Consider the following 56,982-nt stretch of genomic DNA (forward strand, 5'->3'; position numbering starts at 1 on the left):
GACAATCCGTTCATTTCATTGTAACGTTGAATAATGCAATGGTTCATTGCCGGAGCTAAAGGCAGCAACTAAAGAAACAACCTGCGTTTCGCCATACTTCATGGACAGCCTTGCGATGAACGAATGACCTTTGTGGCATCGTTCTTGAGCGAAGAAATAACCAATAAAAACAGAGTCGCTCTTCAGCATGCCTAACGCCTGCAATAAGGTGCCCTACTCGATACCAACAAAGCACACTGAACTTTCTACCAAAACCGCCGAGTGTAACGGGTCACCTTGATTGCTTTGTTATATTTTATTGTTCACAATAATGTTTTAAAGCCGCTCTAAAAAAAGTACCATTGTTATTATCGAGTTTTTCACCACCTGTTTTCAGGTTAATTCCTACAGGCTTTGTTATTGGAACATCCTTGTAGTCTTTATATTTGGAAACAGAATAAACTACATCCTTAGAAAAAGTACCTTTTCTTTTAGTTTCAATATCATTATTTAATAATTGAATGTATTTTTCATTCTTATCATCAATCCAAATACAATACTCTATAAAACCATCACCTTTTATCTTGTTAGCTTCATATATCTTTTCATCTAATCTTTTCAAAACATCTCTCATAATTTAATCGCCATTGAAAATATAACGCCTGGCATAAGGTGCGCCACGATGAATTTACCAAGCGCACCGAACCCCATACCAAAAATGCCGAGTATAACAAGTCACCTTGATGCCTTTGTTAGGCACAACTCACAGGTCTATACCACACTCTTTCTGAATGATCGTCCTCGCTAAACCTGTTACATCTTTAAACTGATTCATTGAACCATATTGACTGTAATACGGCTTTACTTGGTCACATGAACCACGGATTGATAATGCTAGCCGTAAAAAAGCAACTGAATCACTTGGATCCATATCCAACTGCTTAAGAGCCACTTCCATAGCATCATCTAAACGACTATTTAAATAATATTGCTCATACTGTTTTGAAAGTAACTGATATTCCGTCGCAACATCTGCTCCGTCAGATGCAACAACCGAAAAAGACGCAAAACAAATTATGGCACCACTAAGATTCCTGAACCACTTGGTACTTTTGCCAAGAAGTCTTTCCATTGACCAGGATGAATTGTCGGACAACCAGCTGAACCTTTCCATGTAGTCTTATACCCCCAATGAACATGAATATAGTTTGCTCTTTTTCCATAATCTGGAAAATTAGGATTCTTGTTGCGAGTAGGAACAAATTGATTGTTATTGACAACAAGAGCAGGCTTACCTTTATGAGTACCATGGGTTACCCCATATGAACCTTCACTAATGAAAGGATATGCCTCTTCTCCTTTTATTGACGGATCACTTGGCTTGAAAGGATTGGGGGTTGAACTGCCTTTAAAAGTACCGAGCACTTCACCATTTGCACTGAAAATTGTGACTTTCTGTGTATAAACAGAGTCATTCGTAGTTCCTGTCTCACCAAAAACCACTTTCCACGTTGAATCTCCCATCGATGTCACCTACTTGAAGTAATCATGTGGCAATGATGATACGCAAGCGACAGTATATAAATATCAAGCTAACTATCTTTTGCGAGAAACTACGAAAGATTTAAGAAGGATTTACATATTTTATTAAGTGCCTAACGCCTGCGATAAGGTGTGCCCCACCAAACCAGCAAAGCACACCGAACTCCATACCAAAACTGCCGAGTGTACGCATCACCTTGATTGCCTTGTTATGGCTGCCCCTGCAATTCACTTGCTCGCTTAATAAATGCATCATTAAAGTCTTTAGCGGCATTACCCATATCAGCTTGAGCAGTAGCGTTGAACTTTAGCGCTTTCTCCAAGTACCACTGACCAAAATCAGTTTCATAAAACTTGATAAGCTCGCGCAGTTCATTGTCGCTATATACAGAATATCCCTTCATATATGATTCTATGTAGCGCTGTTTACCAAACTCAAAAACTTGTTCAAACTCAGAGTCAAGATACGCTGGTGATAATGATGGATAAAGACGCAACAACTCAACTCTGTAAATAGAGACAGATTTATCCGCCAACCCTTCGATATCCATTACTTCTGCTATTTTTTGCTCCAAGTCCGTGCGTTCATCCGCGAATAAAGAAGAAGAAAAAAATAAAAGGCTAAACGCAATTATTGATAGGTTTCTCATATACTTCCTTAAGCCATAACGCCTGCAATAAGGTGCCCTGCACTAAACTAACAAAGCACACCAAACCTCATACCAAAACCGCCGAGTGTAACGGGTCACCTTGATTGCTTTGTTAGGCCTGTGCTTTCAATATGTTGCAGTCTTTACCAGACAAAAAGCCTTTAACCAAAGACCCAACTTTTTTCTTGACCAGAGTTACGCCATAATCTGACAAATCCATATGTTTTGAATTCTCTATTTCGATTACGCAACTATGGTACTTGTTCTGCTCTTCTTTCGTTAATAAAACACTTTCAACCGTTGGGTACTCAGTAGCTCTTATTGAAAGTACTTGGACCTGTGTAGTCTTGGGTAAGGTAACTCTACGATTATCTAGAGTTATAACTTTATTTACATATGACTTACCTTCATTAGCTAACCATGCTGATATATCACCGCCATTTGAATGACCTACTAGCGTTAGATTATGAAAATCATACTCAGGAAAACGTGATGGTAACTCATGTTGTAAAAAGTTTAGCGTCGTAGCACCACGTTGCCAGTTCTCAATTCTCGTTTTGTACAAATCACCTTTTCTCGATAGTGGCGGATCACTTGGTAATTCATGGTCAACTGCAACAGTTAGATAATTCATCGAATTCAATAATTGAGTGATAAATTGATACTTTAAGTATGGAACCCTGTTTCCTGCGCTAATAAAAGCAACATTACATTTTTTTGATGTTGAGCAATTAATCCTTTCACTAGGAAAATCCACTGAAATAGGGATATGCCTATCTCTGCTGGCATCATAAATATCTAATGTTTTGGAGAAGCTTGAACAAGCCACACATGAAAGTAACAAACCTATAATGTACCGCATTCCATTCCTTAATTTTCCGATTCACCTAAGAAGGCCTAACGCCGGGGATAAGGTGCACCAACACCGAACCAACCAAGCGTACCGAACTCCATACCAAAACTGCCGAGTGTAACGTGTCACCTTGATGCCTTTGTTAGGCATTTCCATGTGCGCTGTCCGAACTTGAGAGGTGAACTCTCAACGCATCCCGTCTTCAAACATGGAAAAATACAACCTCGAAATTGTATTTTTCCATGAACTATCAACGCTTTGAACAAAATACATTTGCATGACAACCTGATGAAGTGTTTCTTAGGGCTGCATCGCCGGACTAATAGGCTGAGAAACCGACAATCCGTTCATTTCATTGTAACGTTGATTGATGCGATGATTCATTGCCGGAGCTAAAGGCAACAACAAAAAAACAACCTGCGTTTCGCCATTCTTTATGGACAGCCTTGCGATGAACGAATGACTTTTGTGGCATCGTTCCTGAGCGAAGAAATAACCAATAAAAACAGAGTCGCTCTTCAGCATGCCTAACGCCTGCGATAAGGTGCCCCACACCGAACTAGCAAAGCAAACTGAACTCCATACCAAAACCACCGAGTGTAACGGGTCACCTTGATTGCTTTGTTAGCACTCTCATGGTGTCAAATTACTAGGCTGTATGTTTCATTGCGCAGCGATATTGTTGCGGTAGCCCTATTTTAACTTCATGCTCAAGCACCAATTTTAGCCTATCGTTCAGTTCATGATCTTTTAAGGTTATAAACCCTAACTTTCTATAATATTTAGCGTTCCACGGGACATTGGAGAAAGTTGTTAATGTAAGGTGTTTATTTGCATTTTTAGCATAATTAATAACAAAGCTTATTAGCTGATTTCCTATACCTTTCCTTTGGTGATTATAATCCACAGCAAACTCTGATATGTGAATTGAAGACTCATCCTCAATGTTTTCAGCACATATAAAACCTATAACTTCTGAATCTAGTTCTGCCAACCACGCACCATTGTTTCTTACTGCCCTTTCATAAAATTCTTTGCTATGTAAAGGAAGATTTTCTGGTAGACAACTCAAAAAATCGAATGGCATTTCAGAAAAGACAGCACCCGACTCTTGCTCGACATGAACCATCTGGGTTATATCGCCCAGAAGCGCCCTACGTATCTTTAAGTTATTTGGGCTATAACACTGATTCATCACTCAATCCTTATGATTAACAGTTTAATTTATCAACTCACAACTAATGTGCTCTTAGGTGCTAACGCCGGGCATAAGGTGCACCAACACCGAACCTACCAAGCGCACTAAACTCCATACCAAAACTGCCGAGTGTAACGTGTCACCTTGATGCCTTTGTTATGGCTAGATTTCAAGCAGTTAACTTGAATTTGGCACGCTACCGCCGAACAGAATTATTTACCAGCCATATGATTAAGGCATCATACAACAAACAAAAGGTATATGTTTGAAATCGCTCAATTTTGGCCTTAAATATTAGGCACCAAGTCTCTTTTGAATGGATTTTGTGCGGATGGTTTTCAAAGGAATTAGATCAGTAGCCATTGGACAAAGAATGGCTCTTTACCAGCAGGTATAAATCAGTAGCTTCGGATAAATTTTATAAGAGTTGAAACTGGACAATCCGAAGCCTATTTTAGAGGGTTTTCTTTCGATGATGTTTCTGGCATTTCTGACAGCGAGAGCAACTGGAAATCAAGCGTGCTGCGGACAAAACCAGCTAAATTCACAGTTCGTTATAAACTGAAAGCGTTCAGTTATATCGCCCGAGAAGTTTGCCTAAATAGCCGCTAAGCTTGACCCGCAAACATTGAAGCGCACACCACGTTGCCTGTACTTTTAAGCCATAACGCTTGCGATAAGTTGCGCCACGTTGAACCAGCCAAGCGCGCCGGACTCCATACCAAAACCGCCGTGCGTCCGCGTCAACTTGATTGCCTTGTTATAAAAAACGCTTAAATTACAGCCTATTACAAGAAACGCTACCGCTAACAGTTTTAACTGCCCAGAAGCCAAATATCCTACCCTACCTTTGAAATCAGGTTTGGCATTGGATCGTAACTTTCGGAACCAAATAACAAAATCCGGAGCCTCTGGACAAAGAACTGCTCTTTGCCAACTGTTTTAATCGGAAGTCTCGGGAATAATTACCCAGGATTGAAACTTGATAATCCATAGCCCAAAGGTGTGACCTTTCATTCGATGAAGTTTCAGGCATTACTTACAGCGAGAACTACTGGCAAATCAAACGTGCTGCGGACTAAACCAGCGGGCTTCCTTTCCACGGTAAACTGGCAACGATCAGAAATACAGCCCAAACAGATCGGCTTGGTAGCAGCTAAGCTTGACCCACAGAACTACCAGCGATCCTTGTTGCCAGTGTTCTGATTTATAACGCCTGGCATAAGGTGCGCCCCACAGAACCAGCCAAGCGCACCGAACTCGACGCCAAAAATGCCGAGTGTAACAAGTCACCTTGATGCCTTTGTTAGGCATTTCCATGTGCGCTGTCCTAACTTTGGAGATGAACTCTCAACGCATCCCGCCTTCAAACATGGGACACAACAACCTCGAAATTATATTTTCCCATTAACTATCAACGATTTGAACCAAATACAATTGCATGACAACCTAGTGAGGAGTTCATTTAGGCTGCATCTCTGGATTGATAACCAAAGAAACCGACAGCCCTTTCACTGCATTGTAACGATGAATAATGCGGTGGTTCATTGCCAGAGTTAAAGGCCGCAATGAATCAGATAACCTGCGTTTCGCCATACTTTATGGACAGCCTTACGATGAACGAATGCCCTTTGTGGCATCGTTCTTGAGCGAAGAAACAACCAATAAAAACATAGTGGCTTTTCAGCATGCCTAACGCCCGCAATAAGGTGCCCCGCCCTGAACTAACAAAGCACACTGAACTCCATACCAAAACCGCCGAGTGTAACGGGTCACCTTGATTGCCTTGTTATGCGCGCTGATACCAGTCAAGTAAATTAATCAATCCCGTTTCACTTTGTACATGCAGCAGGTGAGCTTCATTGTTAAACCCTAGCTTACTTGTGATCAGTTCTAAGTTTGAGTGCCGACCACGTTTATTCTTAGTAGGCTCATAGGTTTTAGTTAAAATAACATCGTCTAATTCAGATGGGGCAATCTCAACATATATGGACACTTTGAATTTGTTTTCTTCAATAAGGGCAAGCTCTCTCCCTGATAACATTTTATATGAAACCAGCTTATCCATTTCATTTAAATATGTCGTTAAACTGGACTTATCTAATAGATTTCTAGCTTTTTTTGGGTCCCAACTCATGTATTCCTCCTAAATAAGAGTGCAGTGAGTGCATAACGCCGGGCATAAGGTGCACCAACACCGAACCTACCAAGCGCACTAAACTCCATACCAAAACTGCCGAGTGTAACGTGTCACCTTGATGCCTTTGTTATGGCTATATTTCATCAGTTAACTTGAATTTGGCACGCTACCGCCGAACAGAATTATTAACCTGCCATATGATTAAGGCATCATACAACAAACAAAAGGTATAAGTTTGAAATCGCTCAATTTTGGCCTTAAATATTAGGCACCTAGTCTCTTTTGAATGGATTTTGTGCGGGTGGTTTTCAAAGGAATTGGATCAGTAGCCATTGGACAAGGAATGGCTCTTTACCAACAGATATAAATCAGTAGCTTCGGATAAATTTTATAAGAATTAAAACTGGATAATCCGAAGCCTAATTTAGAGGGTTTTCTTTCGATGATGTTTCTGGCATTTCTGACAGCGAGAGCAACTGGAAAATCAAGCGTGCTGCGGACAAAACCAGCTAAATTCACAGTTCGTTATAAACTGAAAGCGTTCAGTTATATCGCCCAAGAAGTTCGGCTAAATAGCCGCTAAGCTTGACCCGCAGACATTGAAGCGAACACCACGTTGCCTGTGCTTTTAAGCCATAACGCCCGCAATAAGGTGTGCCCCACTGAACCAACAAAGCCCATCGAACTCCGTACCAAAACCGCCGAGCGTAACGCATCACCTTGATTGCCTTGTTATGTTTAAAGTCAATCACTTGCCTCAAGAATCATCTGTGATCGCCAAGCTTCGATACTTGACCACTTCTCATCAGTTGCCCCATTATGCGACCAAAAGACCACTTCACCTTTTTCATTTAAGCAAAAGTAATCTGAGTTATCTTCACATATTGGTAGAAGGTTTTCTGGTAGATCGTAGTATTTACGTGCGCTTTCTAAAGCCTCAAATATATCTACATGACTTCCAGGGTTATCAATTTCCAGAGCTTCAAGTACAGAATCTCCAAGATCATACCCTGATTTAATAAACTCAACATATTCGGTAGAAAAAAGCATACCTAGCTTCTGTTGTGCTGCTGCAATTTCATCATCCGATGGAGGAATATACTCAAATATTTCCATATCACTTTCTTATTATCTAATTAAACATAACATTATATTCAACGAACAAAGTTCGCATATCTCGTTCGTATATTTTATTCGTAATCCCTCCCTGCCATTCCTTCACATTTTAATCAATAAAAACAGAAGGCTAAAGACAAAAACGTGCTACTCAAAGAGCAGATACACCGAACGAGGTTCGTGTATCACCTTTTTCTGCTACCACTTTCATTCAACTGATAAACAACAACTTTTCATTCTGGTGCGATAGACACTCTAAATCAGCGAACTCAAAGGATGTTGATATTGCTTTGAAATGATACGTCATCTAGCCTGAATTAAAATTACTGTATGGATGAACAGATAAATGAAAGATATTCCCCACCCTATTTCATCAATCAATAGTAACTTTATTACCGAGGTTACATCATTTATTCGTGTTCGCGGTCTTTCTTATTCAACGGAGAAAACCTATCTGCACTGGATTCGGAGTTTCATTAAGTTTTGTGGTTACCAGTCAAGACAGGATATCTCAGCCAAAGATATCTGCCGTTATCTGAACCATTTAGTCACCAAGCAAAATGTCTCACCGAATACTCAGAAAACAGCTCTTAACGCACTCGTATTTCTCTGTCGGGAGTTATTAAAACAAAATACTGAATCACTGAGTTTCAAACGTGCGAAGAAAGGTCCAAAAGTGCCAGAGGTCTTTTCCCACTCTGAAGCATTAGCTGTTATAGATCATTTACCATTACCGTCAAAAATTATTGCACAGCTTATGTATGGGAGTGGCTTGCGAATCAATGAAGCATGTCGGCTCAGGATTGCAGATGTCGACTTTGAAGCAAGCTCTGTCACAGTAAGAAATGGCAAAGGAAACCGGGACAGAAAAACACTGTTGCCGAATTCTCTCCATGCCCAACTTCAGCAACAAATAGCCATGGTTAATATACTGCATGAGCGCGATCTCGATAATGGGTTCGGCGAAGTTTACATGCCTTATGCCCTCGCTAGGAAATTTCCAACGCAGGCTAGAGGCTTGGGTTGGCAATACTTGTTCCCGGCCCCAAAATTAAGCACTGACCCGAGATCAGGAAGGGTTATGCGTCATCACATAACTGATCGCGCTGTTCAAAAGCATGTCATGAAAGGTATACGAGCAGCACAAATTATTAAAAAAGCGGGCTGTCACACTTTTCGACACTCATTCGCGACCAGGCTGCTCGAAAGCGGAACTGACCTCAGAAATATTCAGGAGTTGCTGGGACATTCAGATATAAAGACAACACAAATCTATACCCATGTTGCGGGGCTTCATAAAACCGGAGTAAAAAGCCCGCTGGATAAGACTTAAATTCAAAATAGTGACATGCTACCGCCTAAGATACTGAAATCCCTTGGTGCATATTGATGATGTGCAATTGTAATACAAAGCATCATTATTTTGCTTTCAGGGATAGTCATTTTGTGAGAAATAGTGGGAATCAAAAGCTCGGTTGTTTAATTTGCAAACAATATTGATACTTGCAAAAGCATTCTACTAACAAATGAAACAACACCTATTTTAATACCAAAAAGGCTTCAGCTAATGCTGAAGCCCTTCGTTATTAGGTGCTTTCGTCTGTTACAAAATAAATCTATTTTAGAGCTGTAGTTGCCAACGTTGTAATGGTGAGTCAGAGTCAATGCCAGACCTTCCCCAACGGTCAACACTGTCGACGACTAAGATACGCTCAGGGTTAGGAACCAAAGCTTTTAACACTTTGCTTGGTTTTCTTGCAGTCAGCAGCCAAAGCGATTCATCGTCATTCAGCAATTGAACTAATGCTGTCTTATCTTTTTCAGTCCACTCAAGTTCAGGTGCAGTAAATCGGTCAACAACAAATAACTGATTGCCTGATGCAAAATCTTCAAGTTCTGTCGAAAGTAGAACAACCGAATGAACGTCTGCATCAAACAACGCATTTTGCTGCTGATTGATCAACTGACGAATATCCAGCATCAATTTTTGCTTATTAACTTCGATGCTCGCGGATGCCTTAGGCCATACCCGTTGCAAGTCATCACTAACAATCGCAGTCATACGCGCCAAATTAGTCGGGTTTAACCAGGCGAATAAAGAGGTCGAACCGTCCTCTAATCGTAAAGATGCCACTCCCTGCGCTCGTGGAGATATAGCTTGTGAAGCATCAATTTCAATTATTCCGATATTTCCCATGCGGGCATGAACATATAACGGGTCTTGTGGCCAAATCGCACCTAATGTAATCACCACTTTTGCTTGTTTCGCTGCTTTAGCTGTCAACTCCGCGCCTTTACTATTAAACCAGTTAGGCATTCGTTGTACACCATATCGCTTAGGAGGAAGATAGCTGGTTGTTATCGCTGTTCCTTTCGTCAGTTCAGTGGCAAGCATGTAAGTTACAGGAGTATCAGTCAGAATATCTTTTGCCTGTGTCAGTGACGAAGCGAATAGCCCACAACCAACGGCAAGCAGCCAACTCAGATTCAACAGCGCCTTTTTCGATAATAACGTCATTTTCATTTATCCCTTGCGAACAATGCGGAAACAAGTGGCACTTAAGAAAAACAAAGCCGAGACGATAATGATTGCGGCTCCTGAAGGAACCGGAAGCTTTAACTCCATCGGCAGAATTGTTCCAACCAGACAGCTGATAGTTGCCAGCAGAGCTGACATCAATACAAAACTCCCCATATTTTTGGTCAGTAAGCGGGCCGTCGCGCCGGGAATCAGCAGCAAAGCCCCCACCAGAACAGCACCGACAATTTTGACCGATGCAATCGTGACCAGAGTGATCATCATGACAAACAGATAGTCATAAAAGTTGGTCGCATAACCCCGGACTTTGGCGATATCCGGGTTGATACACGTCAGCAGTATCCGGTTAAAGGTCGGGATCAACAGCAACACAATTAGCAGGCAACTCAACGCCAGAATCAGCAGATCTTGATCAGATACCGTCAGAATCGAACCAAATAACACGTTTTCCAGCATGTGGATGTTTATCTTCCGGGCGACATACATCAGCAACGCTGCCCCTACAGCCAATGCTAGAGCAAGGAATACCCCAACCAGCGTGTCATAAGGCACATTGGTTCGATTACGTACGAAATGCAGTAATAACGCGAAAATCATGCAGAAGCTGAACAACCCTATCATCGGGTTTTCCGGTGGTTCACCAAGAAGTACACCCAGTGCGATACCGGTCAGAGCCGCATGCCCAACCGCTTCGGAGAAAAATGCCAGTCGCTTGGCGATAACTAAGGTTCCCAAACCGCCAAGTAAAGGTCCTAACAGCAAAGCAGCCACTACCGCATTGACCATAAAGGCATAGGAGAAGCTTTCGCTAAGCAAGCCTGAGTTAACACCAGACTGTGCCCAGGTGCGAATGATATCCATCATGCCGCATCCTCCAAATTGGTCTTCGAAGGTAATGACGGAGCACTATAGTGATTGAACAAACGCTCAATTTTTTCCGGAATCAATACATCGGAAACAGAACCGCTATCAACCAACTGGCGGTTTACAACGTGTACCTGAGCATTTAGGCGCCTTACTGCTGTTACATCATGATGAACAGCCAGAACGGTTTTCCCTTCAGCAACTAACTCATGCATCAAAGATTCAAGATACCGAACCCCCTGTTCGTCCATGCCGGTTGTCGGCTCATCCAGCACCAACAAATCCGGATTATCCAAAAGCGCCTGAGCAAAAAGCACCCGCTGTTGTTCACCACCTGATAGCTGTCCCATCCTGCGATCCGCTCTTTCTGCCATACCAACACGTTCCAGCTGCTGTAAAGCATATGATTTCGCTTTTGATCGACGACGCCATTTTGGCCAGAACAAAGGCATTCTTGTCTGATTCAACAAGATAAAATCCATCACGGTCAAAGGCAGGCTGGACTCAAAAGTCGCTTTCTGAGGAACATAACCGACTTTGCCTTTCTGCTCTCCCGGCCACTGAACCCGGATCTCTCCACTGAACGGCGTTAAGCCTAAAACCGAGCGAAGCAACGATGTCTTACCGCCGCCATTTGGCCCCATCACTACATGGCATTGCCCCGGCGCGAACACATGATTGATATCGTGCAGGATGATGTTGTCGCCATATTTCAGGCCAACATTATTAAGGTGAATACCCGGACCCATTATTTGCCATCCTTATTTACAGCCACGCTTTTCACTGTGTTTTCAGCAGCAAACTTCATCGACCGAACCAGAGTATCCAAGTTCTCTTTCATCTCGACTTCGACTTTATCCGCTTCATACGGACCATGAGTCATGTGTGAAAAACGATAAAGCTGAACGCCGGTCGCTTTTTCGATGGTATCGACATAACGGTTTGGCATGTTGAGTTCGTAAAAAAGTACATCAATGCCGGAATTACGGATCTTCTCTATCGTTTCCTGCAACTGGCTGGCGCTAGGCTCAACCCCGTGAGCAGGTTCGATAACCGCAGCCACATCAACACCAAATTCCTGCAGCAGATATCCATAAGCATTATGCGTGGTCGCCACAACCATACCGCTGGTATCCAAGTCTCCCAGCGTCATCATCGCGCTGTGTTTGAGTTTACGGAATTTTGCCGCATAGCTGCGGGCATTTTTACGGTAGAAACGGGCATTATCCGGATCAATTTTCGCCAGTTCATTTGCAATGGTGTAAACCTTCTGGATAGTGGTCGATAAACCGACGAAAGTGTGAGGATTTACCGCACCGTCACCGACAGACTGACCCATGGCAGGTAGCAACGGTACATCTTTATTGGCTTCAATCACTATCAAATCATCACGATTAGCCGCTTTAATTACTTTCAAAGCAAAATCATCATGACCGATGCCATTTACCACAATAATATCCATCTGCTTCAGGCGGCGGAGGTCGTTAGGTTGCGGCTGATAGTTATGTGGATTAAAACCGGCGTCTACCAGCGGTAATACCTCTGCCTTGTCGCCGACAACCGCCTTTACATAGCTGTAATAAGGCTGAAGAGTAATGCCGATCGTGAGTTTATCTGCAGCCTGCGCGGTCAGACTGGTCAGCAGCAGGCCGAGTACAGATACCACTTTCAGCAAACTGAGTTTTGTTGAAAACTTTTTAACCAACTGTCTTTGTAATAACTGTTTCATAACGTGGTTTACATCGTCGTTGTTGACACAATGAAAGGGAAAATTAATGGTTGTGAGTGTCCTGGTGGTCAATAAATGCAACTTGCTGCCACCCTGCTTTAATCAAGGCTGAATCAGATAGCGACATCCCCTGCTGATAGACATCACCTTCAAAAGGCGTGGCTTGCAGATTGAAATCAATCCAAACATCCGGTTCCTGAGCATGACAGCTCAGAATTACAGACACGGCTCCCTGCTCTGACTGGCGAAGTCCCTGATAGATGCCGGGGGCGACCTGGTGCCAAAGGTGTTCACCTTTGTGTTGCCAGCTTTTATCTTTAACAAAAGGAGCTAACCACAAAGCTTCCAGTTCAGTAATCGACGGCCAGATATCTTTATCATCAAACTCAATGCTGTCCTGATGAAGATTACGAATCTCTTCATGAGCGAGCCGAAGATCGCCAATCATCGCCAGTTCCTGCGCTTCAAGATTTGCCAGCGAAATTTGATGGGCGGCCAACTCCTGCTTATCAGAAACACTCTGGTGATAAGGCAGCAAAATCGCGGCGACCAACAAAATAACGGCTATAGAAAGAGCCACCCATTTGCCTTCCCGGCCTCCGTCATCGGGTATGACTGATTCAGTGATCATTTCTCTGAAATCTCGACAACATCAACTTCAACCGGGCTTTCATGTCCGGCATCAAAAACCAGATAAAAATCTGTATCCGGACGTTTAAACTCGGCAATGGAACGTCTGTCTGTGATCGATTTGGCAATCAGGTTATCGTCGTAATCGAACATATCGACGTCATAATCAACAGCGGTGCTGCCATCACTGTAACCGGCTTCGCAAATCACTTTGTCGGCTTCAAACCAACAACTCATCAACGGAAAGTGCGCATGTGCCGACATAGAAAACAGGGCCAAGAACGAAAGAAGCAACTGGCTGGTACGCTTTTTCATGAAATCCTCAAACAATTCTTTGAATACACTCTTGAACAAATTCTTGAACATAAGACAAAGGCAAAAACAGCCTGCTTCAGCAGGCCATCATCAGTTATTGAAGTACAGCTTCAAAAGTCAGGTGGACATTAACACTGGCGCGATCAGCCAGCGGATTGTTCGGTAAGTCGCCTCTATAGTTTGCTTTCATCAGCCAGCGACCAGCCTGTGCCGGCACGAATGTCACCATGCCGTTTTCATCACTGACTACATCAATTTGCTCCTGGTGGTTACGATAAAGCGTGCCTTCACGATTGATTTCAGCGGTGACACCTTGCTGAGGCTGGCCGTTATAGAAGAACTGAAACTTTACTTCCTCTCCCTCAATAATGTCTGACGGGTGAGTGAGCGGTAGCATTTCGAGGTATTTACCTTCAAGCTCGAATGCTTTTTCTGTCGGCTTTCCTACCGTGACATAGCTTTCGGCACGGGTGAAACCAAGCTGAGTGACAACGTCACGGGATTTTGCCGGCAACAACTCATCACGTTCGGCTTTAGTGGCTTTCATCCACTTCACCGTGTCACGTCTACCGGCCTTATACTGGGTGTAATAAGACGGTGTGCCGTTAATCGCCACTTTATGTGTCCCTTCTTCTTCGAAGTAGAAGTCGAACATCGAACGGCGCTTACCGCGAATCACGAAATTCGGTCGTTCCTTTCGACCATCAGGCATCACAACCTGAGCGGTTTCACTTCCGGCCGGCTTATCAAATACAAAGGTACCGTGTGAAGCGGTTACATCGAAAGTCAGCCAGTCACCACCTTCTTTAGACACAGTGAAGTGCGAAGGTAATACCCAGCGTGGGTGAGCATTGGCTGTTGCAGATACCGCCAGACCGGCAACCATGGCACACGCCAGAGAGACCGCTTTCATCTTGTTATTTTTAATCATCATCAGACTCTTAAATATGTTTAATCCATTACATTTACGCTCAAGTTATTGAACCCGATAGCGTAGTTTGATCTCGCCAGTTTCTTCGGTCGGGGTTAGAACATGAGTAAACCCGGCTTCACCCAACTCCAGCTTCTGCCGAAGGTAGTTGCGACCACCATGTTCTCGCACTACTTCGGCATAGAAGGTGTACGCACCCTGCTCTACCCGGTTCCCATTATCGTCCAGACCATTCCAGACAAAACGGTATTCACCGGCTGGTCGTGTCGCCGAGGTCACCGCATCCACCAGCTCACGGTCATAACGCCCAACTTTGCGCCACCAGCTGCGCAAATCTTTCAGCCATTCGTCCTTTCCAACCCAGAGCTGAACAGTCCGAACCGGCTTACGATTGGCATCTTCAATCCATACCGCCACATAAGGGCGGGCATACATAGAGGTTTCAATTTTCGGCAGCTCAAATTCCACGTCCATCACAGCAGATTGAGGAAGCGGCTTTGCATTAACAGAAGCCGAAATAGCCAGCGGCAGTGCCACCGACATAGCCAGAAGTGACTTAGCAAAAGAAGTCATCACAAATCCTTTCAAAACAGTGGCACAGGCCCAGAGTTTGACCTTAGGGAACTGCGCAAAGAAAAATCAGAAGTGTGGAAAGCGAACCGACAGCAGTCCATACCAAAGAATTACTGAGTGTCTTTTTCTTCGGCAATAGCAAACAAACGCCTGTCAGTACGAAGAAAATCATCAGCAACGCGGTGATATCGATAAACCACTTCCACACTTCACCACTGTTACGCCCTTTGTGCAGATCATTGAACACAGCAACAGCGCCGTAATGGGTTTTCTCGATAATGGCTTCACGGTTAATTAAGTCGACATAAACCGATGCGTTGAACCCCGGACCTTTATAATCAAGGGTAATTTCCCCTTCGATTAACTCGCCGTCTTCCACATCAGTAAACACTTCCATGGCCGAAGGCTTACCGGAAACATCACCTTCACTGGTCAGAAACGCAATCAACGCTGACTCGTCAGGCACAAACGGTCGACTGCCAGAGGTGATTAATGCATCAGGCAATGTCAGGGTCACTTCACTGACGGATGGCTTACTTTTGACGTAAAGTTCAGGCCTGTTGAGGGTGATGCCGGTTACAGCAAAAAAAAGCACCACAAACAACAGCGCCATTGATATGTAGATATGAAGGCGACGAGCCCATAGCTGAACAGCCTTTGTTTTTAGAAACATGAACAATCACATCAAAAACCACAGAAATCTAATGAGCACAATTTAATTGATAATTGTTTTCATTGGCATTTGATTTACATTGTTTACGTTTGGCAGGATTCAGATTTCGATTGTTCTGGCAGGATCAAAATCGTCATTAAGCAGCATCGGCCAGTAACCGCGAGGGTTAGCCAACACACGGGTATTGTGAATGGTCAAATCGGTACTGCTGTGTATATGGCCGTGGAACCAGGCGGCTATATCGTATCTTTCCATCAGTTCTTCAAGATTACTGGCATAGGCGGCAGCAAGTGGCGGGATATTTTCATCAGGAAAGCATTTTGCGCTCGGGGCATGGTGGGAAACAATAACGGTTTTCCCCTGATAACCGCTTTGTAATTCAGATTCTAAAAACTGCAGGGTCTGATAATGAATATCCAGTGCATCAATCGGTCTGAACATGGAACCTCGCGGATCCATATGAACCTTTCGGTGATCGTTCATACATTCCGCGGCCCGGTTCATCGCTTCCATAGGATTACCATCAATCCGGTAGTCGGTATAGAGCGTTGCACCCAGAAAGCGGACATGGTCGATTTCTATCGCTTCTTGCTCTAAAAAGTGAACATGGGTTCCACGGGTCGCCGTTCGCCAGTTTTTATGGCATTTCTGCAAAATGGAACCATAAGGCTCATGGTTTCCGGCCACGACTATCGTCTGCTTGCCCTTTGTTTCAGCCAGAACCCAGTCAATATAGCGGCTCTCACAGCCGGTTCCGATATCCCCGGCAAGAATAATCAGATCAGCATCTGTCTCCGGCAACGAGAAATCCCACGGGCTTGCCATAAACTCCAGGTGTAGATCTGATAAATACTGCACGAGCATGCTTGTTCTCCGAAGCCGAGACAACAGAAAGCAGCCAACTGACTGCTTTCTGCTAATTACATTGTTATTTAATGGTTTATATCATTATCTGCTCAGGTCAAAAGCCACTAACTCGCAGCCTGTGACTCACTGCACACACGTTTCTGAACATTAGGCGGTGCTGGTTCATAGTGACTGAACGCCAGACTGAAACTTCCTTCACCGCCGGTTATAGAACGCAAGCGCTGTGAAAAGTCCTGAAGCTCATTAAGCGGAGCCTTTGCCTGAAGTGCCGTCTGGTTATTTGGTGTTACGTCGGTACCGACTATCACGCCGCGACTGGAAGAAAGATCACCGGTAACATCGCCGACAGCCGGAGTCGGTATCATCAGGGACAGATCAACAATCGGCTCCAGAACTATCGGATTTGCGTTATTCACCGCATCCAGAAAAGCTTTCTTACCGGCAATAACAAAAGCTATCTCTTTCGAGTCGACCGAGTGGTATTTACCATCATAGACCGTCACTTCAATATCGCGGAGCGGGTTACCGGAAATAGCCCCTTCATCGACCGCTTGCCTGATCCCCTTCTCTACCGCCGGGATCAGCGCTGTCGGAATGGCCCCGCCTACCACTTTATTGACGAACTTAAACCCGGCTCCGGGCTCAAGCGGACGAACCTTCAACTGCACCTCACCAAACTGTCCGGCACCTCCGGTTTGTTTTTTATGCCGATAATGGCCTTCTGCCGGCATAGTAATTGTTTCGTAGTATTCAATGCTTGGCTGAAAAGTCTCCACGGTTAATTTGTACACCGCCTCCATTTTTTCCAGCGCGATCTTCAGATGGAATTCGCCCTGACCGCTCAACAAGGTTTCATTGGTTCGGGTACGATGCTCAAGCCGGAGTGTCGGATCTTCTGCCGCTATTTTCTGTAAAACTTCGGAAAGCTTTTGCTCATCCCCCCGCTTAATCGGCCGAATAGCTAAGCTGTACATCGGCTGCGGGAAAAACAAGGTGCTCATGACAATGCCGTCTTCGTCATGGGAGTCGTGGATCACCGAATCAAAGCCAAGCTCATCCACTTTCGCCAGCACACAAAGATCACCGGCTTTAGCGCTACTGATTTCAATGCGCTTTTTACCTTGCAACTGATACAGGTGCCCGACCTTAAATGCCTTGTTACTCTCTCCGATATAGAGCTGACTACCGGCATTAATCTCTCCCTGGAACACCCGGATATAAGCCAGTTTTCCCAGATAAGGATCTACACTGACCTTGTAAACATGAGCAACGCTGTGGTCCAGTTGATCACAGTCAACACTGATCTGCTTACCGTCTTTCTCCAGTAAAGGCGGGTTACCTTCTTCCGGCTGCGGCATAATTTCCGCCATGATCCGCAGTAGCATATCGATACCGACATCGGAATCTGCCGACACGAAGCAGACAGGAATCACGTGACCTGTTCGCAACGCTTCTTCAAACGGGTCATGCAGTTGTTCAGGGGACAGCGCAGAGCCTTGTTCGAGATACAGCTCCATCAGTTCTTCATCAACTTCAATGATCTGATCAATAAGCCGTTCATGTGCCTCTGAAACACTGTCGAAAAGCGTCGGCTGATCATTATCAGGAGCAAAATAGCAATCGACGACACTGCTGCAATCTTGTGATGGTAAATTGATTGGCAAACAACAGCTTCCAAAATGTGTTGATAACTGCGCGACAAAATCTGCCAATAAATTCGGATTCAAATCCATCTTGTTGATGATAATCATCTGGCATTTTTGCTGTTGCCGGGAAAATTCAAATAAACGCTCTGATACCTGATTGAGAGGAGTATTGGCATCCAGTACCAGTGCCGAAGTTTCAACTGCGGGGAAAATACTTAATGAGCGGCCGAGCAGCTCGGGAATTCCGGGAGTGTCGATGATGTTCATGCGGTGTTTATGCCAGGCTAAGGCAACGGGGGTAGCTTCAATACTGTGCTGGTACTGGATGGACTGATCATCAAAGTCAGTCACTGTATCCCCCTGCTGCACACTGCCCAAATGTGTGGTTGCATGAGCCTCGTATAACAAGCGCTCAACTAATGTTGTTTTCCCAACCCCGCTCTGACCAACAAAGCCAATGTTACGTATTTCATTTACAGACATAGATGCCCCCTGAATAACAAAGACGAGTGATGACACATTTTTACTGTGAGAGTTGGCGGCTATGCCGCCTTATCGTCTTCCAATTCATTTTCCGTCCGGGAACATCCATCAATGGCTCCATTCTCTGACCTGTTAATTAAAGCTTAACCTCACTTCCCGGCTCTGCCGTGATTTTCTTTATTAGAATCAATATGTATTCGAAATTTATGATGTTGCTCTCGCTCCAGTTTCATTACCTCATGCTGTAAATGAGGTATTCACTGGCACAGGCTTCCGCAGTGAACGATAGTTTCAGTATCTGAACTTAACGGATTCATCCGGTGAAAGGCATACATATTAATGGCGATCAGGGTGAAGGCGGCGGCCAGGTACTGCGAACCTGCCTGACTTTATCACTGCTGTACGGGATTAACTTCACCATCAGTAATATCCGGGCCCGGCGAGACAAACCCGGCCTGCGGCGACAACACTTAACTTGTGTGCGAGCCGCCAGGGAAATCAGCAACGCCCGTGTTGAGGGTGATGAACTTGGCTCCACCGAGCTGCATTTCAGCCCCGGTGAAATTTATGGCGGAGAATATCAATTTGACATAGGTACTGCCGGCAGTTCCACACTGTTATTCCAGACACTACTGCTACCTCTGCTACAGGCCAACAAAGAGAGCCGGATTACACTGACTGGCGGTACCCACAACCCGATGGCACCAACACTGACCTACCTAAGACAAAGTTTCCTACCCTTATTAAGACAAATGGGAGCCAACGTCGAGGTAGAGGTGAAACAGTGGGGGTTTGTTCCCGCCGGAGGTGGGCAGTGGCTGGCGCGAATAAAACCGTCGAAACTCACTCCTATTGAATTAACAGAACGCGGTCGGCTAAGAAAATGTCGTTTGGTGAGTTACTGTGTCGGACTGCCAGAGAGTATTGGCAAGCGGGAAATCGACACCTTTATCGGCCTCTATCATGCCCCCATCGATGAATTTTACATTCGCTCTCCAGTAGCTTTATCCAGCGGCAACCTACTCTGCTTTGATATGAAGTTTGAACAGATGCAACTGAGCATCATCCAACTGGGAAGATTAAAATTAAGAGCCGAAACCGTCGCCGAAAAGCTCAATAAACAGGTCAGGGAATATCTTTCTTCCAAAGCCGTACTGGACCGCTACCTGACCGATCAAATTATGCTCCCAATGGTCGTTGCCCGTGGTGGATGCTTCAGCTGTGATCAACTATCCACCCATGCCACCACCAACATGGAAGTGATTGCCCAAATGACCGGCTATCACCTTCTGTTTAAACCCGGTCATCCGTGCAAACTTATGGGGTAATGATATGTTCTGCCCGTCTAATATCCTCCGCTATTCAGAAGGTGTTGATACGCTTAATGAAAGTCTGCGCCAGCCATCAAGTCGTATTGTCTTATTTGGCCCACCGGGTGCCGGAAAAAGCTTCCTTGCAGCAGAACTGGCTAAGCGGATGCAATCTGAAGGTAAGCCTTGTGCCTGCCTGAGTGCCGATCCTGGCTCACCGGGGTTCGGTATTCCTGCTGCAATCAATCTTGGGATATGGAAGGAAACCGACTGGCAACTAACAGATTTCGAAGCTTTATGCAGCCTGGATGCTGCCCGCTTCCGCCTGCCGTTAACAGAAGCACTCCGCAGCTTGATGCTACGTATTCCGGCGGAGATCCCGCTTATCATTGATGCACCCGGCTTAATTAAAGGTGTGGCCGCTGCCGAGCTTCTACCCTCACTGATTGATATTACAGCCCCGACGCAACTGGCTGTGCTGGATAAGTTTACCAACAAGGACAGCCCGGAAAGCCCTGCATGCTCTGTCTCTCTTGAAAACGAAATAGCCAACCTCAACGTTCCGGTTATAGCGATAACAAGCTCTGAGCTGGCCATCTCACCAAACCGACACCAGCGAGCCTTGCGACGAACGGCGCTATGGGAGCAATACCTCAATACTTGTAGTGAAATGGAATTGGATATCCGGACACCAAAGCTACTCGGCACCCCGCCTCCTGTCGATCATCCTGAAAAATGGGCCGGGCTGGTTATCAAGCTAACAAACAGTGATGGCGTGACTTCTATGGGAGAAATCATTGAACTGGAAGATCACCAACTCAAGGTTCACTGCCAGCCATTTAAACAGCCGCCCGATCAATTACTGGTTCGCGATGCCAGACATCTGCCCGGACACTTGCTGGTTACTGCCGTAACTAAGCATGCAGCCGGAGGTGCCTCTGACGCGCATAGACAAAAAACCGATACCCAATCTCTGGTTCATCCATCAGATGTAAAACCGCTTCGAAATACACCTCGCATCCGCCGAAGAGATATCACCGCGGAATTGGTCAACGGTCTGTTTGATGACCCGTTACTACTGATTAAAACCAACCAGAACCGTCGCTGCCTGCTGTTCGACCTTGGCAACACTTCCCGCCTGCCAGTTCGCCATGCTCATAATGTCAGCCATATCTTCATCAGCCATGCCCATTTCGACCATATCGGTGGATTTATGGGGCTACTCCGGGTAAGGCTCAGTGCCAGTGGAAGCTGCCAGCTCTATGGTCCGCCAGGGCTGGCCAGACATATTGCCGGTATGATCAGCGGAATTTTATGGGATCGTATTGGTGACAACGGCCCTGTCTTTACCGTTTCTGAGCTACATGGCAACAAACTGTGCCGTTTCCGGCTTCAGGCAGGTCACCATGAAATACCGATTTTGCCAGAGATCACTGTTCATGACGGTATCATCCACCGTGAAGAACGATTTATCATCCGAACCATCGAACTGGATCACGGTACGCCTGTTCTGGCTTTTTCTTATGAACCGGTTGCTGCTGTTTCAGTCTCAAAATCAGCGCTGAAGGAACTAAACTTTCCGCCGGGGCCATGGCTCGGAAAACTCAAATACGCTTACATGGCCGGAGAACAAGATCGATTAATTGACCTTCCTAACGGTGAAAGCCAGCCGGTGGGCGTTGCTGGCCAAGCAATTACTTCGCATGCAGGCAGGGAAAAAAATAGTCTATGCCACCGATCTGGCCGATACCGCAGATAACCGGAAAAAGTTAACTGCGCTTGCCGGTGATGCTGATGTTCTGTTCTGTGAAGCAACTTTTTCTCAAGACGATGTTCGCCGCGGTACTGATAACGGCCACCTGACAACCCGGGCTTGTGGTGAAATTGCAGCCGCCGCCGGGGTAAATCAGTTAGTGCCTTTTCACTTCTCCCGCCGTTATGAAAAACAGGCAGACAAACTGTACCGGGAAATCGAGGAAGTGTTTCCCAATATAGTCAGATGCGACTGAAGCCAGTACAAAAGACAAACCGAAAAACAAACCAACCCAATCCAAAAAAACACGGTGAAACAAAAAAGCGAGAGCCTGTAATCAGACTCTCGCTTTCATATTTTTTTGACTCTAAGATGTGATTTTCAGTGTCAGCTGCTGAAACCTCAACTATTCATCTTTCGCATCTGATTCAGGTATTTGATCCAGCTTTTAGCGGCAGCCGTTGATTCAATATTGTCAGCTTTCTTGGCATGAACAATCGCGCTGTCGAAATCTTCCAGCTTGTAATAAGCCCGTACTTTCGCCAATTCAACATCCGCCCGGCGTTTTCTATCGCTGACTTTATCCAACTCAGTCAAAGCCTTTCGGTAATGACCTTCCTGCAACAAAAGCTGAGCCAACGACCAGCGATGCTTATTGTCGAGCTTAGCTGCCAGCATCCAGACCTCAATGGCCTTATCCCACTCTTTTGCCATCTGCCAGTACATCGCCTGAGTGGAAACCAACTCAGCATCTGATTCTACACCGTTCAGTTCAGCATAGATTTTCGCCGCACGTTCAGGAATTCCTCTCTGAGCATATAGCTGTGCCAGTGACTTAAGGTTTTGCTGGCTCAGTGCTACACCCTGACGTTTAGCCAGAGCCAGTGTATCCAGCGCATCTCTTGAACGGCCAAGCTGCATCTGAATCCCGGCCGTTTGCTGCCACCATGCAGCTTTATTAGGCTCCAGCACAATCAGGCGTTTAAGCGTCGGAATTGCAGATTTCCAGTACTTCAACTGAAGCTGGGCACCCAATTTAATCGTCAGCGGTGCCACCTCGTCATGTTTAGCAAATGACTCATAGGTTTTCATTGCTGACAGCACCGATTTCCATTCACTCAGCTGGTAATGAGACTGAGCAATACGCAGCCACAATTCATCAGTTTTCTGACCTTCGGGAATATTCTTCGTCAACTGATAGTAATGTGGCAAAGCCCGCCTGAACTTTTCATCAGACAGCAAAATATCCGCCAGCATTCGTTGCGTTACCCATGCCTGCTCATCTTCCAATAGCCCACTTTTGACGGCCTTTGACAGGTTCTCAATAGCTTTGCCAAGGTCGCCCTGTTGCCAGTAGAAAACGCCCAACATACGTTGTACAAAAGCCTGATCATAAGCTTTCGAGGGAGAGATACCTGCCAGAAGGGCTATCGCCTCATCTAGCTTTTCTTCCTGTTGCAGGTTATGCGCACGCTGAACCTTGCCTGCGGTATATTGGGAAAGTTCGGCATTAACCGGCCCGGCGACAAATATCAGAGCCAGGACAAAAGCAAACTGCTTCATCATCGATCTATTTTAAACTCCAGTCTTACTGATTGCCCCAACTGAGCCACCGCTTTGCCATCTACAACTTTCGGCTGGTATTTCCATTTGCGCAAGGCGCGTATAGCTTCCCTTTCAAAGACTCGGCGAGGTTTTGCATCCACCACTTGAATATCAGCCGGACGGCCCTGCGGATCTATGGTAAAGGTGAGTGACACATACCCTTCAAGCCCTTGCCTTTGTGCTTTGGACGGATAACGAGGTTCAACCCGATACAGCGGCATTGCCTGCTGATTAGCGCCAAAGTCAGAAAACTGAGGAACATTAATCGCCAAACCGGTAATTGCGGTATCCAACGCCAGACTTGGCATGGTTGGCGTTACTGTTGCGTTCGCCGTTTGCGATGCAGTCGGGACGGCTTCCGGCGGATGCTCAGGTGTATCCGGCTTTTCCGGCACTGCTCGTTTACGGCGCTGAACTTCCTGCTCCTGCTCAACCATCACCATGTCAAAAGCAAACAATTGCTTATCATCCTGTGCCCGCTGATTACCGTTATCCACCATCCAGGCCATGAAAGTAAACAAACCAATCGCGGTTGCCAATGCCAGAGGCAGTGCAATGATTAAACGCAGCATCAGCGTTTCTCCGCAGCCAGCGCTATCTTCTTAACTCCGGCCCCTTTCGCTGCATCCATAACTTTAACAACCGTTCCGTTATAAGCATGTTCATCTGCCTGAATGACCAAAGACGCTTCTGGTTGCTCAAGCAACAAGTGTTCTAATGTGGCCTGAACACGCTCAACATCGACAACCCGCTTGTCGATATAGATGTCGTTAGCTGAAGTAATCGCAATGAAAATACCGGCATCTTTCTGGCTAACCACATTGCTGGCCTGCGGGCGATTTACTTCAACACCAGACTCTCGTACAAACGAGCTGGTCACAATGAAGAAAATCAGCATGATGAAAACAATATCCAGCATCGAAGTCAGATCGACCTGGGCTTCTTCACGAGCAGAAGACGGACGACTTAATCGCATCACTGGCTCCTTAATAATTTTTCTAACTTGAGTTCACGCAGATGGCAGGCTTTTGAAAGGCGGGCGTGAACAAACATACCGGCAAGAGCTGCAACCATGCCAGCCATTGTCGGCAATGTTGCCAGCGAAATCCCTGATGCCATCAGGCGTGGCTGGCTACTTCCCTGAGTTGCCATCACATCAAACACTGAGATCATGCCGGTAACTGTGCCAAGCAGCCCCAACATAGGGCAAATTGCCACCAGCACTTTTATCAGATTCAGATTCTGGTTCAGCGCAATACGGGCCTCACTCAACCAACCGTCACGAAGGGCATGGGCATACCAGGATGTTTGATCGTCCCTCGCCTGCCACTTCGTCAGCCATTGCTGTTTATGTTTTGGGTAAGTAAACGCCAGATAAAGAATCCTTTCGATCACCAAAAGCCAACACAGGACAACCACAGCAGCCAACCACCATAGCACCTGGCCGCCCTGGTTCATAAAGTGCTGCAGCGAATACCACCAGGATTCCAGCCCCATCGCTTGTATAAAATGCACTTCAAATATATGGGATCCCATCAGGCTGCGCTTCCTGCTTTTTCAGCCTGTTCCGCAACCAGGCTGATGCCCTGTTTCTCCAGAATATTGCGGATATTATCAGCCTGAGTACTCAACACATTGTGTGCTAGAAGCAGCGGCATTGCTGAAACCAGTCCCAGTACCGTTGTTACCAACGCCATGGAAATACCTCCGGCCATCACGGTCGGATCACCGTTACCGAACTGAGTGATCACTTGGAAAGTTTCAATCATCCCGGTTACTGTCCCCAGCAGACCCAGCATCGGTGCCAACGCCGCCAGCAGTTTCAGCATCGACAGACCTTTTTCAAGCCCCTGCTGTTCATCAACAATGGTCTCGAGCAGGCGAAGCTCCAATGCTTCAACTGAACGGTTCTGCGCTTTGTTATACACGTTCAGCACGCGACCAAGCGGATTGTTACCCGGCTTAGTAGGATTTTTCAGCTGGGCTTTAATTTGCTGACGGATCATCATCAGTTTTGCGCCGCGGAACAATGCAATCACAGCACCGACAGCCAACAGACCAAGAATGATCTTACCTACGACACCACCATGTTCGATGCGATCTTTTAATTCAGGAGAATTAGCCAGTTGCTCAAGCATCACGCCTCGGGAAGGATCAACAACCACTGCCTGCAAACCGGATTCGTTTAATTGGGACATCACGGAGAAAGAAGGGCCATTTTCCGGCTGTTTAAGATAAGGTGTTGCAACATGACGTTTACCATCCCAGGAAATGTAACCCTGATCAGCAATCAGGCCCATGCTTCCCAAGCGGTATGCCTGAACAACTGACTGGTGACCTTCACCATTGATGAAAGGAACACTAACCTGACGTAGCTCTGTACTCGCCTTGATCTGCTCAGTCATACCCAGCCAGAGGCCGTTTAACTGAGTGATTGAAGGTAATGCTTTTGCAGCCACAATCTCATTAACTACAGCATCATAGTTTGAGTGATCTGCACCGGTAACTGAAAACGCCATTTCAGTATCCAGTTCTTTTGCTGCCTGACGGACAACACCAAACAACTCACCAAGACTGCCGGTTTCCAATCGTAACTGCTCTTCAAGTTTCGTCAGCTTATTTTCATTTTTGCTGAATGACTTGCTTAACAGCTCAGTTTCTCGCTGAAGGCGGTTACGCTCAGCAATCAGGGCATTGCGCTTCGCTCTGACTTCTTTTTCCGTCAGTTTGAAACCGGCTTCACGCTCTGCGTTATGCGTTTTTTGTATCTGTTGTTCTTGTCTGGTTTTCTCAAGAAGAGTCGGATTTGCAGAAGCCGCAAAAGGCAGGCTAAACAGACATAGTGCGATTGCTAACGTTTTGATTTTCATTACTTGCTCTCCACGTTAACAGATACAGGAAGTGAAATGAGGCCAGGTGCTGCCTGCTTTGAGGCGATGGCAAAAGCCTGATCAATACCTTTGGCAAACTGTGAATCCAACGCCTGCCACCCTGAAACCTTATCGTTCCACGCCCAGTAGCGTTTACCGTCCAGGCTTCGGGCAACCAGTGAGATTCGGCCAAGATACAACAAGTCAGCTTCGATAGAGTCCTGATCCATCAGCTCAATCCGGCCCTGATAAATACCCAGCTTGGTGCCGTAATCAACTTCTATCTGGTAAGCCTCCAGAATACGGCGATACTTTTCTGCATCACTGACATCGGCCTTCCCCATCATCGCATCTAATTTGGCGATTCTTGCCAGCCGATGCTCCCGACGAACAGGTTTATCTTCAGCTATCAGCACTTTTAAACCGTCAATCATCTTATACATCAGAGGAACGATGCCTTGACGGGTCTCACCGATGCCGCGGATCTGAACGTTAAGGCTATCCGCCTCTGCTTCCTGGCTCACAACAAGACGGGCTAAGTGATCGCGGTATACAGTCAGGTTCTTCACTTCTTCCTGAAGTTGTTCAATCTCAGCCGCCATCGATAGTGTCGCTTCGGCACTTTTATCAATTTTTTTCTGGCTTTGCGCAGAAGAGGCATTGATATTCCTTTCAATCGACCGTGCGCTATCCAGGCTATCGGCGTTTGCGCCTGCGGCCAAAAAGCCCATCATTACTGCAAGGCTGGTTTTTCTTAGCTTCATTTTACAAATAATGCCTTCAGAGGATTCATAAAAATAAAAAATCGCTATGGGAATCATAGAGATAAAGTTCAAAAAACAAACAGTGGCATCATAAATGAAAATAAATATCATTTAAAGTGCTTTTATTGCTCGAATCAAAAATGTGGGGGAACTTTCACTCCCCCAAAATTAAAACCCAATTTTATTAATAACGTACTTGCAATGTCGCCATGTAATTGCGACCTTCACCCAAAATGGTCTTGGTCTGGCTGCCACCTGCCAGGTAGTCAGTGTCAAAGACGTTTTCAACATTCAGGCGCATGATGATGTCCAGATGCTGATCGTATTTAATCGTATGGGCAACACCTGCATCTACACGGGTATAAGCATCTTTCTTATACTCGTTTTCAGTGTCACCGTAACGCTCACCGACATAAATCACACCCAGGTTAGCATTCGTATTATCCGTAACAGCATAACGAGACCAAATGCTTGCTGAAAGCTCAGGTACATCCGCAGGACGCTTACCGTCTTTCGTAACGTCAGTAGGATCTTTCACTTCTGCATCAAGGTAAGTAAATGAACCGTTTAGTGCCAGTTTCTCGGTGACATAACCGGAAGCACTCAGTTCAGCGCCACGGTGAACCTGCTCACCAACCTGAGTCGTTATACTTTCTTTTCCAGGTACATCCGCAACCTCTTCGCTCAGTACTTTGTTTTCCTGTGTAATATCGAAGACAGCTGCCGATACAAATAGCTGGTTATCAAGCAATTCCCACTTGGTTCCCAATTCATACAGTTTGCCCTTCACCGGCTTTAATTCCATGCCATTGTTGACATCGTTTTCATCGTTCACCGGATCTTTTGGCTCAAAGCTTTCAGAATAAGTGAAGTAAACAGAACCGTTTGATTCAGGATGGAAAATAATACCTGCTTTTGGCAGTACATTGTTGTGCGTGTGTTTGTCATTTTCAAAGCGGTCAAAGCGAACACCAGCCAACACCTGCCACTGCTCATTGAAGGTAATCATATCCTGCAGGTAAATACCGTAGGAATCGCGTTCAGTCGGATCTTTCACTTTACCATTGCTGTAATGCAGGTTTGCCGGCTTATCCATCGGCTGGCCAACAGTAGCTGTAAAGCCTTTCAAGTACTGGCTTTGCGTTTTGTAGTAGTAACCCAGCCAGTTTGCACCGACAAGCATCTGATGATCGACACCCAGTGCATCAAACTCACCGACGAAATCAACATAAGCAGTATCAAACTGCCAGTTGTCCCAGCGGTCGTAGCCATTATAAGTGAATGTACCATCAGCCGCGTTGTAAGTATCTGGCTTGGAGAAGCTTTCGATGTCCCGACGCTCAAAGTCCTGATGGTTATACCCTGCCGCAAGATGCCAGCTGTCTGTCAGTTGCGCTTTAACATCCAGACCAATATTTTCGACATCATTTTCAATATTTGACCACTGAGCATCCCACACATGGCCTTCGCCTAAAACAGGTTTACCGTCAACAATATAGGCTCCGGTATCTACGCTGCCGTGGTCATTGGTTTTGTCATAATGGAACGAAAGAGTAACATCATCGTTGATGTCGTAATCAACAAACAGGCCGCCAACAAAGCGCTCAGTGGAAGGCGTGCTGCCGTCAGTGTAATTGCGCCATGAATCATAGTTTTGTTTAGCCAGCACAGTACGAGCACGAAGGGTTTGGTCTGCATTCAATGCTCCGCTGACATCAACAACGGTACGAGATGAGTTATTCGAGCCGATATCCTGACTAACGTTTACCTGAGTTTCATAAGTCGGTTTCTTCGAAACCATGTTGATCAGGCCACCCGGCGCAGATTTACCATACAGAAGGCCTGCCGGCCCCTTCAGCACTTCGACTCGCTCAAGCAGTTCTACCGGCTGACGGTAGTGAGACCAGTGTTGCTTACCATCACGAAGATAGCTGTCGCCACTGCTCAGCTCAAAACCTCGCAACTGAAATACCTCACGGTTACGGCCTTTGCCGCCTTCCGAGATACTGGAGTCATTCTTCAACACTTCCCCAAGCGTAGAGGCCCGTTGCTCATCAATAATCTGTTCATCAATGATCGCTACCTGCCCCGGTGTTTCCAACTGAGTCGCCTCAATACGCATCGCCGTGGTATTAGTATCCGCTTTATAGCCGTAGTCACGGGCGGTAACGACCATGTGTTCATCCACACTGTCCACCTGATCATTGGTTTGCGCATAAGCGACCGGTGCCGACACGATGGCACCAATCAATAAAGCCAGCTGACTTTTAGAAAACATTTTCCGCTATCTCCATATTATTTGAGCAACTAAGCCTCTCCTGATTATTGTTTTTGAGAGGTTGGATTCAGGCTAATATTCGCCCGGGGACGTGACTGCTTAATCTGGAGCGGAATATAAGTGATAACAATTCACATTTGCAGGTAATTTACATTCTTTGCATTCGTAAAGAAGTATCAGGAAATCATTAACGAAATATCTACTACTACCGGAAAATCGCGTCATTCGTGATATTTAACGGATTGGGCGCTATAATGCCGCGGATTTTATTGATATACACGGTATAAGAAGTGACACAAGTAAACCTAGACGAAGTACGTCGCCAACTGACAGAGCTTAACTACAAAGCTGATAAGATTCGCATCGTGACAGTTTCACCGATGGACGAGGCGCTGCTGGAGACTTGCACAACCACTGAAAATGAGTGCTTCTACAACAGCTATATGAATGTAATTTATGGCAAAGGCGAGCGTTACGTTCTGGGTTACCGTTGTGAAGAGCCAATCATTGATCACGCAATTATCCGTAAAGGCGATCAGTATTTTGACCCGACTCTTCAGGCTGAAGGTGATTTTGAACCTTACCAGTATGCAATTCTGACTGAGTTCACTGTGTTTGACATGATGAAACATGCAAAATCAAACAAAGACTTCCCGCCAGATGTTGATTACCTGTTGTCTAAAGCAAGTAAATTCAAGAACGTTATCAACGTAGAAAAAATGCGTAAATAAAACTTCGCAAGCAATGTTTCGGCACGTTATATGTCGATAACAGTCTCAAGCCTGCTTACAGATATTCCTCCCGTAAGCAGGCCTGGTTAAAAACATACCCTTTATTTTTTCTTTTCCCCGCACCTATTCCTTCTAAAATGGCAATTCTCAGGCAGGCCGGAACAACAAGTTGATCCGCAAACCGCCTTCCGGACGATTTTCAGCACTGACATGCCCTTTCATTAATGACATGGATTCTTTAACAATCGCCAGCCCCAAGCCGTAACCACCGGATTGTTTATCCCTTGCCATCTCCAGACGGGTAAAGGGATCGAAGATCTGCTGAAGTTGCTGCTGGGGAATGCCGCAACCATCATCTTCAATCACCAATTGTGTCCAGCCATTTCTGTGGCCGAGCGAGACTGAAATCTTGGCTTCTGCTCCGGCGTATTTCACCGCATTCCCGAGCAGATTCTTAACCACCCGAAGCAACAGGCGATTATCGGCCCGTACCATTTCTCCACCTTTGTCTCCTTCAAATGACAGTACCTGCCCCGGCTGAACTTTACCCTGCATATCCAGCACTATATGCTGACAAACAGTTTCCAGCTGCACCGGAACCAGACTCACCGAGTATTTAGCATTCTCAAGCTGGCTGTATTCAAGGATCTCTGTTACCAAATCGTTCATCTCGTCAGACTCTTTTTCCAGCCTATCCAGCAGATGCTGACAGTCATCAGGGAGTCGCTTACGCAACAGGTGAAGAGCAAGACTATGCCGCGCCAGCGGTGTTTTGAGTTCATGAGAAACATCACGAATAAGCTGTTTCTGTTTTTGCGCCAGACCATGAATACGCGTCGTCATATGGTCGAAAGAGTCAGCAAGATGCGCGAACTCAGTGACTTTATCCCCCACTTCGTTACTGACCCGAACACTGAAGTCACCGTCGGCAAGACGATTACTCGCATCTTGAAGCTTATTGAGAGGACGCTGTAAATAACGCGCTAATAGCATAGAAAACACACTCAATATCAAGATCGCAATAAAGATTTGAATAAGCGAGAAATAATATGGGAAATAGCGCGCGGGATGGTACTGACGAGGAAACTGAACCACCAGGGTATGCCCAGTTCGAAGTGGTATAGCAATAATCGGCTGATTTACCCGGTTTTCAAATGTCGTATCCAAACGACGAATAAACTGCAATTTAAATTCAAAATGCGGGTGCATTTCACGGCCGCTGATCGTTTTCTTATCACTGTCTAGCACAAACAGATAATAATCTTGTGCTTTTTCCCAGTCAGCCAGTTCATCCATATCTCCGTCTTCAATCATTACTTCAGCCTGATACGCTAATTCCAACATCTCTTGTTGGATCTTTTCAGGAACATGAAGCATGGCCCTGATCAGTGCAAACTCGGCAACGTTTTGCACAATAAGAATTAAAAGCAGAATGACTGCAAAGTAAGAAAACAGGCGAAATGCCAGCCCATCTCGGTTAGCGGGGAAAAACAACGGCTTAATCTCGGTAAGGCGAATCGATCTCATTCTTCTTATCAAACAGCAAAAAAAGAGCGCCACTCTATCACATTTGACAGAACCCTGACTATTGGCAACCCGAGCTTATCCCATAATCAATACGTCATTGTTACAGCTCCAAAATTAGTAGCAGCAATCTAAATAGTGATAACTGAGATCCGTGTACCTGCTCATAATTATCAAGTTTGAAAGCAATAGATTACAATTACTCAGTGAACGACACAGTAAACTATGGCATATATAAGAACAGATACAAATTAACGGGCGTAAACCATTACATGTAAACAAAAGCCCGTTAACTATCAAAAAGAACAAGGATTAGTGGCGATGAAACTTTTATTTTTCCTATTTTCCAGCTTGTTTATGTTCGGATGCAGCTCTGGAATATCAGTATCACTACCGGAAAAATTTGAAGATACCCCAGAAGACACCGCAGGTTACCTGACCGGAAGCCTGAGTGCGACAACGCATGGCCCGTCTTCCGGTGAAGGCCTTGTCACCACCCTTTATATTCGTCAGTCCGGAGATAATGAGATCATCACTCTGGTCAACAAAAACGATGACTATGATTTCAATACCGGTTTTATGAGGGGCCAGCTGTTCAGCATTGCGCTGCCACCAGGAAAGTACGAACTGTTCTGTATCGGCTTCAAAGGTGACAACGGCAATAAAAGCATTATTTCAAAATCCAGAGAGGATCTCGGACTGGAATTTACGATTTCCCCCGGTAACGTAACTTATATCGGCCAGTTTATTACTTCCAGCCTTGTTGCCAAAAGTACACTCTGGAACCAAGAGTACCCTAGCGGATATGGCATAATTACCTATAACGAAGCCAATGAGCGTGATAAGGCCTTATTTTATGAACGTCACCCGGATCTGACAGGCTTTTCGTTTGATTACCAAAAACTGGCTGAGCGAGACAGTCAGGTAGTTTCTGCTAAATCAAACTAATAACACTAGGCAAAAGATTCGAGTAAGAAATGAAAAAGCGAGAGCCTCACAACTCTCGCTTTTTTCATCTGACTGGAAAAGTCTGGTCCCAAGTCCGATCCACGTTCTGGCCTCACATCACCGGCTAAATATCCCGTCTCAATTCTGTCGGCACGCCGGTTTGCAGGAACAAAGCAGAATTCAGTCGGTTTTCCGCGGTATCATCACCTTCAACAGATGTTAGCAACAAGTCAGTCGGTTTAACGCTTTTATGTGTGCCCACCTGCTCTTCTGACTTCGACAGCGGCTGATGAACTTCAACATATAAAGAACCATCCGGCTCCACTGTCTGCTTTAACGGCTGATTGATAACCCTCACTTTAGTGCCTTCCGGCACTTGGGGGAATAACCACTCAATATCCCACGGGTTCATGCGAATACAACCGGAGCTTACCCGCATTCCAATACCGAAATCTTTATTGGTTCCGTGGATCAGATACTGTCCGCTGCCATAGCTGAGTCGCATCGCGTATTCACCCAGAGGGTTTTCCGGACCGGCAGGTACAACGGCTGGCAACTCAATATCATGCTTCTCACGATATTCTTTACGAATGTTTGCCGTCGGGGTCCAGGTCGGATTCTCAATCTTCTGACTAACCTGAGTCGTCATTTGCGGTGTTTCACGTCCTACACGTCCAATACCAATCGGAAAGACATGCATACGATCATGATCATCCTGCGGGAAGTAATACAATCTCAACTCTGCGAGGTTAATGACTATGCCCTCTCGCTCCACATCAGGCAAAATTAACTGGGTAGGTACTGTCAGCAGTGTCCCCGGTGTCGGCAGGAAAGGATCAACGCCTTTATTGGCTTCCATCAGTGCCAGAAAGCCAACATCGTATTTGTTTGCAATATCAGCCAGGCTCTCACCTTTGTTCACCTGATAATATTCCATTGTACCGACCAGCTTGCTGTTAACATCCGGTCGCTGATACTCAATGGCGTTCGCTGCCATTGATGCCAGACAAGTGATTGATATAAGTAATGAGCGAAACACAAAAACGTCTCCCTTTGAGGTACTGAAAGTATGGCAAACATTGGGCTGTTATCACTTTTCAATAGAATCTTTTCTCAAGTTCTATACACCGCACCAGCGTTTTTCTGTCAGAGTTTTTAACACCAGCCCATTGTACGTGGCTGCCCCCCACACTTCGTCATCGTAAAGTCAAAATTATCAATTTAGATAGCGTCTGACACATAGTCAGTTCATCGTATGAACAACTATTCATCGTATAAACTAAATCAGAGAAGTTAAATTGAGGCTGCGAAGATGAACGTACTATCTTCATTCAATATGGACAGGCATCAGCGAGTGGTGATAGATACAACCCGCCAGCAATGGCTGGCATCTCCTTCCACCGGCGTCTGGCGGATCCCGCTTGAGCGGGAAGCGGCAGAAAGAGGCCAAGTCACCAGCCTTGTTCGTTATGACCCCAACACCCATTTTCAGGCTCATTTCCACCCCAACGGGGAAGAAATTTTCGTTATCGACGGCGTATTTCAAGATGAAGACGGCGACTACCCCGCAGGTACCTATATTCGAAATCCGCCGGGTTCATATCACTCACCGGGTAGCAATACTGGCTGCCTGCTCTATGTAAAGCTCAATATGTTTCCTGAAGAGGATAATGTAATTTTCCGGCTTGATACCCACAATGCAAGCTGGCAACCGGGACTAGAAAACGGCATGTCTACCCTGCCTCTGCATGGCTTTAAAGGTGAACAGACTGTCATGATGAAATGGCAACCCGATACATCATTACCCCGCCACCGGCATGACGGCGGCGAGGAAGTCTTTATTCTTTCAGGAGAGTTCTGTGATGAACAGGGCGAATATGAGAAAGGAACCTGGCTCCGAAACCCGGCCGGAAGTACTCATCAGCCATCAACACGGAAAGGCTGCCTGATGCTGGTAAAAACCGGACATCTCTTAGTAGCAGGGGATTTTTAAAGTTCGTTCAGCTTGAACGGACACAATTACCTAAGCAATAAAACAGATGCCGACAACACTGAATCTGGCATCCGTAACAAGGTAATTGTCACTATTCTGCTGATAATAATCGGCAGGCATTCTGTCCAGCAGGCCGGCCTTCTTCAGCTTCTGATGTTCATGACGAGTCAGGATTATGTAATCCAGATGCGAGTCTAATAGCTGCTTTATTGACTCAATACTCAGCTCATCATCTCTGACCATCTCTTTCAGCTTTCCAGTCAGTACCGTCAATGGCATGCGCAGCTCCCGAACAAGCTGCTTACGATCAGTAACTTTAGTCGCTGCTACAGTTCGAGGACTGAACTCAAAGATCTGCTCCCAGTCGGCCTTTCCATTTCGGGTCAGCAAGCCGTGGCGATAACAGTAATAGCTTTCGAAAAACTGTTTCAGGAAATGGTAACGTTCTGCGTAAACCTCAAGATAGATATGCTGTAACTCAAGGTTGGCATTGAAGTCGTGTAGATCAGTCATAGTAAATTACAAACATTGAGAAAGTGGCAGTTTCTCAAAAACCGCCATCAACCCCAACAAAAACATTAGAGGTTAAACCTTACGCCAACAGCGCCTTCAACTTCCATGCTTGACTCTTTTTGCATATACCATGTCACGCCAGCCTCTGCATATATATGCACATAGTGATATGGCAGGACGATTCCAACACCGCCACGAGGTCCCCACTCATGTTCACTGTCATCTACCCATTGAATACCAGTGAATCCATAGAGAGGCGAGTACATACTTCCTGTTGCCATATCACTGGTATTCCAGATTGCATCAACAGAAAAACTTGGCTCATTAAAACCTACAGCGAACTTGTAATCATCGCGATACTGTACCGTTAGTCCAGATGTCGGGCTGCCGAGGAAAACACCGGCAGTCAGTGGAGAAGTAAGTGCAGCAGCCTGCATAGGAAAGGCCAAAAGAGTTGAAATCAAAACAGCTTTTTTAATCATTCAAATTCCCTGAACTAAGCGATAAATTTTACTTCGAGCCGAAACATACCGCCTTTATCACTAAAATCAAAGTGCAATTTGATGAAATTTTTCACTAATTATTCAGGTCTCTTGATATTACATACAGATATAAGCCGACAAAAAACACCGTAAAAAGATACGGAATAAGCCGGAAAATTAAGGAAGAATATGCTTATCAAGAAAACATCACGCTGGACTTTAACTGAAAATGAAGCGACCCCTGAATCAGTCTACCGCCAACGCCGCGATATCCTAAAAAAGCTGGGAATTACCCTTGTCGGAATGCCAATTGCGGCAAAAGCCAATGCCGGGTTATTTGATGCCTTCACCGGTTCAAAAAAAGAACTCAAAGACACACGCCGGTTACTTACAACCAACTCCTCTCAATACTCTGGTAAGCAGCTTGCACTGACACCTGAAAGCAAAATTCTTCAGTACAATAATTTTTATGAATTTGGAACCGATAAGTCAGATCCGGCAGCTCGTGCAGCCAATTTCAAAACGAACCCATGGAACATTGAAGTTGGTGGACTGGTCAACAAACCTCTGACGCTGGGCTATGAGGATATTTTCTCCTCATTCTCTCTGGAAGAGAGGATCTACCGGCTGCGCTGTGTCGAAGCCTGGTCGATGAATATCCCATGGATTGGTTTTCCTTTAGCGACTTTGCTGAAAAAAGCCGATCCGAAAAGCAGCGCTAAGTATGTTGCCTTTGAGACCCTCTACGATCCTGAACAGATGCCGGGACAGGCATCGCGGCGTCTAGGCGGCGGCATTGACTACCCTTATGTCGAGGGTTTAAGACTGGATGAAGCTATGAATCCGTTAACTCTGCTTTCCGTCGGCCTTTACGGTAAAACCCTGGCTCCGCAAAATGGTGCTCCAATCCGGCTTGTTGTTCCGTGGAAGTATGGTTTCAAGAGCATCAAATCTATTGTCAAAATCACCCTGACAGACAAGCAACCGCCGACTACATGGAATCTGCTGGCTCCTCAGGAATACGGCTTCTATGCCAACGTTAACCCGACAGTTGACCATCCGCGCTGGAGTCAGGCCAGTGAGCGCTTTATCGGTGAAGGGAGTCTGTTCAGCAGCCGACGCCAGCCGACCAAAATGTTCAACGGCTATGCGGAAGAAGTAGCGAGCCTGTACAAAGGTATGGATTTGAGGAAAAACTACTGATGAAGCTGTCACCTAAACACATTACCGGACTGAAAGTCATCATCCATCTGGTATCGCTCAGTTTTGTTGCGTTACTGATTTTACAGACTCTCAGCGGCGACTTGGGAGCTGACCCGGTTCAGGGCATCAGCCACTTTACCGGAAAGGCAGCACTCAATACCCTGATGATAACCTTGCTGATCTCACCTGTTGCCAAATACTTCAGGCAAGGCGGACTGATGAAAATTCGCCGTCTGACAGGCTTATACAGCTTTTTCTGGGCGGCACTCCACTTGCTGGGCTATCTGGCGCTGGATCTCAACTTCAACTGGTCACTACTTGCCGTTGAAATTGCTTCTCGCCCTTACCTGACATTGGGTGCTATCAGCTGGCTAATCCTGCTTGCTCTGGCAGTCACCTCGACTAAAAAAATGCAACGCCGTCTTGGCTTTCAATGGCAAAAGCTGCATAACCTTGTTTATCTCGCCCTGCTTCTGAGCCCGATCCACTATTACTGGTCGGTAAAATCCGGAATTACAGAGCCTGCTCTGTATATTTTGGTTTCATTAATTCTGCTTGGCCTGAGGTATAAGACATTCAAACGGTGGTTTTCAGGATTTTCCGGCCCGAATCGCGCAGCCTCTTCGAAGCCATAACTGTTAAAATCATCAATATTTGCTAAGAAGCCCCCAAAAAGGGGCTTTTTTGATCACTAAATCATTGAATAATCGTCAGGCAAAGCATATTTTTCTGTTACGATAACTTATCTGTAATAAAATGTTTTTGGCCTGACCCATTTACCTAACCAATTTTTCAGGCTAAGCATGTTGTATTGTGTTTGTGAGGCTTTTCATCTTTGGTCAGAGATCTTCTTTCTGTCAGTATCAACCAGTTTCAGTCTGACTGCTTGCAGCTATGTGAGCATCATTATCCGACAGTACATAACCGGGGGATGCGCGAATATCACATGGGTAAAGCTTTATGCCGACGCATTATATCGACCATGAAGCAAGCCGATATCAACGCCACCCTTGTGAAATCACCAAGCGAAGAGAATCAGGAACAACCAGTTTTTACTATCGAAACACCGCATTTTTATATTCTGGTTATCGCCCATCGTCTGGACAGCGCCAATCTGGGCCGGCGTGAAGCGCTACTGCAATCAATTAGTGCGGCTTGTAAGCAAACAGACACTGACAAACCACAGCACCTACTGGTTATTTCTGACCATTGGTTCGACCGCAGCAAAGCCAGTAAAGAAATTCCGGCCTGGTGGCTGGGACACTTACCTGCTAATTCAGATGAGTACATCGCCGACGGTATCCGACTCCAGGATTGTGCACATTCTCTACCGAAAAGCCTGGAGCAAAAATGTGCCCTGTCCGGCGGATTCCACGAAGTTCATCACCCGCTAAAAAGACATGGCAATGGAAAGGTTGTTCATCGCTACCTGCTGTTAACCGCTTATTACCCGCTAAATCATGTAATCTCATCGCAACAGTAATATCTGTCTGATTTACACAGGCTGACAACTGACATCATTCAAAATATAGTGATCATATCGATACCCTATTTAAGGGATCATCCGATACTATAGCTCCCTGTTAATTTGTTATCAGAACTCACTTTCATGCCAGAAATCAGCCAAGCACCACATTTATCACTGCGGGATGACGCCATTTTCCGACTCTTCATCCGCTACACCATGCCAACCATTGCTGCCATGCTGGTTACTGGTATTTACGTTGCTATCGACGGCATGTTTGTCGGTCATTTTATCGGTGAAAACGGCCTTGCCGGGATCATGCTCGGCTACCCTATCGGCTCCATCCTCTATGCACTGGGTGCGATGGTCGGCATGGGAGCCTCAGCCCTGGTCTCAATAAAGCTCGGCGAAGGGCATACAGACCAGGCCAGAATTATTGTTGGAAACGCCCTTTCGCTCTGTCTGATTATTTCCCTGATAAGCTGCAGCTTAGGCATTCTTTTCGCTGATGATGTCCTGCGCTGGCTGGGAGCAGAAGGTGAAATATTCCAGATGGCATCAGACTACCTGTTCTGGTATTTCGCCTTGGGCGCTTTTCCTGTTATCTCAATGGCGTTCTCATCCCTGCTGCGAAATGACGGTGAACCTAACCGGGTTACCTGGATTATGATTTTCGGCGGTGTGCTGAATGTGATTCTCGACTGGGTATTTATCGTCGTCATTCCATGGGAACTAACCGGAGCAGCCATCGCCACCATGTTGTCACAAGCAGCAACCACTCTACTCTGCCTGCAACATTTTTTCGGTAAGAAAACCCGCCTGAAAATCAGCTGGGAAACCCTCAGATTACACTGGGACAGCGTAAAGCAAATTAGCCGATTAGGTCTTTCCAGCCTGCTGATGTACCTCTATCTGTCGGTAGTGCTGACCCTACATAACAAGGCTTTCCTTTGGGTAGGAAGTGCCATTCATGTCGCCGCTTACGGCATCGTCAGCTATACCGAAGCTTTCTTCTACCTGATATTTGAAGGGATTGCCCTGGGTATCCAGCCAATTACCAGCTACAACACAGGAGCCGGTCAGACTGAGCGAGTGATCAAAGCACGCAACATGGCCTTTGCCGCCACCTTACTGGTAGCGCTCAGTGGTGTCGCTTTCCTTTACGGCTTCCCGGACTATGTGGTCTATCTCTTTGCCGGAAATAACACGACCCTGCTGCCAGAGGCAGTTAACGGCATGCAGCTTTACTTCTGGGGGCTTCCGATGGAAGGCTTATTGCTGGTGGGCGCAACCTATTTCCAATCAGTGAATAAAGCCAAAGAAGCCTCGTTCCTGACTGGCGGCAAGCTCATTCTTATTACCCTATTCATCTTTACCCTGGCCAAATTCGTCGGCGTTAATGGCGTCTGGATTGCATTGCCACTTTGCAGCTCAGCATTAACCGCCTGGATGATTTTCACCTTAGTTTATAACAAGAAAAATTCATCAAATTGATAAAAACAACAGCAAGCAAACGATTAACAGCACCTTTCGGTGCTGTTTTCTTATCCAGAAGATGATTTACCACTTATCGAAAGGTGATGGTTATCACAATTACATTGGTTAATTCTGCAATACACATTTCCTGATCAAGTTCAGAGGGTATTATCAAACACCTGTATCATTTAAGTGATTGTCTTCAATGTTTAAGAAAACACTTCTCGCTGTTTCCCTTGCAGCAACCTCCCTCGCCAGCACTTCAGCTTTAGCTCTGGAAAAAGTCGATCTGCTAATCAAAAATGCCACCGTTCTGACAATGAATCAGGAAAACACTGTCTATAGCAACGGCTTGGTGGCAGTGAAAGAGAACAAAATTTTTGCCGTAACTGACGGCTCGAACATCAAAGACTACCTCGCCGCCAAAACCATTGATGCCGATGGTGATATTGTAATGCCGGGCCTGATCAACACCCATACCCATGTTTCAATGACCGTCTTCCGCTCACTGGCCGATGATGTACCTGATCGCCTCCACCGTTATATTTTCCCGTTGGAAAAGAAACTAGTCTCCCGTGACATGGTTCGAATCGGTGCCCAGCTAGGTAACGTGGAAATGGTCAAAGGCGGCGTCACCACTTATGCCGATATGTATTACTTTGAAGATGAGGTTGCCAAAACAGTTGATACCATAGGTATGCGTGCCGTTCTGGGGGAAACTGTCATCAAGTTCCCGGTTGCTGACGCGGCTAATGCCGATGAAGGCATTAAGTATGCGCTGAACTTTATAGAGGAATACAAAGATCACCCGCGTATTACCCCGGCTTTTGCTCCTCACGCGCCTTACACCAACACCACAGAATCCCTTCAGAAAATCACAGAGCTTTCACTTAAACATGATGTACCTGTGATGATCCACCTTGCTGAATCTGAACGTGAAAACCTGGTAATTGCAGAACGAAGCGGTGGTAAAACACCGGTTGAATACATGGCCGATATCGGAGCGCTGACCCCTAAGTTGGTTGGTGCGCACGTGATCAATGTTGATGACAATGACATAGCCCTGCTTAAAAAACATGACGTCGGCATTGCCCATAACATGAGTGCCAACATCAAATCAGCAAAAGGTGTTTCCCCTGCCCTGAAAATGTTCGATGACGGGCTACGCATCGGTCTGGGTACAGACGGTCCGATGTCCGGCAATACCCTTAGCACCATTGATGAGTTCAACCAGGTTGCCAAAGTTCATAAACTGGTCAACAAAGATCGTGCCGCCATGCCGCCGATGAAAGTGATCGAAATGGCGACAATCGGCGCGGCTCGTGCCCTGCATATGGAAAACACTATCGGTTCGCTGGAAGCCGGTAAATTGGCAGATATCATCGTGATCGACACCAAAGCACCGAACATGGTACCGGTTTACAATCCGTATTCAGCCCTTGTGTATTCGGCTTACGCGTCAAACGTTAAGCACACCATTGTTGATGGCAAGCTGCTAATGGAAAACCGTAACATGCTGACAGTTGATGAAGATGCTATTCGCAAAGAAGCATTGGAATTCAGCGATAAAGTCAGAAAGACCGTTGTTGAGAGCGGCGAAGTGGTTCAGTAATCCCTTCACTCCAGCAGGTACAAAAAACGCCGGTTTCTGTTAACCGGCGTTATCATTCTCAGACGTAGCAAAAACCCGACTGAATTAAATTACACCCAGTTCTTTCAGGCGTTCCATCAGATAACTATCCGCTGTATGGCGTTCAGAAAGTACCACTTCCGGCTTTGGATGAAGGAACAAGGGCAAGGAGATTCGAGCCTTTGACTTATCGGCACCTTCCGGATTGATTACCCTGTGAGTTGTTGACGGAAAATAACCGCCTGACGCTTCCTGCAACATGTCACCGATATTGATAATCAGGTTGCCGAAATCACAAGGAACATCAAGCCAATCACCCTCTTTCGTTTTCACCTGAAGGCCCGGTTCGTTTGCCGCAGGCAGAACAGTCAGCAGATTGATATCTTCATGCGCTCCGGCACGAATGGCGCCAAGCTCTTCATCACCTTTCAGCGGCGGATAATGCAGTACGCGCAACAGCGTCTTATCACTGCCATCGATCATGCTTGAAAGCGGTTGTGAATAAAGTTTAGAAACATCTGCCGGAGAATGCTTCTCGACCCAGGAAAGCAACTCAGAGGCAAGTTTATTTGCCTCTTCATAGTAATTTTGTAGTTCTTGCTTCAGCGCATCAGGACATTGTCCCCAAGGATAGTAGTGAAAGTACTCTTTGATATCTTTCTTGGTGTGTCCTTTTGCTACCTCTGAAACTTCAGAAGGAAAGAAGCCATCCTGAGTTTCGGTATTAAAACGAAAGGCATTCTTCTCTTCTGAGTTAAAAAACGCTTCCCAGTTTTTGTAAATAGCGCTTACCATCTGTTGCTGGATCGGGTGATTCTTAAGAACACCGAAACCGGTATTACGTAGTGACTCAACGAAAAGCTCTTCAGCATTATCCGCTGTATAATCAACTGCTTCCAATTTCATACTTATCTTCTTCTGACTGACTGTTTTTTGTTAGGCGATGAGCAATCGCATGATATTCATCTGTGATGAAATCGTTTTTATGACGGGGATTGTATTGACTCAACCAAACAGTAACAAGTTTGAAACAAAAGCAATTTGGAAAAACTGTATTTACCACAAGAAACAAACAATCGTTTGCCTAAACGTTTGCAACCCCAAAAACAGTTAAACAGAAAAATTACTTTAAGTTCTTAAGCTGTGATGTGTCCGTATGCTCCAAAACCTCTTTTGCAACTGTTTCAGGATCTGTTGGCTTACTTGACTGTGACGACATTGCATTTCCCACAGAACCACCAACCGAAGTCGCCTGAACCTGCAACTTTTTGCCCTCACCTTCTCCTGCCAACCATCCGGCCTTATAGTCAGCATCAGTGTTAAATCGAGTTTCGTCTCGTATGTAATGTTCAAACTCATTACCAGCTTCCTGCAAACCGCTATGCCTGCCATCATGAAAACCCTGAATATATGATTCATTATGACCACTGTCCCTGAGCGAACTGTCACTTGTTCCGCATGCTGTTATAAAAGCAATTAACAGACACAAACAGCCCCATAGAACACCTCTCATAACAATCTCCCACTTAAGCCTGATATCAACATATTAGTTGGGTTGAGCCTATTTAAAGAAATTACTGGCTGAAGAACACAGGAAAAGAACAAGAAGCAAAGGCAAACCCTGTTCCGCCCATTCCCACGCCTCTTCATCGTATTAGTGATATCTGAGTAACAAAAGGTTAGAATTGCCCGCCATAACCGCCGTTCAAACCGAATCTGAATAGCACAACTTTCATCACAATAGATCAGCCTATGCACTCCCCGGAACACTGTTTTACACCTTTTAAAGCCTCTATCGATTCTTTCAGCTTACCTGAGCGTTTTACGTTCCCGTTCTACTATGAGCCACACCCGTTATGTATGCTGGCAGCAAAAGAACTTCAAGAGCATCTGGAAACTCAAACCAACTGGCAGCATAACTTTGGTCTGAATGGTGATACTGGCACTGCAGTCGGTAAAATGTTTGGTGTGCTTCTGGTGGAGAATAAACATGGTGAGATAGGCTATTTATCGGCTTTTTCCGGCAAGATGGCAGAGAAAAACCTGTTGCCGCATTTTGTTCCGCCAGTGTTCGACATGCTGACCGAAAACAGCTTTTTCCTGATCGGGCAAGATGAGATCAACGGTATTAACGCTCAGATAAAAACGCTGGAAGCTAATCCGCAACTCAATGAGCTAACGCAAGCGCTGTCTGTGGCACAACAAACAGCCAATGAACAGATTGAAGCTCACCGCAGCAAAATGATCGAAGCCCGAAAAGTCAGAAAGGCGAAAAGAGCGGCAGCGGAAGCTGAGCTATGTGGTGAAGAGCTTAAGGCAGTAAAAAACCAGCTCAGCCAGGAAAGTATCATCGAAAAACTTCAGCTGCGGGATCTAAAACTGGAATGTGAAGCAAGTATTCAACACGCCCAGCAGCAGCTTGAGTTACTGACTAAAGAAATCGAACAACTTAAAGATAAACGCAAAAACCTGTCCGCCGCCCTGCAGCAAAAATTATTCGAACAGTATCGTTTTCTCAATATTCTCGGTGAGGAAAAAGACCTGGGCGAAGTTTTCGTCAACACTGCTCAAGGAGTACCACCAGCTGCGGCCGGCGAATGTGCAGCACCTAAGCTTCTTCAATATGCGTTTAAGTGGGGAATGAAACCACTAGCCATGGCTGAATTCTGGTGGGGAACATCGCCTAAATCAGAAATCCGCCAGCATAAGAATTTCTACCCTTCCTGTCAGGGTAAATGCCAGCCGATTCTAGCTCATATGCTGGTTGGTTTAGACGTTGATGAAAACCCGTTACTGACAAATCCGGGCGAAGGTAAGCAGGTTGAGGTGATCTACGAAGATGGCGACATGGCCGTGGTCAACAAACCGGCCGAATTTTTGTCCGTGCCGGGGAAAACCATTGAAGACTCCGTTTACCTGCGGATGAAACAACGTTTCCCTGATGCTACGGGTCCGCTTATCGTCCACAGGCTGGATATGTCGACATCCGGCCTGATGGTGATCGCGCTGACAAAAAGAGCCAACAAGAGCCTACAGAAGCAATTTATTCAACGCACGGTGCAAAAGCGCTATGTTGCCCTACTCGACGGTATCATTGAGCAGGATGAGGGCATCATTAACCTGCCACTTCGTGGCGACCTGAACGACAGACCCCGTCAGCTTGTCTGCCACCAGCACGGCAAACACGCGGAAACCAAATGGGAAGTGCTTGAGCGAAAAGATAACCAAACCAAAGTACAGTTGTACCCGAAAACCGGTCGAACCCATCAATTAAGGGTTCATTGTGCCCATGCTGAAGGGCTGCATACCCCAATGGTTGGTGATGATCTTTACGGTGTAAAAGCAAACCGCCTGCACCTTCACGCCGAAATGTTAGAACTGGAACACCCTATCACCCACGAGCCGATGCAATTTAAGGTTGATGCTGAGTTTTAATCGTAATTCAACTCACAAATTTGTTCATCCCCAAAAAAAGCAGCCAAATGGCTGCTTTTCTTTATGAACAATGAACTGAACAAATGGTTGCTTATCTGATTTATACGTTTTCTTTACAGGTTGGAGCTAGTACCTGGTACATCTTTTCGAATCCATTCAATGAGACTGTTACTTGTTCTTTATCAGATGTGCCTTGAAGCGTAACTATCAGCTTTTCTCCCTTTACAGCGGTTTCAATTTGTTTTTCAGGCATTGTTGCCCAATGAGTGCTGCCCTTTACCCAAACATCCATGTTAAAGGCATCACCATTATCTATACTGGCTTTTGCCTTATAGCCGGGTTCTTCACGCTTCATCGATTTGAAAAATAAAAGATTCACACCTTCATAAGTACAACGAAGTGCGACGGTATCAACATCACCGTCACTTTTTGCATCAGCAGCACCAATGATAACCGGCTTGCCAGTAGTTACGTCCTGAGATTCATAATGACTCCAGGCTCCGTATTCATCTTTCAGTTCAAGAGCGGCATTTGCCTGAAATGCAGTAAGAGCTATAGAGAGAAGGAAAAATGCTGTTCTCATTTGTTTTTTTGTCCTGTTAAATCGTGAGCATCATGTCATCCGACGAAATAGCGAACGAATGACAAAAACGCACAAATGATATCAATTATCATTAATATTTAACAGATTGGCTTATCGACTCATAAGCAATTTGAGATAAAACTTTTCCTGGCAGGCATTGTAAAAGATCTTTCGACGCGGACGAATAACCTGTTCAGCACCATCAATAACTTCATAGCTAATCCAACACTCTTCGCATACAAGGTCATTGTTCACTTCAGGTTCGTCGGTTGAGTCATCTCTTTCTACGGAGTATCGCAACTTCACTCCGTTATCAAAAGTAAACAGGGTTTCTGCCCTGTTCACTTCAATGTCACCATCCTGATAACTGTTCGTTTCAGTCTGTTGTTTTACAACAGATAACAGCTCATTACACTGATGAACAGCCCGGATATAGGTACTCAGTTCTTGCATTCTTACCCCAGGCGGGAGCCGTTAGGTACTGGCCTTTCTGGCATAGCCAATGCTGGCAGAATGCCATCTTCATAGCCAATGTCGAACAACATACCTTCTGAAACTTCACCGCGCATTTTTCGTGGTGGCAGATTAACAACAAAAAGAGCCTGTAAGCCTTCGATTTCAGCCGGATTCTCTCGCTCCTGCTTGATACCGGATAGAATCTTACGTTTGTGATCGCCAAAATCGACGATAAGGCGAACAAGCTGATCCGCGCCTTCAACATCCTCTACCCGTTCTATGGTACCTACACGAATATCGATTTTTGAAAAATCATCAAAGCTAATCGTAGGTTTAATTGGTGCTACTTCCATACTTCCTCTCTGTCACCATTTCAAAAGTGCAAAATAAGAGGACATATTTATCATACAAGTCAACACATATTCAATGACTCGATGCACAGAACTTAGATTTATATCAAAAACCTTAATATCAACGCCAAACGCTTAAATATGACACTTTTATTACGGTTACATGACAATTAACAGTTAGAATAAAAAAATATATAAACTGAATCCAGATCACGAATATAAATTAAAGAAAAAACAAATAAACAAAAATAGAATTTTTACTCAATTAAAATTAAACAGCAGTTTGAATATTAACTTTAGCAAATATAAACCACTTATAAAGAACTAAACTTTTTCGATTACTTTAAAATACAATTACATCTCAATAATTTATCTATTTGTTATACATTTAGTATATAGCAACACTGTAACCACAAACGCAATCTAGACATAAACAACTAATTTAATTAGAGTTTAAAGTCGTCATTTTAATGTCGCACAACGACATTAAAATGACGAAAATGGTTTAATTATTTTGACAAAAAAACACAGCAATAAATCAATAATTAAGTTTTTTTTACTTCTGCCGTATATTATAAATATAAACCCATAGCAAAATGGATGGCGAAATCACCATAATCAACTAATTGCCATAACTATTAACCCCATATTAATTGATTTATTCCAGTTTGTTTTTTCAAACCGAGCTGTTATTTAACGTGTCTAACAGAGGATGTATCTATGAGTTTAATCAAGCGCTTATTATTTTTGGTTATTTTTAGTTTTGCGGTAACTGCCTGTAATAGCGGAGGAAGCAGCTCTGGCGAAGTTACTACTAAGAATGTAGAAGGTATCAGCACCCCTTCAACAGTTAGTGTTGTGAACTAAAACCAAATTAAAAGGAATTAAAAATGAAGAAGTTATATTTGGCATCCGCGATTGCCAGCGTACTTTTTTCAGCACAGAGCGTTGCCGCATACAACGATGCTGGTACGGATTACTCAAACACTGTAACTGACAGTTATGTAGGTGAGCAGGCAGCAGAGCCTTTAAATATGGCGAATATGCTGCTTTGTATCATGAAAGCAACCGGAGCTGAGAACTTTGGTAACGCCAACTATCGCGCCCTGGTAGATTCAGCCCAGTGTGAAAGCAGGGAAAGCGACAGCTCACAAGCCTCATCCGGTAAAATCGCTTTCTCCGAAGTGGTTGTCAGCTCCAGCCGTGCTGATAGTCAAAGTCCGCAAAACGTATCTGTCTGGTTCCAGGATTCTGAAGAAACTGACGGTCAGTACATAGTTAACACCAGTGTTTCAGCAGCTCCCGGTCCTACCAGCCCTTTCGGCGCACTTCGCTTCACCTTTAAACACGCAACCGGTCCGGACAAAGGTGATCTAAACATCTCAGTTCAGAATGGTCAAAACGTGATCAGCCTGATCAACACATTCCAAGATGGTAGTAATACCATGGAGCAAGCTGCAATTGTTCAGATTGATGATGCTCAGGGCAATAGCGGTCGTGGTAAAACCAAAGGCATGGACTGGAACCAGAACCCGCCGGTACCAATTGAATTCAAACTGGCCTATAACCAGGACTTTTACCTAAAACAGGCAGGCAGTAACCCGGAAGTTTGCCTGAGCCGAAATAACCCTCGTGAAAATGTTCACAGCTATTCACTGTTTAACAAAGTGACCGGTGAACTGTTAGATATTAAAGCCGGCTTCAACTTCGATTACATCTCATCGATAACCGGCCAGCCTCAACACGGCTTCATCGGCGAGTGGGGAATCTGGACTGAAGAACAGCAGCAACAAGGCTATGTTCCGCCAACAACGATCACCGATGACAAAGGCGAAAGCTACACAGTGGTAACCGCGCCAGGTAAACTGGTTCGCCAGACCAAAGGTCAACGTACCCTACGAGATGGTGAAAAATTTGAATACTGGAATGGCAGCAACCAGACCATCATTCACTGGGTAGAAAGCGCCGCTCAGTTCCAGGCCGATGACGGCAATGGCAACCCTGACGGTAGCGACGCAGGAATAACTGCAAATACCTATTTCTGGTCACCTCTCCTACGCCAGAACATCAACTATCTGGGTAATGGTAGCGGTCAGCATAAAGTTGCCTACACAACCAATGAAACTGTCCGGGCTAATGATGCTATTTTCAACAGCGGTGCCATTAACCTGGTCTGTTACGGCAACTGTCCGCAGAGCAATATCAGCCAGAATGATGCGCTGAACTGGAACTTCACTCAAGCCTATGAAGATCCGTCATCAACTGGCATTGCTTACACTATTGATCCACAGGATATGACCCTGATGCTTGCAGGTCAGCCGGTTAAGCTTAACTTCACCCGCGGCGATCTGAGCAATGATCAAGACTTCTGGGGAGCATCAAGCGGTGAGTTTGTTCTTAGCACAGATGCGAGCTCTGTAACCAGCTGGGATGACCTGAATGGTCAGAGCCTTGTGACTTATCGTTGGGAAATGGGTGTCGACAGCTGGAGCCAGCTGACAATGCTAAAGAGCACGACAGATCAAAGCTTCTACGAGTTCGACAAACCGGTTAACTTTATTTACACCCACCAGACCGCTAATGACCGCAATGTTGAGTCTGCTAACGATAGTACGCAAGTTCGCATGGAGTACCATGGTCCGGGTAACCTGCATGGTATTCCTTGGGAACAAACCAATGGTCAGTGGAACGCACAGTTCAGCATTGCTGACGGCACCGAAGTTTATACCGACAGTAACAATAACAGCTATGTGCTGAAAGCAACCGGCATCGATAAGCGTTTCCAGCCAGCTGCAGGCGGTGTAGCAGATTGTACCAACTCGGGCCTTAGCCTGACCGGTGCATCACTGCTGACTCTACCTAATGCTGCCGATATTCCGACTATCAGCACCACTTGGGAGGATAAAGATGCTCTGACCCTTGATGATGACCCATGGGTAATTCACGGGGAAGTTCAGCCTGGTGCTAACCAATAATTTTTAACTCCCGATAATCAGTACTACTCACGAAAAACCGCTTAGTTCGCTAAGCGGTTTTCTTATGTCGCTCATTCAGTGGAACTACCCAACCACCAGTACAAACCTCGTAAAATCAAAAACTTAAATACACGACCAATAACAGATGGAAACCTGATCTAACCTATCATTCCATCTAACCTGAGCTTCAGTTCCAAAATAAACGTACCTCTCATTCTTAAAACCTGTCGTCAGGTTCTGCCTGTTGAGACCAATACCCCTAAAAATCTTGGGCTAATATTAAATTGACAGGATTGTTGAGGGGGAATGGATATGGCTGACTTTACACAACAAATGCGCCTGAAAGGAAAAGCTGAAGAAGACCTGTATTTTGCCGAACTCGACCGTAAACTGATCGAAGCCTTACATGAAAAACAAGCACAGGAGCGCGCACAGAAATCAAAAGCTGACGATGAAATTAACGTCGGGGCGCAAGGTCAGCAGAAGTAAGCAAAAACCTTGCGCAATTAAATATCAGCGCAATTAAATATCGGCACTGACGTTAACCCGATCAGTGACAGTATCGGTTACCTTTTATTGGCTCACAGACCGATAAAGTGACTCATAAGGTCATGTGGTGCAACACCAGCCCGGAGTGGGTTTTGAGATAATCACCCTGAGCCACCTTCCTTTTACCGTTAATCCACAAATCACGCAGGCCACTGGCATAAAGTTCAGGGGCCTCAACTGTCGCATTGTCACGGAAGTTATCACCAAACAGACAGAGATCGGCATAATTTCCTGCAGCGATTTTGCCTCGATAACGAAGCCCGAATGTTTCTGCACTCAGCGCTGTCATCTTATAAACGGCTTTTTCTATCGACATTAAGCCACGCTGATTAACAAACTGACTCAGAATACGGGGAAATGTGCCGCTGACTCTAGGGTGCAACTGTCCGCCAAAGATGGTATCGGTACCAACCATACCACGAGGATGAGTAAAGATTTTCTCAACCAGGGATTCATCCATGAAGTAGTCAATCATACGGACATTACCCCGCTCACTGACCAACAAATCCAGTACAAAATCCACCGGATCCTGATCCAGCTGACTGGCACAATCACTGACAGAACGTCCCAGCCACTGGTGTGCCTCTTCACTTTCCACTTCACAAATCAGAATGTTTTCCCAGCCAACCAGTGCCGGCAGGTTATCCCATGGTTCGCCAGCCTCTGGCAAAATACGTTCAGCAAACCAGTCTCGCACCTGACGCCGGACATCCGGCTCTTGCAGAGCCTGCATCAAGGCTTCAGGTTCATATGCACGAATCAATGCCGGTGGCAGAATAGAAAACAGCGTTGTACTGCCATAGTGGTATGGATACTGATCAAACGTCAGATCATTACGGTCAATCAGGCCGAGCAGTGAATCCAGTTTTCCGGCATTACGGCGACCAATAAGCTTAAGGTGAGAAATATGCAGCTGGCAGCCCGCCTGCTCGCTGATAGCTATCATTTCCTGCAAAGCTTCAATGATTTCATCACTTTCACTTCGCATATGAACCACCAGCGGCTTACGGTGTTTTGCCGCCACTTGTGCCATAGTCAGCAGCTCTTTTTTATCACTGAACAACGCCGGATGGTAAATAAGTCCAAGACTGATGCCACGCGCACCAGCTGACAACGCCCGATGAGCCAATTTTTCCAACTGACAACGCTGCTCTTTTGTCATCGGTGCACTGCTGTTTCCGCAAATTTGATAACGCAGCAGCCCATGCGGCAAAAATGAAGACAAGTTAACTTCAAGGCCCTGCTGTTCCAATGCCGCGCAATATGTCGTGTAATCTTCCCAGTTCCAGTCTATTGGCGGATTACCTATGATTAACCGATCACGTACTTCCTTCTGAAGTGCCTTGGGCAAAGGTGTCACCCCAAGACCACACAGGCCGACCAGCTCGGTCGTAATTCCCTGCATAACCTTGGGCTGAAACCCTTGCGGAATAAACGTCGCTAAATCTGCATGGCTGTGAACATCAATAAATCCGGGCGTAACATAAGCACCGGCCGCATCAATCACCTCATCGACAACAGCATCAATAACCGGGGCAACATCAGAGATGAGGCGTCCCTCCAGCAGAATATCACCGTTAAATGCAGCTCCGCCCATTCCATCGATAACTCTGGCATTTTTTATTAATTGTCGCATTACAACTACTCCTTACCTATGCATGTCGTAAGACCTTTGCACAGTCGGATCAAGTCATACGACACAATAACTTAGGCAATCCATTCTATACCTCTCCCCTTTATATGCAATTGATTGATATATTTATAAGTTTGAATTCTGTGCTGATGATCATATTTAAAATCAAAGGACTAGAATAAAAACAGAAGCGATAGAAATTCAGTTCGGGATAAAGCTATCTAAGCCGGTTCTTAAATCAGGGCAGGAATTATGTGCGGAAGGTTCAGCGTCGTCAGTACATCACTGGATACCTTGATACACGAGGAAACCGGAGTCAGATTTACCACCGAAACCAACATCGATTTGCGACCAACACAAACCGCATCGACGCTGGCAATGATCGACAATAGACTGGTTCAGCAAGACACCATTTGGGGCATTCAGCCCAACTGGGCAACACATTTGATTATCAACGCAAAGGGGGAAACGGCTGGAGATAAAAAAACATTCCGTCTGGCGATGAAAACCCATCGCTGTCTTGTTCCCTGTTCCGGCTGGTATGAATGGCGAGATGAGGGAGGCCCTCGCAAACAAAAGTATCTTTTTACTCACGCACTGGGAAAGCCACTTTATATGGCAGAGATCTGGTTTCCATACGCGACTCCCCACCTTGTCACTCTGACCACATCGGCTAACAAAGCATGCCAGCCTTACCATCCGCGGATGCCAGTATTTATTCCGCTCAACAGCATCAGGCTCTGGCTTAATGGTGATATTTCTGAACTGACAACCTTGTTACTGCCCGATAATACCCTGCCGCTTAAGATACAAGCATGCTGAATTTGATCTGAGTCTTTACGCTATAGAAATAACTTCATCTACAAGGTATTTGCCAGACAGCAAAGAACACTGATCGCAGCATACTCTTTCAAATCATCATACTCAGTGTCTCGGAACTTTTTGATTGCCACTTTGGCATTTTCAGCCTGGATAATGTCGCCGACATCCGTAAAGCCCTGCTCTCTCAGTTGCTTCTCCTCCTCACGACAGGTTGCCGAGTTGATATCGATGTAAGTAAGCACTTTGCCGTTATGGAAGAATTGAAATACTGCCATGCTGTTTCTCCTTTTTGATTAATACCAACCGGGATAAGTAAGTGTTCCAATAATTGCACAGGAAAAATCACCTAGGACAAGGAAGAATTTGCCGTAACTAGTGGCGCTAATTACAAAAATTCTGACACAGTAATAGGTGATTTTAACCAGCAAGATTGATCAAAGACTTATGCTGGTTGGTATAAGACTGCTTCTAAAACGTTGATCAAAAAGGTCACTACGAGACTAATCTAAGCTAATTCACTAAGCCAGCAACCACAGTACATTAATTTCAAATTGTATGATCAATCGCAAATTAGCCTTATTTATCTTTTGGTTAGCTCGATGTATAGTTCAGTACATATCGATTATAACTTTGTGAATTACCATGAACAGAGCCGCCTCTTTCCTATTCCTTGCCTGTTTCAGTACTGCCAGCCTGATTTCGACCAATGTATCAGCCGCAGCACTTCATGTTTATGCCGGCGCAGGTCTTCGTGAACCGATTGAAAAAATCGTTAACCAGTTTGAGCAACAAACCGGACATACAGTCACTGTGGAATACGGCGGTTCAGGGCAAATCCTCACCCGCTACAAAATTACAGGTCAGGGAGATCTCTTTATCCCCGGCTCCGATCGCTACATCTCTAAACTGGAAAAAGACGGGCTGGTTTCTGCATCATCAAAGCTGGTTCGCCATATTCCTGTTATCGCCATTCGCAAAGATAAAGCCGCAAACATTCACTCTGTTGATGAGTTAGCAGCAACTAACCTCCGCCTAGGTCTGGGCGACAGCAAAGCAATGGCACTTGGACGCAGTGGAGAAAAGCTTTTAAAGGCGACTGGCCACTATGATGACCTGATGAACAAAGTGGTCGTTCGTGCCGCAACCGTAAAACAGTTAGCCCTCTATTTATTGAATGGTGATGTTGATGCCGCTGTCATTGGCCGCGCCAGCGCATGGAAAGCCAGAGACAAAGTTGTCATACTACCGAATCCTGAAGGTGCACCAGAAGAAACTGCGGCCATTGCCCTGCTAAAATCCAGCCAGCACCCATATGAAGCAAAACTGCTGATGGAAAAGCTGACTTCAGCAAAAGGTATACAGGCTTTTACTGACGCTGGCTTTCTGCTGCTAAAGCCGATCAGCAACTAGCAAATGAATATCAGTTTAAAACTGGCATTGTTACCCCTGTTGCTTTTACTCAGCATTGTGTGCGGTTCTGTTAGTGCCATGATTTTCCAGCTTGATACCGGTTCGCTGATCGAAACGATCTGTGATCCGGAGATCCATTTTGCGCTTGGAATGTCACTCGGCTCATCACTGATTTCACTGTGTCTTGCTATGTTGATTGCTATTCCGGCAGCCTGGCTGATGAACCAGGTAAAACTCCCCGGCCAAAGCGTCATTGATACCCTGCTTGATCTGCCAATGGTATTGCCACCGCTGGTCACAGGTATGGGACTGTTACTGTTAATCAGTCCGCAAGGTCCGCTCGCTCAGTTGTTACCATCACTGCGCGGGCTGGTGTTCAGTCCGGCGGGAATTATAATTGCGCAGACCTATGTCGCCACCGCCATCATGCTTAGAAGTTGCCGCGGCGCATTTTCTACCATAGATCCGGGCTATAGGCTGACCGCATACAATCTCGGGCTTTCACCTCTGGCGACACTAATAAAAGTTGAGCTTCCGTTATGCTGGCGCCCCCTGGTGTGCGGAGCCATTCTTGCCTGGTCCCGGGCTATCGGTGAATTCGGAGCCACGCTTATGCTGGCCGGTGCGACAAGATTCAGAACAGAAACCTTGCCGATGGCAATTTACCTGAATATTTCGAGCGGCGATTTCCAGCTGGCAATAGGAGCAGCCCTCTGGCTATTAGTGATTGCAGCCTGCCTGCTGTTTGTCACCAGAGCGATTAATCGTTGTGAACATTAAACGGCCTTAACATTAACCCCAAAGAGTATCGACCAACAGGTATTACGCCATGCTGAAGATTAACCAGCTAAGCACAGGGATAATCAAAAATGCCCATTTACATCTGAAACCTGCGGAATGCATTGCGATTACCGGACCTTCAGGCAGCGGCAAAACTACCTTACTCAATGCCATCACCGGATATACCGACTACCGGGGGTCAATATCCATTAATCAGGCAAAAGTTGATACTCAACCGAGTTGGCAGCGGGCATGCCGTTATCTGAACCAGCGGCTTTACCTTTTCCCTCACCGTACCGTTGCCGGCAATCTGGCTCTGGCGCAGCAAGGAAGCAAACAGACTGTCAATTCGACTCAGCAAATCGCTTTGTTGGAGCAACTCAATATCGGCCATCTTGCCGATCATTATCCTCATCAGCTTTCAGGTGGTGAGCAACAACGTGTCGCCCTGGCAAGAGCCCTGATCAGCAAACCCAAACTCTTGCTGCTTGATGAACCTTTTTCCAGCCTGGACTGGGACAACAGAACCCGGCTCTGGCAGGTCATTCAACAATTACGAACAGAAACCGGGGTAAGTATTCTTCTGGTCACTCATGAACCAAGAGAAGCCGACGCCCTTTCCGACCGACAGATAAGTATTCTCGACGGTCGGCTTATCCACTAACAGGAGTTCCCATGTTGTACTTTTCCGATCAAGAACTTGATGCCTTTTTACTTGAAGATGCCTACCGGGGAGATTTAACCACCCACGCACTCGGCATTGAAAAACACATGGGTAAAATGGTGTTTAAGAGAAAACAGGCCGGACGGGTGGCCGGAGTTGAGGTTGCCAGAGCCTTACTGGTGAAACTGGGGCTGGAGCCTGTTGTTCATGTCGAGGACGGTGCCGATGTTGAGGCTCAGACCGTACTTATTGAAGCAGAAGGCAAAGCCGAACAACTTCATACCGGCTGGAAAGCCCTTCAACTCGTGCTGGAATGGAGCTGTGGTGTGGCTCAGTATACTGCCGAGATGACCGCTCAGGTTCAGGCAGAAAACCCGAATGCTATTGTCGCCTGTACCCGAAAAAGCATTCCGGGAACCCGAAAACTGGCAACCGCGGCGGTTCTGGCCGGAGGTGGTCACATTCACCGTGCAGGCCTGAGCGAAACCATTCTGGTATTCACCAACCACCGTCGCCTGTATGAAGAGCCGGATAACTTCGCAGCTCAGACCAGCCGTCTTCGTCAGCAAGCTCCGGAAAACAAAATCACCGTTGAAGCCGATTCTCTTGATCAGATTGAAGAAATCCTTAAAGGCGAACCGGATATCATCCAACTCGACAAATTCTCAGTAGAAGAAGTGTCCGAAGCTCTGGCTCTTGTTACCAATTCCGGCCAATCAACCATCTTGTCTGTTGCCGGCGGCATCAACCGCAACAATGCGGCTGAGTATGCCAAAACGGGCGTGAACCTCTTTATTACCTCTGCGCCGTATTACGCTGCGCCGGAAGATATCAAGGTAATCATCACTCCGCTTTAACTTTTATTTTTAAGTGTATTTTCATAACAGCGGGAACCGTTAACCTGCTATAGGTAACGGTATCCCCTTCAATTTACGTCGATAATTCCGTAAGAATTCGTTTAAAGGGGATAAAGATGATCAATATTGATATTCCGGGCAAAGGAAACTGCCAGATTGAATCTCTGGTATTGGATTTTAACGGCACACTTGCTTGTGACGGCCAGCTTCTGGAAGGTATCGAACCGCGACTTAAAGCACTTGCCAGCCAGCTTGATATCTACATCGTGACTGCTGACACCTTCGGCTCAGTAAGGGCGATGGTCGAACACCTCAATGTAAAGGTGCACATTCTGCCGACAGGTAATGAGACCGAAGGTAAACTGGCTTTCATCAATCAATTACATCCCAGCCATGTCTGTGCAATTGGCAACGGCAATAATGACGCGGCGATGTTGAATGCCGCCAATATATCGATGGCTGTTATCGGCTATGAAGGACTATCGGTTAAAGCGTTAATGGCCGCAGATATCACCACCTCATCAATCAGTGATGCGCTGGATTTACTTATATACCCGCTTCGCCTGAAATCTACGCTGCGCAGTTAATAATCAATCTCATTAACCATGGAAATGTCCCGTTGAGATCCGATTCATACGAATTGATTTCAAATAAAGCACAAGTGACAGAGTTTAAACATTTACAAAAGTTACAAAAGAGCTAGATAGTTACATAAAGAAAGGATTCAACCTACGTGGGAAAAAGTGTTGTTAGACTACGCAAAAAACATAACAACCCTACTACACATAGGTGAACCATGCTAACCAATAACGTAATGTCCCAAAGCGACAAGCGAATGATTAACATCATTTTCGCACTGTCTGCGGCGGTGATCCTTCTGGCCACAATTCAAAATGAAATGCCTAACGGTATTATCGGTGCTGTCGGCATCATGGCGGTTGTAGGCTACATCCTTAATGTCGCTGGCGACAAAACGCCTATCGTTAACCAGTTCTTTGGTGGCGGTGCCATTGTAATCATTTTTGGTTCTTCATACATTTTCCACAGTGGCCTGGTACCTCAAGAAACTGCTGACACAGTAACCACTTTCATGAAGAGCGGCGGCTTCCTGTCATTCTTCATCGCAAGCCTGGTAACCGGCTCTATCCTGGGTATGGACGGTGACACGCTGAAGAAAGCTGCGCTGAAATACATC

Annotated in this window: 62 protein-coding genes (1 of these 62 running past the window's edge); 23 read left to right on the forward strand and 39 right to left on the reverse strand. The window is 45.7% G+C overall.

The features are described 5' to 3' along the window. Nucleotides 1–15 precede the first annotated feature (15 nt). The 10 genes from AACQ93_RS22160 to AACQ93_RS22205 all read right to left on the reverse strand — a co-directional run bounded on the left by AACQ93_RS22160 (nt 16) and on the right by AACQ93_RS22205 (nt 7,478). Entirely contained in the window at nt 16–189 is a 174-nt protein-coding gene (locus AACQ93_RS22160; protein WP_157097637.1) for a hypothetical protein, read from the reverse strand. 106 nt (nt 190–295) lie between these two features. Then, nucleotides 296–613 carry a hypothetical protein gene (locus AACQ93_RS22165; RefSeq protein WP_064608949.1) on the reverse strand — a complete coding sequence of 106 codons (318 nt, stop codon included), beginning with the start codon at nt 611–613 and terminating at the stop codon, nt 296–298. Nucleotides 614–742: 129 nt separating this feature from the next. Continuing rightward, on the reverse strand, nt 743–1,111 hold the full coding sequence (locus AACQ93_RS22170) for a hypothetical protein (protein ID WP_157097638.1): 369 nt from the start codon (nt 1,109–1,111) through the stop codon (nt 743–745). Continuing rightward, entirely contained in the window at nt 1,054–1,503 is a 450-nt protein-coding gene (locus AACQ93_RS22175) for a hypothetical protein (RefSeq protein ID WP_064608953.1), read from the reverse strand. The genes AACQ93_RS22170 and AACQ93_RS22175 overlap by 58 nt, the downstream gene beginning before the upstream one ends. 227 nt (nt 1,504–1,730) lie before the next feature. Continuing rightward, nucleotides 1,731–2,171 (reverse strand): DUF2059 domain-containing protein, encoded by a 441-nt coding sequence (locus AACQ93_RS22180; RefSeq protein ID WP_064608955.1) that lies wholly within the window; start codon nt 2,169–2,171, stop codon nt 1,731–1,733. Nucleotides 2,172–2,283: 112 nt separating this feature from the next. After that, nucleotides 2,284–3,033, reverse strand: coding sequence for an alpha/beta hydrolase (locus tag AACQ93_RS22185; RefSeq protein ID WP_064608957.1), 750 nt, complete (start codon nt 3,031–3,033; stop codon nt 2,284–2,286). A gap of 291 nt (nt 3,034–3,324) precedes the next feature. Next, nucleotides 3,325–3,549, reverse strand: coding sequence for a hypothetical protein (locus AACQ93_RS22190; protein WP_064608959.1), 225 nt, complete (start codon nt 3,547–3,549; stop codon nt 3,325–3,327). Nucleotides 3,550–3,673: 124 nt separating this feature from the next. Then, nucleotides 3,674–4,219, reverse strand: coding sequence for a GNAT family N-acetyltransferase (locus AACQ93_RS22195; protein ID WP_084419404.1), 546 nt, complete (start codon nt 4,217–4,219; stop codon nt 3,674–3,676). Nucleotides 4,220–6,011: 1,792 nt separating this feature from the next. Then, nucleotides 6,012–6,359: a hypothetical protein gene (locus AACQ93_RS22200; protein WP_064608963.1), complete on the reverse strand. Its 348-nt coding sequence runs from the start codon at nt 6,357–6,359 to the stop codon at nt 6,012–6,014. 747 nt (nt 6,360–7,106) lie between these two features. Beyond that, nucleotides 7,107–7,478 (reverse strand): SMI1/KNR4 family protein, encoded by a 372-nt coding sequence (locus tag AACQ93_RS22205; RefSeq protein WP_064608965.1) that lies wholly within the window; start codon nt 7,476–7,478, stop codon nt 7,107–7,109. Nucleotides 7,479–7,824: 346 nt separating this feature from the next. On the opposite strand from AACQ93_RS22205, the gene AACQ93_RS22210 reads away from it, so the two are divergent. Beyond that, entirely contained in the window at nt 7,825–8,811 is a 987-nt protein-coding gene (locus AACQ93_RS22210) for an integron integrase (RefSeq protein ID WP_064608967.1), read from the forward strand. A 288-nt stretch (nt 8,812–9,099) separates the two neighbouring features. Here AACQ93_RS22210 and AACQ93_RS22215 read toward each other — a convergent pair whose 3' ends face one another. From AACQ93_RS22215 to fusA, 11 genes are all read right to left on the reverse strand, one after another. After that, nucleotides 9,100–9,996, reverse strand: coding sequence for a hypothetical protein (locus AACQ93_RS22215; RefSeq protein ID WP_064609685.1), 897 nt, complete (start codon nt 9,994–9,996; stop codon nt 9,100–9,102). Nucleotides 9,997–10,002: 6 nt separating this feature from the next. Beyond that, nucleotides 10,003–10,878, reverse strand: coding sequence for a metal ABC transporter permease (locus tag AACQ93_RS22220; RefSeq protein ID WP_064609687.1), 876 nt, complete (start codon nt 10,876–10,878; stop codon nt 10,003–10,005). Beyond that, complete coding sequence (locus AACQ93_RS22225) at nt 10,878–11,633, reverse strand: metal ABC transporter ATP-binding protein (protein ID WP_198160284.1); 756 nt, start codon at nt 11,631–11,633, stop codon at nt 10,878–10,880. The genes AACQ93_RS22220 and AACQ93_RS22225 overlap by 1 nt, the downstream gene beginning before the upstream one ends. Further along, complete coding sequence (locus AACQ93_RS22230; RefSeq protein ID WP_064608972.1) at nt 11,630–12,610, reverse strand: metal ABC transporter solute-binding protein, Zn/Mn family; 981 nt, start codon at nt 12,608–12,610, stop codon at nt 11,630–11,632. The genes AACQ93_RS22225 and AACQ93_RS22230 overlap by 4 nt, the downstream gene beginning before the upstream one ends. Nucleotides 12,611–12,653: 43 nt before the next feature. Beyond that, nucleotides 12,654–13,241 (reverse strand): DUF6162 family protein, encoded by a 588-nt coding sequence (locus AACQ93_RS22235; RefSeq protein ID WP_064608974.1) that lies wholly within the window; start codon nt 13,239–13,241, stop codon nt 12,654–12,656. After that, nucleotides 13,238–13,555 carry a hypothetical protein gene (locus tag AACQ93_RS22240; RefSeq protein WP_064609688.1) on the reverse strand — a complete coding sequence of 106 codons (318 nt, stop codon included), beginning with the start codon at nt 13,553–13,555 and terminating at the stop codon, nt 13,238–13,240. The genes AACQ93_RS22235 and AACQ93_RS22240 overlap by 4 nt, the downstream gene beginning before the upstream one ends. A 94-nt stretch (nt 13,556–13,649) precedes the next feature. Further along, nucleotides 13,650–14,486, reverse strand: a complete 837-nt coding sequence (locus AACQ93_RS22245) for a DUF4198 domain-containing protein (protein ID WP_064608976.1) — start codon at nt 14,484–14,486, stop codon at nt 13,650–13,652. A gap of 45 nt (nt 14,487–14,531) precedes the next feature. After that, nucleotides 14,532–15,059 carry a DUF2271 domain-containing protein gene (locus AACQ93_RS22250; protein ID WP_064608978.1) on the reverse strand — a complete coding sequence of 176 codons (528 nt, stop codon included), beginning with the start codon at nt 15,057–15,059 and terminating at the stop codon, nt 14,532–14,534. A 43-nt stretch (nt 15,060–15,102) separates the two neighbouring features. Continuing rightward, nucleotides 15,103–15,732, reverse strand: coding sequence for a PepSY-associated TM helix domain-containing protein (locus AACQ93_RS22255; protein ID WP_064608980.1), 630 nt, complete (start codon nt 15,730–15,732; stop codon nt 15,103–15,105). Nucleotides 15,733–15,831: 99 nt separating this feature from the next. Then, the gene (locus AACQ93_RS22260; protein ID WP_064608982.1) at nt 15,832–16,596 is read right to left on the reverse strand and encodes a metallophosphoesterase; all 765 of its coding nucleotides are present in this window, start codon (nt 16,594–16,596) and stop codon (nt 15,832–15,834) included. Between the two features lie 107 nt (nt 16,597–16,703). Beyond that, on the reverse strand, nt 16,704–18,728 hold the full coding sequence (fusA, locus tag AACQ93_RS22265; RefSeq protein WP_064608984.1) for an elongation factor G: 2,025 nt from the start codon (nt 18,726–18,728) through the stop codon (nt 16,704–16,706). Between the two features lie 320 nt (nt 18,729–19,048). On the opposite strand from fusA, the gene rtcA reads away from it, so the two are divergent. Genes rtcA through AACQ93_RS22280 form a run of 3 tightly spaced genes read left to right on the forward strand, consistent with a single transcriptional unit; the run spans nt 19,049 to nt 22,047 of the window. After that, nucleotides 19,049–20,056, forward strand: a complete 1,008-nt coding sequence (gene rtcA / locus AACQ93_RS22270; protein WP_064608986.1) for an RNA 3'-terminal phosphate cyclase — start codon at nt 19,049–19,051, stop codon at nt 20,054–20,056. Between the two features lie 4 nt (nt 20,057–20,060). Beyond that, nucleotides 20,061–21,797, forward strand: coding sequence for a Clp1/GlmU family protein (locus AACQ93_RS22275; protein WP_064608988.1), 1,737 nt, complete (start codon nt 20,061–20,063; stop codon nt 21,795–21,797). Next, on the forward strand, nt 21,742–22,047 hold the full coding sequence (locus AACQ93_RS22280) for an MBL fold metallo-hydrolase (RefSeq protein ID WP_064608990.1): 306 nt from the start codon (nt 21,742–21,744) through the stop codon (nt 22,045–22,047). The genes AACQ93_RS22275 and AACQ93_RS22280 overlap by 56 nt, the downstream gene beginning before the upstream one ends. A gap of 146 nt (nt 22,048–22,193) precedes the next feature. On the opposite strand, the gene AACQ93_RS22285 is transcribed toward AACQ93_RS22280, so the two are convergent. The 7 genes from AACQ93_RS22285 to AACQ93_RS22315 form a co-directional block, all read right to left on the reverse strand. After that, on the reverse strand, nt 22,194–23,357 hold the full coding sequence (locus AACQ93_RS22285) for a tetratricopeptide repeat protein (protein ID WP_198160230.1): 1,164 nt from the start codon (nt 23,355–23,357) through the stop codon (nt 22,194–22,196). Further along, complete coding sequence (locus AACQ93_RS22290; RefSeq protein ID WP_064608992.1) at nt 23,354–23,968, reverse strand: energy transducer TonB; 615 nt, start codon at nt 23,966–23,968, stop codon at nt 23,354–23,356. The genes AACQ93_RS22285 and AACQ93_RS22290 overlap by 4 nt, the downstream gene beginning before the upstream one ends. Beyond that, nucleotides 23,968–24,372, reverse strand: coding sequence for an ExbD/TolR family protein (locus AACQ93_RS22295; protein ID WP_007466201.1), 405 nt, complete (start codon nt 24,370–24,372; stop codon nt 23,968–23,970). The genes AACQ93_RS22290 and AACQ93_RS22295 overlap by 1 nt, the downstream gene beginning before the upstream one ends. After that, nucleotides 24,372–24,893, reverse strand: a complete 522-nt coding sequence (locus AACQ93_RS22300) for a MotA/TolQ/ExbB proton channel family protein (RefSeq protein ID WP_064609693.1) — start codon at nt 24,891–24,893, stop codon at nt 24,372–24,374. The genes AACQ93_RS22295 and AACQ93_RS22300 overlap by 1 nt, the downstream gene beginning before the upstream one ends. Nucleotides 24,894–24,931: 38 nt before the next feature. Then, complete coding sequence (locus tag AACQ93_RS22305) at nt 24,932–26,266, reverse strand: MotA/TolQ/ExbB proton channel family protein (RefSeq protein ID WP_064608994.1); 1,335 nt, start codon at nt 26,264–26,266, stop codon at nt 24,932–24,934. After that, on the reverse strand, nt 26,266–27,030 hold the full coding sequence (locus AACQ93_RS22310) for a DUF3450 domain-containing protein (RefSeq protein ID WP_064609695.1): 765 nt from the start codon (nt 27,028–27,030) through the stop codon (nt 26,266–26,268). The genes AACQ93_RS22305 and AACQ93_RS22310 overlap by 1 nt, the downstream gene beginning before the upstream one ends. Nucleotides 27,031–27,214: 184 nt before the next feature. Further along, on the reverse strand, nt 27,215–29,308 hold the full coding sequence (locus tag AACQ93_RS22315; protein ID WP_064608995.1) for a TonB-dependent siderophore receptor: 2,094 nt from the start codon (nt 29,306–29,308) through the stop codon (nt 27,215–27,217). 290 nt (nt 29,309–29,598) lie between these two features. Here AACQ93_RS22315 and AACQ93_RS22320 point away from each other — a divergent pair, with 290 nt between their 5' ends. Then, entirely contained in the window at nt 29,599–30,039 is a 441-nt protein-coding gene (locus tag AACQ93_RS22320; RefSeq protein ID WP_064608997.1) for a hypothetical protein, read from the forward strand. A gap of 147 nt (nt 30,040–30,186) precedes the next feature. Here AACQ93_RS22320 and AACQ93_RS22325 read toward each other — a convergent pair whose 3' ends face one another. Next, on the reverse strand, nt 30,187–31,566 hold the full coding sequence (locus tag AACQ93_RS22325) for a histidine kinase sensor domain-containing protein (protein WP_064608999.1): 1,380 nt from the start codon (nt 31,564–31,566) through the stop codon (nt 30,187–30,189). 318 nt (nt 31,567–31,884) lie between these two features. On the opposite strand from AACQ93_RS22325, the gene AACQ93_RS22330 reads away from it, so the two are divergent. Next, nucleotides 31,885–32,511, forward strand: coding sequence for a hypothetical protein (locus tag AACQ93_RS22330; protein WP_064609001.1), 627 nt, complete (start codon nt 31,885–31,887; stop codon nt 32,509–32,511). A 124-nt stretch (nt 32,512–32,635) separates the two neighbouring features. Here the strand turns inward: AACQ93_RS22330 and AACQ93_RS22335 are convergent, their stop codons facing one another. Then, nucleotides 32,636–33,550: a L,D-transpeptidase family protein gene (locus tag AACQ93_RS22335; protein ID WP_007468631.1), complete on the reverse strand. Its 915-nt coding sequence runs from the start codon at nt 33,548–33,550 to the stop codon at nt 32,636–32,638. Nucleotides 33,551–33,823: 273 nt separating this feature from the next. On the opposite strand from AACQ93_RS22335, the gene AACQ93_RS22340 reads away from it, so the two are divergent. Further along, on the forward strand, nt 33,824–34,504 hold the full coding sequence (locus AACQ93_RS22340) for a cupin domain-containing protein (RefSeq protein ID WP_064609003.1): 681 nt from the start codon (nt 33,824–33,826) through the stop codon (nt 34,502–34,504). 30 nt (nt 34,505–34,534) lie between these two features. On the opposite strand, the gene AACQ93_RS22345 is transcribed toward AACQ93_RS22340, so the two are convergent. Together AACQ93_RS22345 and AACQ93_RS22350 are read right to left on the reverse strand one after the other, a co-directional pair. Further along, nucleotides 34,535–35,017 carry a hypothetical protein gene (locus tag AACQ93_RS22345; protein WP_064609005.1) on the reverse strand — a complete coding sequence of 161 codons (483 nt, stop codon included), beginning with the start codon at nt 35,015–35,017 and terminating at the stop codon, nt 34,535–34,537. Nucleotides 35,018–35,082: 65 nt separating this feature from the next. Next, nucleotides 35,083–35,499: a hypothetical protein gene (locus AACQ93_RS22350; RefSeq protein WP_064609007.1), complete on the reverse strand. Its 417-nt coding sequence runs from the start codon at nt 35,497–35,499 to the stop codon at nt 35,083–35,085. Nucleotides 35,500–35,688: 189 nt separating this feature from the next. Between AACQ93_RS22350 and msrP the strand changes: the two genes are divergently transcribed. From msrP to AACQ93_RS22375, 5 genes are all read left to right on the forward strand, one after another. After that, complete coding sequence (gene msrP / locus AACQ93_RS22355; RefSeq protein WP_064609009.1) at nt 35,689–36,702, forward strand: protein-methionine-sulfoxide reductase catalytic subunit MsrP; 1,014 nt, start codon at nt 35,689–35,691, stop codon at nt 36,700–36,702. Beyond that, nucleotides 36,702–37,337, forward strand: a complete 636-nt coding sequence (gene msrQ, locus AACQ93_RS22360; protein ID WP_064609010.1) for a protein-methionine-sulfoxide reductase heme-binding subunit MsrQ — start codon at nt 36,702–36,704, stop codon at nt 37,335–37,337. The genes msrP and msrQ overlap by 1 nt, the downstream gene beginning before the upstream one ends. Before the next feature lie 200 nt (nt 37,338–37,537). After that, complete coding sequence (locus AACQ93_RS22365) at nt 37,538–38,185, forward strand: hypothetical protein (protein ID WP_064609012.1); 648 nt, start codon at nt 37,538–37,540, stop codon at nt 38,183–38,185. Between the two features lie 126 nt (nt 38,186–38,311). Further along, nucleotides 38,312–39,661, forward strand: coding sequence for an MATE family efflux transporter (locus AACQ93_RS22370; protein ID WP_064609014.1), 1,350 nt, complete (start codon nt 38,312–38,314; stop codon nt 39,659–39,661). Between the two features lie 187 nt (nt 39,662–39,848). Then, nucleotides 39,849–41,255 (forward strand): amidohydrolase, encoded by a 1,407-nt coding sequence (locus AACQ93_RS22375; RefSeq protein WP_064609016.1) that lies wholly within the window; start codon nt 39,849–39,851, stop codon nt 41,253–41,255. Between the two features lie 84 nt (nt 41,256–41,339). On the opposite strand, the gene AACQ93_RS22380 is transcribed toward AACQ93_RS22375, so the two are convergent. Together AACQ93_RS22380 and AACQ93_RS22385 are read right to left on the reverse strand one after the other, a co-directional pair. Beyond that, nucleotides 41,340–42,179, reverse strand: a complete 840-nt coding sequence (locus AACQ93_RS22380) for a 2OG-Fe(II) oxygenase family protein (protein WP_064609018.1) — start codon at nt 42,177–42,179, stop codon at nt 41,340–41,342. Between the two features lie 217 nt (nt 42,180–42,396). Continuing rightward, complete coding sequence (locus AACQ93_RS22385; protein ID WP_232323382.1) at nt 42,397–42,786, reverse strand: hypothetical protein; 390 nt, start codon at nt 42,784–42,786, stop codon at nt 42,397–42,399. A 239-nt stretch (nt 42,787–43,025) separates the two neighbouring features. Between AACQ93_RS22385 and AACQ93_RS22390 the strand changes: the two genes are divergently transcribed. Further along, nucleotides 43,026–44,708, forward strand: a complete 1,683-nt coding sequence (locus AACQ93_RS22390) for an RluA family pseudouridine synthase (RefSeq protein WP_064609020.1) — start codon at nt 43,026–43,028, stop codon at nt 44,706–44,708. A 100-nt stretch (nt 44,709–44,808) separates the two neighbouring features. On the opposite strand, the gene AACQ93_RS22395 is transcribed toward AACQ93_RS22390, so the two are convergent. The 3 genes from AACQ93_RS22395 to AACQ93_RS22405 all read right to left on the reverse strand — a co-directional run bounded on the left by AACQ93_RS22395 (nt 44,809) and on the right by AACQ93_RS22405 (nt 46,100). Next, nucleotides 44,809–45,291, reverse strand: a complete 483-nt coding sequence (locus AACQ93_RS22395; RefSeq protein ID WP_064609022.1) for a hypothetical protein — start codon at nt 45,289–45,291, stop codon at nt 44,809–44,811. A gap of 111 nt (nt 45,292–45,402) precedes the next feature. After that, nucleotides 45,403–45,744, reverse strand: coding sequence for a hypothetical protein (locus tag AACQ93_RS22400; protein ID WP_007468603.1), 342 nt, complete (start codon nt 45,742–45,744; stop codon nt 45,403–45,405). 2 nt (nt 45,745–45,746) lie between these two features. Then, a complete protein-coding gene (locus AACQ93_RS22405) occupies nt 45,747–46,100 on the reverse strand; it encodes a tRNA-binding protein (protein WP_064609023.1) in 354 nt (117 codons plus the stop codon). A gap of 717 nt (nt 46,101–46,817) precedes the next feature. On the opposite strand from AACQ93_RS22405, the gene AACQ93_RS22410 reads away from it, so the two are divergent. The 3 genes from AACQ93_RS22410 to AACQ93_RS22420 all read left to right on the forward strand — a co-directional run bounded on the left by AACQ93_RS22410 (nt 46,818) and on the right by AACQ93_RS22420 (nt 49,561). Next, the gene (locus AACQ93_RS22410) at nt 46,818–46,964 is read left to right on the forward strand and encodes a hypothetical protein (protein ID WP_007468599.1); all 147 of its coding nucleotides are present in this window, start codon (nt 46,818–46,820) and stop codon (nt 46,962–46,964) included. Nucleotides 46,965–46,987: 23 nt separating this feature from the next. Beyond that, nucleotides 46,988–49,072 carry a hypothetical protein gene (locus AACQ93_RS22415; protein WP_064609025.1) on the forward strand — a complete coding sequence of 695 codons (2,085 nt, stop codon included), beginning with the start codon at nt 46,988–46,990 and terminating at the stop codon, nt 49,070–49,072. 306 nt (nt 49,073–49,378) lie between these two features. Next, the gene (locus tag AACQ93_RS22420) at nt 49,379–49,561 is read left to right on the forward strand and encodes a hypothetical protein (protein WP_007468595.1); all 183 of its coding nucleotides are present in this window, start codon (nt 49,379–49,381) and stop codon (nt 49,559–49,561) included. 112 nt (nt 49,562–49,673) lie between these two features. On the opposite strand, the gene AACQ93_RS22425 is transcribed toward AACQ93_RS22420, so the two are convergent. Further along, a complete protein-coding gene (locus AACQ93_RS22425; protein ID WP_064609027.1) occupies nt 49,674–51,257 on the reverse strand; it encodes an N-acyl-D-amino-acid deacylase family protein in 1,584 nt (527 codons plus the stop codon). Between the two features lie 249 nt (nt 51,258–51,506). On the opposite strand from AACQ93_RS22425, the gene AACQ93_RS22430 reads away from it, so the two are divergent. Then, nucleotides 51,507–52,076, forward strand: a complete 570-nt coding sequence (locus tag AACQ93_RS22430; RefSeq protein WP_064609029.1) for an SOS response-associated peptidase — start codon at nt 51,507–51,509, stop codon at nt 52,074–52,076. A 38-nt stretch (nt 52,077–52,114) separates the two neighbouring features. Here AACQ93_RS22430 and AACQ93_RS22435 read toward each other — a convergent pair whose 3' ends face one another. Continuing rightward, entirely contained in the window at nt 52,115–52,351 is a 237-nt protein-coding gene (locus AACQ93_RS22435) for a hypothetical protein (RefSeq protein ID WP_007468587.1), read from the reverse strand. Nucleotides 52,352–52,718: 367 nt separating this feature from the next. Here AACQ93_RS22435 and modA point away from each other — a divergent pair, with 367 nt between their 5' ends. From modA to AACQ93_RS22465, 6 genes are all read left to right on the forward strand, one after another. Beyond that, on the forward strand, nt 52,719–53,486 hold the full coding sequence (modA, locus tag AACQ93_RS22440) for a molybdate ABC transporter substrate-binding protein (RefSeq protein ID WP_064609031.1): 768 nt from the start codon (nt 52,719–52,721) through the stop codon (nt 53,484–53,486). Nucleotides 53,487–53,489: 3 nt separating this feature from the next. Beyond that, nucleotides 53,490–54,266 carry an ABC transporter permease gene (locus AACQ93_RS22445; RefSeq protein WP_064609033.1) on the forward strand — a complete coding sequence of 259 codons (777 nt, stop codon included), beginning with the start codon at nt 53,490–53,492 and terminating at the stop codon, nt 54,264–54,266. 49 nt (nt 54,267–54,315) lie between these two features. Continuing rightward, nucleotides 54,316–54,930, forward strand: a complete 615-nt coding sequence (locus tag AACQ93_RS22450) for an ABC transporter ATP-binding protein (RefSeq protein ID WP_064609036.1) — start codon at nt 54,316–54,318, stop codon at nt 54,928–54,930. A gap of 11 nt (nt 54,931–54,941) precedes the next feature. After that, nucleotides 54,942–55,787: a ModD protein gene (modD, locus tag AACQ93_RS22455; RefSeq protein ID WP_064609038.1), complete on the forward strand. Its 846-nt coding sequence runs from the start codon at nt 54,942–54,944 to the stop codon at nt 55,785–55,787. Nucleotides 55,788–55,903: 116 nt separating this feature from the next. Continuing rightward, entirely contained in the window at nt 55,904–56,374 is a 471-nt protein-coding gene (locus tag AACQ93_RS22460; RefSeq protein ID WP_064609040.1) for an HAD family hydrolase, read from the forward strand. A gap of 209 nt (nt 56,375–56,583) precedes the next feature. Next, nucleotides 56,584–56,982, forward strand: the beginning of a protein-coding gene (locus tag AACQ93_RS22465; RefSeq protein WP_007468577.1) for a 2-hydroxycarboxylate transporter family protein. It continues 891 nt past the right edge of the window; 399 of the gene's 1,290 nt are visible here — the first part of the coding sequence; it begins with the start codon at nt 56,584–56,586; the stop codon falls past the right edge of the window.

It is taken from the genome of Photobacterium sp. J15 (assembly GCF_963870815.1).
In the GTDB taxonomy this organism is placed as follows: Bacteria; Pseudomonadota; Gammaproteobacteria; order Enterobacterales; family Vibrionaceae; genus Photobacterium; species Photobacterium marinum.

Coding starts and splice junctions, on each gene's coding strand:
- AACQ93_RS22160 (WP_157097637.1), bottom strand. CDS start 189: ATGCTGAAGAGCGACTCTGTTTTTATTGGTTATTTCTTCGCTCAAGAA.
- AACQ93_RS22165 (WP_064608949.1), bottom strand. CDS start 613: ATGAGAGATGTTTTGAAAAGATTAGATGAAAAGATATATGAAGCTAAC.
- AACQ93_RS22170 (WP_157097638.1), bottom strand. CDS start 1,111: ATGGAAAGACTTCTTGGCAAAAGTACCAAGTGGTTCAGGAATCTTAGT.
- AACQ93_RS22175 (WP_064608953.1), bottom strand. CDS start 1,503: ATGGGAGATTCAACGTGGAAAGTGGTTTTTGGTGAGACAGGAACTACG.
- AACQ93_RS22180 (WP_064608955.1), bottom strand. CDS start 2,171: ATGAGAAACCTATCAATAATTGCGTTTAGCCTTTTATTTTTTTCTTCT.
- AACQ93_RS22185 (WP_064608957.1), bottom strand. CDS start 3,033: ATGCGGTACATTATAGGTTTGTTACTTTCATGTGTGGCTTGTTCAAGC.
- AACQ93_RS22190 (WP_064608959.1), bottom strand. CDS start 3,549: ATGCTGAAGAGCGACTCTGTTTTTATTGGTTATTTCTTCGCTCAGGAA.
- AACQ93_RS22195 (WP_084419404.1), bottom strand. CDS start 4,219: ATGAATCAGTGTTATAGCCCAAATAACTTAAAGATACGTAGGGCGCTT.
- AACQ93_RS22200 (WP_064608963.1), bottom strand. CDS start 6,359: ATGAGTTGGGACCCAAAAAAAGCTAGAAATCTATTAGATAAGTCCAGT.
- AACQ93_RS22205 (WP_064608965.1), bottom strand. CDS start 7,478: ATGGAAATATTTGAGTATATTCCTCCATCGGATGATGAAATTGCAGCA.
- AACQ93_RS22210 (WP_064608967.1), top strand. CDS start 7,825: ATGAAAGATATTCCCCACCCTATTTCATCAATCAATAGTAACTTTATT.
- AACQ93_RS22215 (WP_064609685.1), bottom strand. CDS start 9,996: ATGACGTTATTATCGAAAAAGGCGCTGTTGAATCTGAGTTGGCTGCTT.
- AACQ93_RS22220 (WP_064609687.1), bottom strand. CDS start 10,878: ATGGATATCATTCGCACCTGGGCACAGTCTGGTGTTAACTCAGGCTTG.
- AACQ93_RS22230 (WP_064608972.1), bottom strand. CDS start 12,610: ATGAAACAGTTATTACAAAGACAGTTGGTTAAAAAGTTTTCAACAAAA.
- AACQ93_RS22235 (WP_064608974.1), bottom strand. CDS start 13,241: ATGATCACTGAATCAGTCATACCCGATGACGGAGGCCGGGAAGGCAAA.
- AACQ93_RS22240 (WP_064609688.1), bottom strand. CDS start 13,555: ATGAAAAAGCGTACCAGCCAGTTGCTTCTTTCGTTCTTGGCCCTGTTT.
- AACQ93_RS22245 (WP_064608976.1), bottom strand. CDS start 14,486: ATGATTAAAAATAACAAGATGAAAGCGGTCTCTCTGGCGTGTGCCATG.
- AACQ93_RS22250 (WP_064608978.1), bottom strand. CDS start 15,059: ATGACTTCTTTTGCTAAGTCACTTCTGGCTATGTCGGTGGCACTGCCG.
- AACQ93_RS22255 (WP_064608980.1), bottom strand. CDS start 15,732: ATGTTTCTAAAAACAAAGGCTGTTCAGCTATGGGCTCGTCGCCTTCAT.
- AACQ93_RS22260 (WP_064608982.1), bottom strand. CDS start 16,596: ATGCTCGTGCAGTATTTATCAGATCTACACCTGGAGTTTATGGCAAGC.
- fusA (WP_064608984.1), bottom strand. CDS start 18,728: ATGTCTGTAAATGAAATACGTAACATTGGCTTTGTTGGTCAGAGCGGG.
- AACQ93_RS22275 (WP_064608988.1), top strand. CDS start 20,061: ATGTTCTGCCCGTCTAATATCCTCCGCTATTCAGAAGGTGTTGATACG.
- AACQ93_RS22280 (WP_064608990.1), top strand. CDS start 21,742: ATGCAGGCAGGGAAAAAAATAGTCTATGCCACCGATCTGGCCGATACC.
- AACQ93_RS22285 (WP_198160230.1), bottom strand. CDS start 23,357: ATGATGAAGCAGTTTGCTTTTGTCCTGGCTCTGATATTTGTCGCCGGG.
- AACQ93_RS22290 (WP_064608992.1), bottom strand. CDS start 23,968: ATGCTGCGTTTAATCATTGCACTGCCTCTGGCATTGGCAACCGCGATT.
- AACQ93_RS22295 (WP_007466201.1), bottom strand. CDS start 24,372: ATGCGATTAAGTCGTCCGTCTTCTGCTCGTGAAGAAGCCCAGGTCGAT.
- AACQ93_RS22300 (WP_064609693.1), bottom strand. CDS start 24,893: ATGGGGCTGGAATCCTGGTGGTATTCGCTGCAGCACTTTATGAACCAG.
- AACQ93_RS22305 (WP_064608994.1), bottom strand. CDS start 26,266: ATGAAAATCAAAACGTTAGCAATCGCACTATGTCTGTTTAGCCTGCCT.
- AACQ93_RS22310 (WP_064609695.1), bottom strand. CDS start 27,030: ATGAAGCTAAGAAAAACCAGCCTTGCAGTAATGATGGGCTTTTTGGCC.
- AACQ93_RS22315 (WP_064608995.1), bottom strand. CDS start 29,308: ATGTTTTCTAAAAGTCAGCTGGCTTTATTGATTGGTGCCATCGTGTCG.
- AACQ93_RS22325 (WP_064608999.1), bottom strand. CDS start 31,566: ATGAGATCGATTCGCCTTACCGAGATTAAGCCGTTGTTTTTCCCCGCT.
- AACQ93_RS22330 (WP_064609001.1), top strand. CDS start 31,885: ATGAAACTTTTATTTTTCCTATTTTCCAGCTTGTTTATGTTCGGATGC.
- AACQ93_RS22340 (WP_064609003.1), top strand. CDS start 33,824: ATGAACGTACTATCTTCATTCAATATGGACAGGCATCAGCGAGTGGTG.
- AACQ93_RS22345 (WP_064609005.1), bottom strand. CDS start 35,017: ATGACTGATCTACACGACTTCAATGCCAACCTTGAGTTACAGCATATC.
- AACQ93_RS22350 (WP_064609007.1), bottom strand. CDS start 35,499: ATGATTAAAAAAGCTGTTTTGATTTCAACTCTTTTGGCCTTTCCTATG.
- msrP (WP_064609009.1), top strand. CDS start 35,689: ATGCTTATCAAGAAAACATCACGCTGGACTTTAACTGAAAATGAAGCG.
- msrQ (WP_064609010.1), top strand. CDS start 36,702: ATGAAGCTGTCACCTAAACACATTACCGGACTGAAAGTCATCATCCAT.
- AACQ93_RS22370 (WP_064609014.1), top strand. CDS start 38,312: ATGCCAGAAATCAGCCAAGCACCACATTTATCACTGCGGGATGACGCC.
- AACQ93_RS22375 (WP_064609016.1), top strand. CDS start 39,849: ATGTTTAAGAAAACACTTCTCGCTGTTTCCCTTGCAGCAACCTCCCTC.
- AACQ93_RS22380 (WP_064609018.1), bottom strand. CDS start 42,179: ATGAAATTGGAAGCAGTTGATTATACAGCGGATAATGCTGAAGAGCTT.
- AACQ93_RS22385 (WP_232323382.1), bottom strand. CDS start 42,786: ATGAGAGGTGTTCTATGGGGCTGTTTGTGTCTGTTAATTGCTTTTATA.
- AACQ93_RS22390 (WP_064609020.1), top strand. CDS start 43,026: ATGCACTCCCCGGAACACTGTTTTACACCTTTTAAAGCCTCTATCGAT.
- AACQ93_RS22395 (WP_064609022.1), bottom strand. CDS start 45,291: ATGAGAACAGCATTTTTCCTTCTCTCTATAGCTCTTACTGCATTTCAG.
- AACQ93_RS22400 (WP_007468603.1), bottom strand. CDS start 45,744: ATGCAAGAACTGAGTACCTATATCCGGGCTGTTCATCAGTGTAATGAG.
- AACQ93_RS22405 (WP_064609023.1), bottom strand. CDS start 46,100: ATGGAAGTAGCACCAATTAAACCTACGATTAGCTTTGATGATTTTTCA.
- AACQ93_RS22410 (WP_007468599.1), top strand. CDS start 46,818: ATGAGTTTAATCAAGCGCTTATTATTTTTGGTTATTTTTAGTTTTGCG.
- AACQ93_RS22415 (WP_064609025.1), top strand. CDS start 46,988: ATGAAGAAGTTATATTTGGCATCCGCGATTGCCAGCGTACTTTTTTCA.
- AACQ93_RS22420 (WP_007468595.1), top strand. CDS start 49,379: ATGGATATGGCTGACTTTACACAACAAATGCGCCTGAAAGGAAAAGCT.
- AACQ93_RS22425 (WP_064609027.1), bottom strand. CDS start 51,257: ATGCGACAATTAATAAAAAATGCCAGAGTTATCGATGGAATGGGCGGA.
- AACQ93_RS22430 (WP_064609029.1), top strand. CDS start 51,507: ATGTGCGGAAGGTTCAGCGTCGTCAGTACATCACTGGATACCTTGATA.
- AACQ93_RS22435 (WP_007468587.1), bottom strand. CDS start 52,351: ATGGCAGTATTTCAATTCTTCCATAACGGCAAAGTGCTTACTTACATC.
- modA (WP_064609031.1), top strand. CDS start 52,719: ATGAACAGAGCCGCCTCTTTCCTATTCCTTGCCTGTTTCAGTACTGCC.
- AACQ93_RS22445 (WP_064609033.1), top strand. CDS start 53,490: ATGAATATCAGTTTAAAACTGGCATTGTTACCCCTGTTGCTTTTACTC.
- AACQ93_RS22450 (WP_064609036.1), top strand. CDS start 54,316: ATGCTGAAGATTAACCAGCTAAGCACAGGGATAATCAAAAATGCCCAT.
- modD (WP_064609038.1), top strand. CDS start 54,942: ATGTTGTACTTTTCCGATCAAGAACTTGATGCCTTTTTACTTGAAGAT.
- AACQ93_RS22460 (WP_064609040.1), top strand. CDS start 55,904: ATGATCAATATTGATATTCCGGGCAAAGGAAACTGCCAGATTGAATCT.